The 51,014-nt window shown below is 34.6% G+C and carries 43 protein-coding genes (1 of these 43 cut by a window edge); 14 read left to right on the top strand and 29 right to left on the bottom strand.

The genetic code is table 11. The annotated features are described in order from the left end of the window. A partial coding sequence (locus SD960_RS16460) for a T9SS sorting signal type C domain-containing protein (protein ID WP_318804827.1) occupies positions 1–244 on the top strand: 244 nt, incomplete at its 5' end. A 79-nt stretch (positions 245–323) separates the two neighbouring features. Here SD960_RS16460 and SD960_RS16455 read toward each other — a convergent pair. From SD960_RS16455 to SD960_RS16410, 10 genes are all read right to left on the bottom strand, one after another. Further along, complete coding sequence (locus tag SD960_RS16455) at positions 324–1,493, bottom strand: beta-ketoacyl synthase N-terminal-like domain-containing protein (RefSeq protein WP_318804825.1); 1,170 nt, start codon at positions 1,491–1,493, stop codon at positions 324–326. A gap of 114 nt (positions 1,494–1,607) precedes the next feature. After that, entirely contained in the window at positions 1,608–2,879 is a 1,272-nt protein-coding gene (gene bioA, locus SD960_RS16450) for an adenosylmethionine--8-amino-7-oxononanoate transaminase (protein ID WP_318804823.1), read from the bottom strand. A gap of 101 nt (positions 2,880–2,980) precedes the next feature. Continuing rightward, the gene (gene bioD / locus SD960_RS16445; protein WP_318804822.1) at positions 2,981–3,598 is read right to left on the bottom strand and encodes a dethiobiotin synthase; all 618 of its coding nucleotides are present in this window, start codon (positions 3,596–3,598) and stop codon (positions 2,981–2,983) included. Positions 3,599–3,696: 98 nt separating this feature from the next. After that, the gene (locus SD960_RS16440; protein WP_318804820.1) at positions 3,697–4,851 is read right to left on the bottom strand and encodes a pyridoxal phosphate-dependent aminotransferase family protein; all 1,155 of its coding nucleotides are present in this window, start codon (positions 4,849–4,851) and stop codon (positions 3,697–3,699) included. A 69-nt stretch (positions 4,852–4,920) separates the two neighbouring features. Continuing rightward, the gene (locus tag SD960_RS16435) at positions 4,921–5,556 is read right to left on the bottom strand and encodes an NAD(P)-dependent oxidoreductase (protein WP_318804818.1); all 636 of its coding nucleotides are present in this window, start codon (positions 5,554–5,556) and stop codon (positions 4,921–4,923) included. 179 nt (positions 5,557–5,735) lie between these two features. Further along, positions 5,736–6,266 carry a hypothetical protein gene (locus SD960_RS16430; RefSeq protein ID WP_318804816.1) on the bottom strand — a complete coding sequence of 177 codons (531 nt, stop codon included), beginning with the start codon at positions 6,264–6,266 and terminating at the stop codon, positions 5,736–5,738. Positions 6,267–6,328: 62 nt separating this feature from the next. Further along, complete coding sequence (locus tag SD960_RS16425; protein ID WP_042563498.1) at positions 6,329–6,610, bottom strand: F0F1 ATP synthase subunit epsilon; 282 nt, start codon at positions 6,608–6,610, stop codon at positions 6,329–6,331. A gap of 82 nt (positions 6,611–6,692) precedes the next feature. Then, positions 6,693–8,204 (bottom strand): F0F1 ATP synthase subunit beta, encoded by a 1,512-nt coding sequence (gene atpD, locus SD960_RS16420; RefSeq protein WP_318804813.1) that lies wholly within the window; start codon positions 8,202–8,204, stop codon positions 6,693–6,695. A 234-nt stretch (positions 8,205–8,438) separates the two neighbouring features. After that, complete coding sequence (locus SD960_RS16415) at positions 8,439–10,010, bottom strand: G-D-S-L family lipolytic protein (protein ID WP_318804811.1); 1,572 nt, start codon at positions 10,008–10,010, stop codon at positions 8,439–8,441. Positions 10,011–10,097: 87 nt separating this feature from the next. Continuing rightward, positions 10,098–12,908, bottom strand: a complete 2,811-nt coding sequence (locus tag SD960_RS16410) for a carboxypeptidase-like regulatory domain-containing protein (protein WP_318804809.1) — start codon at positions 12,906–12,908, stop codon at positions 10,098–10,100. Positions 12,909–13,754: 846 nt separating this feature from the next. Between SD960_RS16410 and SD960_RS16405 the strand changes: the two genes are divergently transcribed. Continuing rightward, positions 13,755–19,640 (top strand): gliding motility-associated C-terminal domain-containing protein, encoded by a 5,886-nt coding sequence (locus SD960_RS16405; RefSeq protein WP_318804807.1) that lies wholly within the window; start codon positions 13,755–13,757, stop codon positions 19,638–19,640. A 72-nt stretch (positions 19,641–19,712) separates the two neighbouring features. On the opposite strand, the gene glmS is transcribed toward SD960_RS16405, so the two are convergent. Genes glmS through SD960_RS16390 form a run of 3 tightly spaced genes read right to left on the bottom strand, consistent with a single transcriptional unit; the run spans position 19,713 to position 24,026 of the window. Then, complete coding sequence (gene glmS, locus SD960_RS16400) at positions 19,713–21,560, bottom strand: glutamine--fructose-6-phosphate transaminase (isomerizing) (RefSeq protein ID WP_318804805.1); 1,848 nt, start codon at positions 21,558–21,560, stop codon at positions 19,713–19,715. Between the two features lie 9 nt (positions 21,561–21,569). After that, positions 21,570–23,198 (bottom strand): DUF4270 domain-containing protein, encoded by a 1,629-nt coding sequence (locus SD960_RS16395; RefSeq protein WP_318804803.1) that lies wholly within the window; start codon positions 23,196–23,198, stop codon positions 21,570–21,572. A 21-nt stretch (positions 23,199–23,219) separates the two neighbouring features. Continuing rightward, complete coding sequence (locus SD960_RS16390; protein WP_318804802.1) at positions 23,220–24,026, bottom strand: glycogen/starch synthase; 807 nt, start codon at positions 24,024–24,026, stop codon at positions 23,220–23,222. Between the two features lie 78 nt (positions 24,027–24,104). On the opposite strand from SD960_RS16390, the gene panC reads away from it, so the two are divergent. The 5 genes from panC to SD960_RS16365 all read left to right on the top strand — a co-directional run bounded on the left by panC (position 24,105) and on the right by SD960_RS16365 (position 30,184). After that, entirely contained in the window at positions 24,105–24,983 is an 879-nt protein-coding gene (panC, locus tag SD960_RS16385) for a pantoate--beta-alanine ligase (protein WP_318804800.1), read from the top strand. 14 nt (positions 24,984–24,997) lie between these two features. After that, positions 24,998–25,348: an aspartate 1-decarboxylase gene (panD, locus tag SD960_RS16380; protein ID WP_026727479.1), complete on the top strand. Its 351-nt coding sequence runs from the start codon at positions 24,998–25,000 to the stop codon at positions 25,346–25,348. A 203-nt stretch (positions 25,349–25,551) separates the two neighbouring features. Then, positions 25,552–26,706: an alpha/beta hydrolase gene (locus tag SD960_RS16375; protein WP_318804797.1), complete on the top strand. Its 1,155-nt coding sequence runs from the start codon at positions 25,552–25,554 to the stop codon at positions 26,704–26,706. Then, the gene (gene radA / locus SD960_RS16370) at positions 26,706–28,067 is read left to right on the top strand and encodes a DNA repair protein RadA (RefSeq protein ID WP_264535507.1); all 1,362 of its coding nucleotides are present in this window, start codon (positions 26,706–26,708) and stop codon (positions 28,065–28,067) included. Before SD960_RS16375 ends, radA begins: the two co-directional genes overlap by 1 nt. Before the next feature lie 152 nt (positions 28,068–28,219). After that, positions 28,220–30,184 carry a biosynthetic peptidoglycan transglycosylase gene (locus SD960_RS16365; RefSeq protein WP_318804796.1) on the top strand — a complete coding sequence of 655 codons (1,965 nt, stop codon included), beginning with the start codon at positions 28,220–28,222 and terminating at the stop codon, positions 30,182–30,184. Positions 30,185–30,408: 224 nt separating this feature from the next. Here the strand turns inward: SD960_RS16365 and SD960_RS16360 are convergent, their stop codons facing one another. The 3 genes from SD960_RS16360 to SD960_RS16350 all read right to left on the bottom strand — a co-directional run bounded on the left by SD960_RS16360 (position 30,409) and on the right by SD960_RS16350 (position 33,739). Beyond that, on the bottom strand, positions 30,409–31,446 hold the full coding sequence (locus tag SD960_RS16360; protein WP_318804794.1) for an aldo/keto reductase: 1,038 nt from the start codon (positions 31,444–31,446) through the stop codon (positions 30,409–30,411). Between the two features lie 432 nt (positions 31,447–31,878). Then, a complete protein-coding gene (locus SD960_RS16355; protein ID WP_318804793.1) occupies positions 31,879–32,823 on the bottom strand; it encodes an OmpA family protein in 945 nt (314 codons plus the stop codon). Positions 32,824–32,977: 154 nt separating this feature from the next. Beyond that, positions 32,978–33,739, bottom strand: coding sequence for an exodeoxyribonuclease III (locus SD960_RS16350; RefSeq protein ID WP_318804792.1), 762 nt, complete (start codon positions 33,737–33,739; stop codon positions 32,978–32,980). Positions 33,740–33,857: 118 nt separating this feature from the next. Between SD960_RS16350 and SD960_RS16345 the strand changes: the two genes are divergently transcribed. Continuing rightward, the gene (locus SD960_RS16345; protein ID WP_318804790.1) at positions 33,858–35,660 is read left to right on the top strand and encodes a lysophospholipid acyltransferase family protein; all 1,803 of its coding nucleotides are present in this window, start codon (positions 33,858–33,860) and stop codon (positions 35,658–35,660) included. Positions 35,661–35,953: 293 nt separating this feature from the next. On the opposite strand, the gene SD960_RS16340 is transcribed toward SD960_RS16345, so the two are convergent. From SD960_RS16340 to SD960_RS16320, 5 genes are all read right to left on the bottom strand, one after another. Beyond that, the gene (locus tag SD960_RS16340) at positions 35,954–36,214 is read right to left on the bottom strand and encodes a TM2 domain-containing protein (RefSeq protein ID WP_318804788.1); all 261 of its coding nucleotides are present in this window, start codon (positions 36,212–36,214) and stop codon (positions 35,954–35,956) included. A gap of 96 nt (positions 36,215–36,310) precedes the next feature. Beyond that, entirely contained in the window at positions 36,311–36,775 is a 465-nt protein-coding gene (locus SD960_RS16335) for a DUF2752 domain-containing protein (RefSeq protein ID WP_318804787.1), read from the bottom strand. Continuing rightward, positions 36,750–37,127, bottom strand: a complete 378-nt coding sequence (locus SD960_RS16330; RefSeq protein ID WP_318804786.1) for a hypothetical protein — start codon at positions 37,125–37,127, stop codon at positions 36,750–36,752. Before SD960_RS16330 ends, SD960_RS16335 begins: the two co-directional genes overlap by 26 nt. A gap of 28 nt (positions 37,128–37,155) precedes the next feature. Further along, a complete protein-coding gene (locus SD960_RS16325) occupies positions 37,156–37,581 on the bottom strand; it encodes a DUF805 domain-containing protein (RefSeq protein WP_318804784.1) in 426 nt (141 codons plus the stop codon). Between the two features lie 215 nt (positions 37,582–37,796). After that, positions 37,797–38,744 (bottom strand): 2-hydroxyacid dehydrogenase, encoded by a 948-nt coding sequence (locus SD960_RS16320; RefSeq protein ID WP_318804782.1) that lies wholly within the window; start codon positions 38,742–38,744, stop codon positions 37,797–37,799. 103 nt (positions 38,745–38,847) lie between these two features. On the opposite strand from SD960_RS16320, the gene SD960_RS16315 reads away from it, so the two are divergent. From SD960_RS16315 to SD960_RS16305, 3 genes are read left to right on the top strand one after another with little or no spacing between them, the layout of a single operon-like run. Beyond that, positions 38,848–39,540: an aspartate/glutamate racemase family protein gene (locus SD960_RS16315; protein WP_318804780.1), complete on the top strand. Its 693-nt coding sequence runs from the start codon at positions 38,848–38,850 to the stop codon at positions 39,538–39,540. Between the two features lie 3 nt (positions 39,541–39,543). Beyond that, positions 39,544–40,686 carry a Na+/H+ antiporter NhaA gene (nhaA, locus tag SD960_RS16310; protein WP_318804779.1) on the top strand — a complete coding sequence of 381 codons (1,143 nt, stop codon included), beginning with the start codon at positions 39,544–39,546 and terminating at the stop codon, positions 40,684–40,686. A gap of 5 nt (positions 40,687–40,691) precedes the next feature. After that, entirely contained in the window at positions 40,692–41,213 is a 522-nt protein-coding gene (locus SD960_RS16305) for a hypothetical protein (protein WP_318804777.1), read from the top strand. A 214-nt stretch (positions 41,214–41,427) separates the two neighbouring features. On the opposite strand, the gene proC is transcribed toward SD960_RS16305, so the two are convergent. From proC to serS, 6 genes are all read right to left on the bottom strand, one after another. After that, on the bottom strand, positions 41,428–42,204 hold the full coding sequence (gene proC, locus SD960_RS16300; RefSeq protein WP_318804775.1) for a pyrroline-5-carboxylate reductase: 777 nt from the start codon (positions 42,202–42,204) through the stop codon (positions 41,428–41,430). Between the two features lie 101 nt (positions 42,205–42,305). Continuing rightward, the gene (gene mgtE, locus SD960_RS16295; protein ID WP_318804773.1) at positions 42,306–43,655 is read right to left on the bottom strand and encodes a magnesium transporter; all 1,350 of its coding nucleotides are present in this window, start codon (positions 43,653–43,655) and stop codon (positions 42,306–42,308) included. After that, the gene (gene rsmA, locus SD960_RS16290) at positions 43,639–44,424 is read right to left on the bottom strand and encodes a 16S rRNA (adenine(1518)-N(6)/adenine(1519)-N(6))-dimethyltransferase RsmA (protein WP_115844993.1); all 786 of its coding nucleotides are present in this window, start codon (positions 44,422–44,424) and stop codon (positions 43,639–43,641) included. The genes mgtE and rsmA overlap by 17 nt, the downstream gene beginning before the upstream one ends. Before the next feature lie 205 nt (positions 44,425–44,629). Then, positions 44,630–44,941: a DUF4286 family protein gene (locus SD960_RS16285; protein WP_318804771.1), complete on the bottom strand. Its 312-nt coding sequence runs from the start codon at positions 44,939–44,941 to the stop codon at positions 44,630–44,632. A gap of 77 nt (positions 44,942–45,018) precedes the next feature. Continuing rightward, positions 45,019–46,800, bottom strand: coding sequence for a tetratricopeptide repeat protein (locus SD960_RS16280; RefSeq protein WP_318804770.1), 1,782 nt, complete (start codon positions 46,798–46,800; stop codon positions 45,019–45,021). A 66-nt stretch (positions 46,801–46,866) separates the two neighbouring features. After that, positions 46,867–48,138, bottom strand: coding sequence for a serine--tRNA ligase (gene serS / locus SD960_RS16275; RefSeq protein ID WP_042563533.1), 1,272 nt, complete (start codon positions 48,136–48,138; stop codon positions 46,867–46,869). 249 nt (positions 48,139–48,387) lie between these two features. Here serS and SD960_RS16270 point away from each other — a divergent pair, with 249 nt between their 5' ends. Continuing rightward, positions 48,388–48,999, top strand: coding sequence for a DapH/DapD/GlmU-related protein (locus SD960_RS16270; RefSeq protein WP_318804768.1), 612 nt, complete (start codon positions 48,388–48,390; stop codon positions 48,997–48,999). A gap of 153 nt (positions 49,000–49,152) precedes the next feature. Here the strand turns inward: SD960_RS16270 and SD960_RS16265 are convergent, their stop codons facing one another. Then, on the bottom strand, positions 49,153–49,695 hold the full coding sequence (locus SD960_RS16265; protein ID WP_318804767.1) for a hypothetical protein: 543 nt from the start codon (positions 49,693–49,695) through the stop codon (positions 49,153–49,155). A 70-nt stretch (positions 49,696–49,765) separates the two neighbouring features. Next, positions 49,766–49,933 (bottom strand): hypothetical protein, encoded by a 168-nt coding sequence (locus tag SD960_RS16260; RefSeq protein ID WP_318804766.1) that lies wholly within the window; start codon positions 49,931–49,933, stop codon positions 49,766–49,768. Between the two features lie 254 nt (positions 49,934–50,187). Between SD960_RS16260 and SD960_RS16255 the strand changes: the two genes are divergently transcribed. Together SD960_RS16255 and SD960_RS16250 are read left to right on the top strand one after the other, a co-directional pair. After that, positions 50,188–50,640, top strand: coding sequence for an SLATT domain-containing protein (locus SD960_RS16255; RefSeq protein WP_318804764.1), 453 nt, complete (start codon positions 50,188–50,190; stop codon positions 50,638–50,640). Between the two features lie 145 nt (positions 50,641–50,785). Continuing rightward, positions 50,786–51,014: the 5' portion of a protease complex subunit PrcB family protein gene (locus SD960_RS16250; protein ID WP_318804762.1), read on the top strand. 218 nt of this gene lie beyond the right edge of the window; 229 of the gene's 447 nt are visible here — the first part of the coding sequence; its start codon is at positions 50,786–50,788; its stop codon lies off the right edge, out of view.

Genomic DNA, 51,014 nt, shown 5'->3' with positions numbered 1-51,014 from the left:
TGAAAATGTTGAAAACGGGCTTCTGGTTTCTGTAAAAGATAAAACCATCAAGGTAACTTCTTCGGCAGAAAACATAAAAGAGGTAACGGTTTTTGATATTTCAGGAAAACTTCTTTACAATAAAAAGAAAGCAGGCACAACAGAACTGCAAATACAAAACCTGCAATCGGCCAATCAGGTATTGCTTGTAAAAGTTACTCTTGAGAATGACTTTACAGCAACTAAGAAAGTTATTTTTAATTAAAATTGGACAATCTTAAATAAAAAATCCATTCCGCAAAACGGAATGGATTTTTTTTATGGACTAAAATTCAATTCTAATACTATGCTTTTTCAATCAAAATACTAACAGCATTTCCACCAAAACCAACAGCATTAATTAAAACCTTTTTTATTGTTTTCGTGTGATTCTGTTTTGCCGAAAAAGGTACTTCTATAAAAGTATTATTCTTTATCATTAAAAGAGCTAACTCTAAACTCAATATTCCGGAAGCACCAAATGTGTGTCCTATTTTCCATTTATTGGTTGTCAATAAAGGTAATTTCTCACCGAATACTTTTTCTATCGCACGCAGCTCTGTTAAATCTCCTTTTATTGTTCCAGGCGCATGCATTACAATTGCATCAATATTTTCTAAACTTTCACCTTTTAAGGCCATTTTCATAGACTTCTGAAAACAATCTGCTTCTGCAGAAATGGAAATATTATGCTCTAAAATCTCGGTTGCATAACCAACTCCTGTAATATAAGCAATTGCATTTTCTTTCTCTCCCGCTTCTAAACAGCAAACCGCTGCGCCTTCACCCAAAATCATCGTGTTTTGTGTTTTCTCAAAATCAAAAGCAAGATTTGGCCAAGGTTCTTTTTCCTGATCAATACGCGAATATATTTTTAGAGCACGCATCTGGGCAATCGTAAAATCAGTCAACGGAGCTTCACTTCCTCCTACCAAAAATTTATCAGCCATGCCGGATTTCAGCCACGCAACTCCATTCAATACTGCATGAAGTGCTGTAGAACACGTGATGGAGTGTGAAATTTCCGGGCCTACACTTTGCAAATCATGAGCAATCCAGGACGAAATATTTCCTAAAGTAGTTGTTGGCGATGCCAAAGTCTGCGCTTTTCCGGTGTCTATATATTCTTTGTAATGCTTTTCGAATAAATCAGTCGCACCGCGTGAAGAACCAATATTAATTCCGAAAACATCATCTTTTTCCCAACCTGCTTGTTCAACAGCTTTTCGAGAAGCCACTAAAGCAAACAATACAGAATCATCCAGAAATTTATATTTAATATCAGATTCGCGAACTTCGGCAACAATTTGCTTTGATTCCAGATCAAGAGCAGCAACAGAAGTTTCTTGTTGATCTAGAAACAGTTTCGAAAAACAGTGTTGATTATCAAGATATTTTTTCCAAACAGCATCAGTATTATTTCCTAACGGAGAAATAGAAGAAAAAGCTGTTATGGCGATTTTTTGTGTATTCAAAATGTTTTATTTAGTAAAAAAAATAGACCACGGATGACACGGATTAAACTGATTTACGCTGGTAATTATTAAACCGGTGTAACCCTTTTTAATCTGTGCCATCTGTTAGCAAAATTACACCATTTCAATGGCTTCTTCAATCGTTTTATAGACTTTTTGAAGTTGTTCATCGGTCATAATATAGGGAGGCAAAATATAAACGATATTTCCAACCGGGCGCAGAATCACTCCTTTATCAATAAAGAAATTATACAATTTTGTTCGCATTGAGCCGTAATAACTTTCTTCTGCCTCTGATTTTATTTCCACCGCAAAAATAACTCCCAAAGTTCTGGCGGTAATTACTTTTGCGTGATTTTCAATTTTCTTTTGAAATTTCAGATGACTGGCATTTATCCTCTCAATATTAGATTGCATTTCTGCAGTCTGCAATAAATCAATACTGGCCAAAGCTGCGACACAACCCGTTGGATTTGCCGTAAAAGTATGTCCGTGAAATAATGCTTTATTAATATCATCATCATAAAAAGCATCAAAAACATCTTGCGTAAAAGTGGTAATTGCCATTGGGATTGTTCCTCCCGTCAAAGCTTTCGACAAACAAATCATGTCCGGATTTTCATCGACATAATCCATTGCAAAAGTTTTTCCCGTTTTACCAAAACCTGTCATTACTTCATCGGCAATAGTTAAAACATTATTTGCTGCACAAATCTGAATCAATTTTGCTAACGATTCCGGCTCATACATTACCATTCCAGCCGCTCCCTGCACTAAAGGCTCGAAGATAAATCCGGCACAATTATGGTTTTTAATTACATCTTTTAAAGCGTCAAAACTAGCTTGCTCCTGCCCTTTTATCGGAACCGGAATTCGCACAACATCAATAAACATTCCTTGGAATGCCTGCGTATAAAATGAAATTCCGCTTGCCGCCATTGCCGCAAAAGTGTCACCGTGAAAAGCATTTTCAAAAGCAATTATCGTAGTTCGCTTTTCATTTTTATTGAAAAAATACTGCAAAGCTACCTTAATTGCAACCTCAACAGCAGTTGAACCATTATCTGAAAAAAATATTTTCTGTTGATTTTTAGGCAAAATCTTCATTAGTTCTTCTGCCACTTTTATCGCCGGTTCATGCGTAAAACCACCAAATAAAACATGTTCCAGAGTCGTCAATTGTTTATAAATGGCATCGGCAATAATTTTATTACTATGCCCGAAAGGATTTACCCACCACGAAGCGATGGCATCAATATATTCTTTATTGTTTTCATCCCAAAGCAATGCTCCTTCTCCTCTTGAAATAGCGATTGGTGTTTGTGAAGTTTTATGTTGTGTATAAGGATGCCAAAGATATTGGCTGTCTTTTTCTGTTAATGTCATGGTATTTAGAAAATAGAGTAGAGAGTATAGAAAAAAGACTAGACTTCTATAATTTTGACAAAGATAGGAAAGTCTGTTTTCTTTATTCTATATTCTTTGTTCTATAAATTTAGAAGATTGTCACGGAATAAATCGGCGTATTCGCGAATTACATTTTGGTCGAAATACGGCTCTTCATCGATTCTTCCAATAAATTTTATCTTGGTTTTATTCAGAATTAAACTTTCTGTTGCTTTATTTTCGCTTCCGCTAAAGATAATTCCGGCGACTTCAAAACCTCGATTTCGAATGGCTTCAATGGTGAGTAATGTATGATTGATGCTTCCCAGATAATGTCTCGAAACCAAAATCACTTTATAATCGGGCTGAATTAAATCAATAATTGAATCTTCTTCGTTTAACGGAACAAAAATCCCTCCTGCCCCTTCAATAACCAAATGATTATCTGTTTTTGGTTCCTGAATTTTCTTTAGATCAATTGTAATTCCATCAATTTCTGCAGCCAAATGCGGACTTGCCGGTGTATTTAATTGATACGAATTCTCGAAAATTTTAGATTTGAGATTTGAGATTTTAGATTTGATTTTATGACTATCCGAATTATCTAAATCTCCTGCCTGAACAGGTTTCCAATAATCTGCTTCGAGGGCTTCAACAACAATTGCCGAAGTTATGGTTTTACCAACATCAGTAGAAATACCAGTTATAAATAGTTTCATACGCTTTGATTTCACGAAGATTCACAAAGAAAAAAAAGATTCACAAAATCTTAGTGCAACTTTGTGTTTTTTCTTTGTGGATCTTTGTGTAATAATTATTAAAACACAAAGTTAGCCAATAACCCTAAAACAGCGTTGATTTCTTCTTCTGAATTATAGCTGTGAATGCAAAAACGTAAACGCTCCTGACCTTCTGGAACAGTTGGAGACAATATTGGTTTTACATCAAAACCTTTATCCTGAAGCTGTTGAGCCAATTGTTTTACATTTTGATTACCCGGAACTATTGCCGATTGAATAGCTGATTTGCTTCGAACAAACATTGGCTTTAATCCTAATAAATTTTTCTGTTGATTAAAAAATACAATATTCTGGCGCAATTTTTCAATACTTGCTTTTTCGATTTCCAGATGTTGGTAAGCAGTGAGAATTGTAATTACGGAATGTGGAGATAATCCGGTTGTATAAATAAAACTTCGGGCAAAATTGACTAGATATTCTTTAAGATCAGAACTTCCCAAAACTGCTGCCCCATGACAGCCTAATCCTTTTCCGAAAGTCATTATTCTGGCAAAGATGCGATTGTGTAGATTCAAATATTGCATTAAACCTTCGCCCTTATCTCCAAAAACACCCAATGTATGTGCTTCATCAACAATTAAATAACAATTGTACTTTTCAGAAAGCACAACCAATTCTTCCAGATTCGGACTATCGCCATCCATTGAGAAAACGGTTTCTGTAACGATGTAAATATTGATTGGAATTTGGATTTTAGAAGATTGGAATTTAATAATAAGTTTTTCTAAATCTTCAAAATCATTATGGTTGAATTTATATGATTTAGCATTCGACATCGTAATCCCGTCCCTTATTGAAGCGTGACTTAATTCATCATACAATATAATATCATTTCTTTGCGGTACGGCGCTAAAAAAGCCAACATTGGCATCGTAACCCGAATTGAAAATTAGAGCCGATTCTGCGTCGTGAAATTGTGCTATAAAAATTTCTGTGTTTTGGTATGCATCATGATTTCCTGAAATCAATCTAGAACCTGTTGCGCCGTTTTGCAGAATTTCATTTTCAATCAAATAATGATGCGTTTGTTTGAAAATGCTTTCTGATTTTGAAAAACCAATATAATCATTAGAAGAAAAATCGACAAGATTATTAAAGCTTGGCAACTTTCTTAATGAGTTGTTCTCCTTTCGAATTTCTAATTTCTGTATAAGGTTTTCAGGTAATTTCATAAAAGCAAAGTTATGAAAATGATATTAAACAGCGGGTTTGATATGGCCCGCTGTTTATTTTAAAGCTTACTAATTGGTTATAAAGGATGATTTTCTAATGAATTTATCATCAGTAATTTGATCGACCACAAAGTTTGCAATATCCCCTGCATTGATTTTATCACCGGGACAATCTTCCAAATCAACTATTATGGCTGAATTAAGATCTGTAAATTCAATAAGCGGAACGCGAACTAATGTCCAATCTACATTGCTATTGACTAAAAGGTCATACGTTTTTTGGCGATCTTCCTGAATTATTGGAAAATTGGTTTTCATGTATTCTGTCGCCAAAGTGGTTTTGGCACTTTTTTTATCAAAAGGTGTATCAATATTAAGTCCTGCCAATAAAATGTAGCGTTTTATTCCAAAATCATTCATTGATTTTAAAACATTTATTGTGGCAGAACTTGCTACCATCGGTTCACCCTGACGCTGGCCGATTGTGTTAATAACGGCATCACAATCTTCAAGTAATAACTGAATACTTTTAGAATTAATCGCGTCGCCTTTAATAATTTCGATATTTGGATTTTGAATTGTAAAATCTTCAGGATGTCGCAGCAAAAGTTTTATGCTAAATCCTTCTTTTAATAACTGGTTTACAAGATATTTTCCAGTTCTGCCACCGCCTCCAAGAATGGCAACTTTTTTTATATTTTTCATATATTTTCTTTATAAAATTTGACATAGATAAATCACGCTTTATCAATGCGATAAAACGAAAAAATAAAAGCTTACTGAACTTTTATAATGGTCAATATTTTATAAAGAGATTTTAATACTTCAAAGATAGGAATTTTGCTAAAACAAAAAAAGCCAGATATTGTATCTGGCTTTTTTGTTTATTTTAAATTATCTTTTTCAATCCATTTAAAGTTTCCTTTTTCGGTCGCATCAAGTATATCAATATCTAGTTTATTTGAAATATTCAAACAAAATTGATACGCCACTTCTTTACTTTCAAAACTACACATTTTATAATGTCTATTTTTAACATACCAGAGATTAGTACCGTACTCACCCCATTTATCCTGAAAAAAAGAAACATATTCAAACTCTGTTACTTTAGATTTTACATCGTATGAAAACGACGCCACCACGTATCTTGTTATAATAACACTATCCGTAACATTTATAATAATGTCTCTCGTGGCAGAAAAAGTTAATCCATAAATAAAACAGAATCCTCCAACTGAAACAAATGCTGTAAGCAGCTTGATAAAAAGAATAAAAGAAATGCCTAAATAAATTACATAAATAACAATCCCTAACAAATAGATAAAAATGCCGTAAAAAATAGCCGCTAATACTAATTCGTACCAACTCCTTTTCTTAGCTAGAATCGAAATTTCAAATTTGTCATGATTTTCCATTTCCCAAAAATAAAAAAAGCCAAACAATAATGTTTGGCTTTTTCATTTATTTTGAAACTGTTTTAGTCTGCTAAAACAATTACTTTATTGTCTTTCATCTCGATTGTACCTGAATTAATCTCTAATGTATAGGTTTGTTCGTTTACTTTCGTGAATTTGCTCGCTACCTCTTTAGAAAAATTAAACTTTGGAGCTGCAATTTTTACAGTTCCTTTTTCCAGAATAGAAACAATAGGAGCGTGATTATTCAATATTTGAAAGCTTCCATCAACTCCAGGCAATGTAACTGAAGTTACTTCTCCTGAAAATAATTTTGCTTCTGGTGATACTATTTCTAAAATCATCTTTTTTTAGTTATGAGTTATAAGTTATGAGTTATAAGTGAGTTGAAACTCATAATTTATAACTCATAAATCATAATTTATATTAAGCTTCAGCCAACATTTTTTCTCCAGCTTCGATCGCATCCTGGATAGAACCTTTCAAGTTGAAAGCTGCTTCAGGTAAGTGATCTAATTCACCGTCGATAATCATGTTGAATCCTTTGATAGTATCTTTAATATCAACCAATACTCCAGGAATACCTGTAAATTGCTCCGCTACGTGGAAAGGCTGAGATAAGAAACGTTGAACACGACGTGCTCTTGATACTGATAATTTATCTTCTTCTGATAATTCTTCCATACCTAAGATCGCAATAATATCTTGCAATTGTTTGTATTTTTGAAGAATTTCTTTTACTCTTTGTGCGCAGTCATAATGCTCAGCTCCTAAAATTTGAGGAGTTAAAATTCTTGAAGTAGAATCTAACGGGTCAACCGCTGGATAAATACCTAGCTCAGCAATTTTACGAGACAATACTGTTGTAGCATCTAAGTGGGCGAAAGTTGTAGCTGGCGCCGGGTCAGTTAAATCATCCGCAGGAACGTAAACCGCTTGTACAGATGTAATAGATCCTTTGTTTGTAGATGTAATACGCTCTTGCATAGCTCCCATCTCTGTTGCCAAAGTTGGTTGGTATCCTACTGCAGAAGGCATACGACCTAAAAGTGCTGATACCTCAGAACCTGCTTGTGTAAAACGGAAGATGTTATCAACGAAAAACAATACGTCTTTACCTTGATCAGTTCCTGCTCCATCACGGAAATATTCTGCGATAGATAATCCTGAAAGTGCCACACGTGCACGAGCTCCAGGAGGCTCATTCATTTGTCCGAAAACGAAAGTAGCTTTAGACTCTCTCATTCCTGGCATATCTACTTTAGATAAATCCCATCCTCCATTTTCCATAGAGTGCATGAAATCATCACCGTATTTAATAATTCCTGACTCTAACATCTCACGAAGCAAGTCATTTCCTTCACGTGTTCTTTCTCCTACTCCTGCGAATACTGAAAGTCCACCGTGACCTTTTGCAATATTGTTGATCAACTCCTGAATCAATACTGTTTTACCAACACCTGCACCACCAAACAATCCAATTTTACCTCCTTTTGCGTAAGGCTCGATCAAATCGATTACTTTAATACCTGTGAATAAAACTTCAGATGAAGTTGATAAATCTTCAAATCTAGGTGCTGGTCTATGAATAGATAAACCATTATCTCCATCTTTTGGTAAGTTTCCTAAACCATCGATAGCATCACCAATCACATTAAACAAACGTCCGTAAACATCTGCTCCAACTGGCATTTTGATTGGATTTCCTGTTCCAACTACTTCATATCCTCTTGACAAACCGTCTGTAGAGTCCATAGAAATGGTACGAACAGTGTTTTCTCCAATGTGAGATTGCACTTCTAGAACTAATAAAGTTCCGTCTTTTTTAGTGATTTCTAGTGAATCATAAATTTTTGGAAGTTCAACATCCTTACCGTTGAAAACTACGTCAACTACTGGTCCAATGATTTGAGCAACTTTTCCTATTACTTTTGACATTACTTATGTATTTATTAAATAGCTATTTAGGTTTATCGAAAATACCTCTTTTTTCAGAGCGCAAAGATAATTTTTTAAAATATAAAATCAATTTTTTTTTCATAAAAAATACCATGATTTTGTTTGATTCCTAAAAGTGAGGCCTGAAATATCTAAAATGGCAATTTTTTTCACAATTAAAAAAAGCCACTACATTTTAAAAACGAGTGGCTTTTTAGAAAAAAAATGGTTTTTTTATAATGATTTAGGATATTGACTTGGATATACGCTCAAATCTACATGGCGTAAAGTTGAACCGTATTTTGCATTAATGGCATCTACAAAAATATTAGAAATTAATGCATAACCCCTTGCGCTTGGGTGAATTCCGTCTAATGAAAAAGCACCGCCGGTAACATAGGCTGACGTTAAACTGAAATTTCCAAATTTGATTCCTGTACTTGCCAATTGCGTTAAAACTGCTCTTGTATCAACAAATGCCAAACCTTTTTCGGTTGCAACTGCAGCAATTGTAGCATTGTAAGCATCTGTTGCTTTCTTAATTTCAGCACTTTCTGTTGGAATAAGAACGTGTTTATCCTGTAATGGAAATGTGATTCCGAATTTATCTAATGGAGCAGGGGGAATCATACCAATTCCCGAGTCAGCAGCACTAGGCACTGTACCAATCACAGTTCGTACTGGCAGCACTACAAGATCTGCAGCTGTAGCTTGTCTCGCCTGTCCAAAAACAGCACCATAAAAACCCGCAGTTTGTGCTCCTAACGTTGGCGCAAATGCCTGAGCTAATTGAGTTCCTAAATTTGGCAAGCTTTCATCTTTTATCAATACCGGATTTGAAGCAGTTTCAGATAATAAATTAATTCTGTCTCCGGCTCCCAATGCAGTTAGCACTTGTTTTAACGGACCGTATAATTGTGCATTAAGTGCTTTTATGGTAGCTTTCCCAACTTCTTCATTATTAAGTCCAATTGATTTAGCTGTAAGCGGATTGTAAGGAACTGTTGTAAAATAAGGCAAAGCCGTGATATAAGGTAAATTTGCCACTACTCCTTTTGCTCCATTTGCAGTTAAAGCAGTTGCCATAGAAGAATATACATTTGCAAAAACAGCAGGATCTGTAATATCATTGCTACCGTAAGTTGCCGGATTTGGATTTCCTTTCTGATCTTTTCCAACTCCACCAGAAGTTGCATAACTCAGAACATCATTTCCTCCAATAAACAAAGAGAAAAATGTAGGTGTCTGAATTAACGCATCTGCCAAAACTGAAGTTGAAGTTGAACTTGCAAATCGAACAAAATAAGGATTTGCTGCTCCAATAGCCAAACCTGCAGGATTACCATAACCGCTTGCTACTAAGTGAAAACTTTTAGCGCCAGGAACTCCTAAATTATTAAAAGGACCTGTAAGATGTGTCATAACTTCGGTAGTTGGCACGCCAGATACAGGAAATGGTGCGGTTCCGTTAAAGTATAAACGAGGTCCGAAAGCCGGATTTACCTGACCTCCAAACAATAATCCCCCAATATTATCATTTGCATAGGGTATTGTAAAAGTACCACCGCCTGCCGCAGCAAATTGCTGAGACAATATATTGGCATAACCGTTTTCCTGTCCTTTTTTAAACAATGAATTATCACTGTAACCCGCAGCAAAAGAATCTCCAAGTGCCACATATTTTGTAAAAACTGCCGAGCCGGGAGTTACAGGAACTTCTTCGGGAGTGTTGTTATCATCGTCATTATTACAAGCTGCCATAAAGGTTAAAGAAACCAATAATAGCCATTTTATATTTTTTTTCATGTTATTAACTTTTAAATTATTAGCTCTTTCTTAGTTAGCAAGCCGTAAAAAGAAAGAAAATCTTTTTTGATCAAATAATCATTTCATTTAAGGATTGATTATCCATGAAGCAAACCACATCTGACCAATCATACCAGCTCCAACTACCTGAAGGTAATCTTTACCGAAAAGATTTGTTGCTCCAACTTTAATAACAGATTTCAATTTTGGAATACCATAATTAATCTGAGCATCAAGAACTGTGTTTTCCGGAATCATTCCGTCTCCAAAAGAAGATTGCCACAAATATTCTGTATTCCATCTTACATTCACATTAAAACCTAAGTTCTTAGTTACTTTAGCATTTCCAAAAGAACCTTTAATTCTGTGTTTCGGAGTATTAAATCCAGCCACAAAGCTTGGATCTTCTGTTTGATCAAAATCAAATTGAGCATAATTGTAATTAACTCCTACTTCAAAGTCTTTATATACTTTTTTAGACAATCCAACTCCAAAACCTAATGATGTAATTTGAGCAGTAGTATTGGTATATACCTGATAAACTCTTCGGTCACCAAAGGCCAAAGCAGCATAACTTAACTGAACATTAGGATCTGTAGGATCTGATCCTGCTGTTCCGTAATAAGGAGTAATAACTCTTGAAGTATTCATAAAATCGTTGTAAATATTGTAGTATCCGTTGATATCAATAGATAAATCGTTTTGAACTACTGTACGATACCCTACTTCAAAAGCCTGTACTTCTTCTGGCTTTACTAATCTAGGATTTGCTACTTTAAGATCGGCAGGATTTGCGGATGCAGCAAATGCCTGAACAGAAGCTAATGTATAAGAGTTTTCATAAGCACTGCGGCCTGACAAGTCAACTGTTGCTCCATTACCTGGTAAAGCCTGACCTGCAAGACTTACAGGCTGAGTTTCCTGAAAACGATCTAAATTATCAGCTGCAGAACCAATTAATGCAAAAGGCCCTAAATCTAAACCAATATATTGATCCTGAGTAGTTGGGTTACGGAAACCTGTTTGATAAGATACTCTGAAATTATGTCTTTTTGATTCACCTGCAGAATATACAAATGAAATTCTTGGTGAAACATTCCCATCAAAATTCTGGCTTTTATCATAACGTACAGATCCTGTAAATTTTAATCTGTCGTCCATCCATTTTTTTTGCAATTGTGCATATGCCCCATATTCTTTATAATCGATCGGACCATCGTAATCTGTAAAGATTGTTCCTTCTGAATCCATTATATATTTTCTCCAAGAACCACCAACCTGAATTTCGGCAAATTTGATAAGATCTCTGAAATTATAATTTATATCTGAATGGTATAATTTTGAATGATCAATAAATTTTGCTCCCTGAGTTAAATCAGGATTAGAAGTTACAGTAGTAAGCGCATTATTAAATTGTGCAGAACCCGGCTCAAATCTTGGTGATCTTGGGGCACCTGGATTAAGCGGATCAATATTTGGAGTTAATCCTAAACCCGGAGCAACATTGTAATCAGCAAAAGTTCTTGCATAGTTTGCTGCATCATTTGCATTAAGACCCAATACTGCTGATGACAATTGAAATGCTGTTCCATAATCTGTAAACCAGTTTTTATCAGATTTTGCTAATCTGTTAACGTTCCATCCTGCAAATCTCATATCATAAGAATTTCCAGCATCTTCACTTGTAAAATAAACTCTTCCAAAAAAGTTCTTTCCTTTTATTTCAAATTTACCCTGCTGCATTAAGAAACCTTTTAAAGCATACCTGTTTGCTCCCTGATAAATTGTACTTCCTGTACCAATTTTATATTGCAATATAATTTCAGTGTCATCTGCAAAAGGCTTAATATGAGCGCTAAAATCGGCCTTCATACTTTTAACTTTGTTATCAGTTAAGTCCTGCTCGCGGTATCCGGTTCTGCTCACTTGTCCAACATTTGGGATAAACGTTGTAACTTCATCTCCGTATATATTTAACCCATCATAATTTTGATTCATTGCATGTCCAACAGAACCGCCAGTCATACTTCTCGTATCTGCTGCGATCCATTCAGAAGCCTCCAGGTATGTGAAATTTGCTTTTAAAGCAAAATGTTTGGTAAATGCTTTTGCAGCTCTGATTCCAAAATCATTATAATCATTAGTTCCGGCAGCGTCCTGACTTGTTTGTCCGTATTTATAATAAACGCTTATTCCTTCATTAGCAAAAGGACTTTTACTAGTCATAAACATAATACCGTTAAAAGCATTTGCTCCGTATAGCGCAGAAGATGCACCTGGTAAAAGCTCTACACTTGCCACATCAATATCAGAAACACCAATTAAGTTTCCTAACACAAAGTTTAAGGCTGGTGACGAATTATCCATTCCGTCGACTAATTGCATAAAACGAGTATTTGCCACTGTAGCAAAACCTCGGGTATTTATTGATTTAAAAGAAATACTACTTGTGTTAAAATTTACTTCTTTTAAATTCTCTAAACCGTCATAAAAAGTAGCTGCTGTGGTGTTTTTAATTTCCTGAATCCCCATTCTTTCAATTGTAACAGGCGATTCAATAACTCGCTCAGGAGTTCTGGAAGCCGAAACAACAATTTCATCCAATTTTGTTTCTTCATCTTTTAAAACCACACTGATGTTTTGGTTTGCCGAAGTAACATTAATTGTTTTTGTTTCAAATCCTACTGCCGAAACTTTAATTACAAAAGGCGGTTTGGCAGAAGTATTCAATTTAAAGGAGCCATCAAAATCGGTTGAAGCTCCAGTTGAACTTCCTACAACATTAATATTGGCACCAGGAATAGATTGTTTGTTACTGTCGGTTACGGAACCGGTAACTGTATTCTGCGCAAAGGAAATTCCGCAGAAAAACAACATAATTAGCAAATACATTCTCATTGGTTTAGGTTTTTTGTTAGTTTATGCTACCAAAATACAAATAATTTTGATATTAATAAAAAAACGTTAAAAAATATTAATATTATACATGTTTTTACCCTGTAATTTAACTATTTAATAATTAATTTTATTGTATTAAAATCAAATAATAGATACACATTCAATAATTTACTATGCATACATATAAGTTTTATTTAATTTTTTAAGGATTCGATAAAAATACATCTGCAAGAAAAATAAATTGACAATTAAAACATACCGTTGATTTTTTTTGATTTTTTAACATTTAAGACTGTTGCTTTGGTAAGTAATGATTTAAAACACAACAATAAAAAACAAATTGAAATTTATAAAAAATATTCCGGCGATATTAAAAATATTAACCAGTACGTAATATTTTTTGTTTTGAATTTTAATTTTCATATATTTGATAATCAGATACATCTATCATTATTAGCCCATCTGCAATTTATTAAACGCCAGTTTATACCTATATTTCGAAAATTTATTTCCGCACTTTTTTAATACTTCCAGAACCATTGCATTTTTCGAAATTATAAGATTAAAATTAAATCATAAGATGTTTGACATTCTATGATTTTAATTCGATTTTAAATTTTTTAACCCACAAAAAAATTAATTAGAGTAGTAACATTCTATACTAATTAATACTGGATTTTACATGCTCTGCTAATTGTATAAGTTATATAAGCCACTCCAAGCTTTACGGCAAACTCTCGAGTATTCCCGAGTATCAGAATGAGATGATAGTTACGCTGACATTACATTCGTACTTGCCGTAACTCAATAAAATAATTTGAAGTAAACAGAAAAACACGTTTGTCTATGATAATTACTTTACCTCTATTTATAGCTTTTTTTAAACAAAAAAAATATCTCTTAGTACCCATTACATCGTTAGCATTATCATTTTCTGTGCAAGCACAAAGTCCTGGCGGGGTATCTGATAATCTTAGATTATGGCTAAAAGCAAATTCGAATGTTACTCCATCTACAGATGAGGCTAATGTGACCACATGGGCAAATCAAACAGGTTCTGTAAGCAATGCGCTTTACATACCAACTATGTTTACGCAAACGGTCGTAAATCCCACTTTTCAAGAAAACATTATCAACTTCAATCCTTCACTACGTTTTAATGGCACATCAAATACAAGTTTTTCTGGATTAGAGGGAAGTTTTTCTCCGGCTATTACCAGTACCAATATCTCGGCTTATGTGGTTACAATAATGAATGCAGCAAGTAGCGGCTCGGGAAGGATCTTTATGATTTCTCAAACCCCTACAGCTTCAGATTGGCAAAACATTGAAAGTGCAGACTTAATGAGCAGGAATGGAAATAATGTTTATGGCGTACGAAATACTGTTGGTCTCACTTCGGTAGGCCCTATTCTAGGATCTACTGCATTAATTTCGACTCATTTTACAACAACAAACTCAGGAAAATTTGAATCAAACAGCTTAGTTTCCAGCACAAGCACTACTCCGTTTACTACTACTGCATTCAATTCCGCTACTTATAGACTTGGCCAAAGCACATATAGCGCAAATGACTGGTACAATGGCGACATTGCTGAAGTTATTTTATATGATGCAGATCAGTCTTCGACCATTAATCACAATCAAATACAATCTTATCTGGCAATAAAATATGGAATTCATAAAGTTGGCGATTATGTAAATAGCATTAACACAACATTGTGGGATGCTACCGCAAATTTACCCTATCACAATGACGTTTTCGGCATTGGACAAGATTCCACATCTGATCTTTCACAAGTCCAATCTAACAGCATGAATACCGGAAGCGGGAACGGTACAGGACAAACGGGAAAAGGAAACATTGTAATAACCTCCCAAGCCCCAATTGTAGACAATACCTTTTTAATAATTGGACATGATACAGGTGCCCTCACAGAAATCAACATTCCCATTACGGGAAATATTACAAAAAAAAGAGTGCAGAGAATATGGAAAGCGCAAAGTACGGGAAACCCCGGAAATATAGCATTAACTTATGATACCACGGGATTGACTTATTCTGCACAAAGTGCGAGCGATTACCTTCTTCTGGTTGATCCTACAGGAACAGGCGATTTTACCAGTGCCTCAGTATTATCTTATCCCGCAGTTTCCATTTCTGCAAACAAAGTTTTATTTAACACCGTCAATTTGCCAACAGGCTCTGTATTTTCTTTTCAAACACAATCAGTACAAACCGCTGCCGCTGCATTTACAGTTAACAATGACACTCAATGTATTGATATCAACAATTTTATTTTCACAAACACTAGTACAATAACAGATGGCTCAACAATTGCATCATACAATTGGGATTTTGGAGATGGTCAAACCAGCACAGATCAAAACCCTACACATGTTTATGCTGCTGCGGGAATATTTACTGTAACATTACAAATTACTACTGATAACGGTTCGACAAATTCAACAACCCAGGATGTTATTGTTAATCCCTTACCTAGTGCGATAATTAGCTATCAAAATACGCAATATTGTCAAAGAGGATTTGCTGAAGTTGTTCTAACAGGTGAAAACGGCGGCACATATTCCTCAGATCCAGGTTTATCTATCGATTCAAATTCAGGAGAAATTAATCTCTCAGCTTCAGTCACCGGAAGTCATACTATAACCTATTCTTTTAGCGATGGTACATGTTCAAGCACAACTTCTACGACCATCACAATAGATGAAACGACTTCACCTACAGCCTTACCGGATATATTTGCAGAATGTGCTGTAATGCCAACAGCTCCAACTTTAACAGATGCCTGTGCCGGAACAATAACCGCAACAACATCTACAAATCTTCCTATTACTTCACAAGGATTAACAACAATAATGTGGGATTTTGACTACGGATATGGATTTATACAAAACATGGAGCAAGATGTGACTGTTCTTGATATTACTGCTCCCGATGTGCCAATTCTTAGCGATGTAATTGAAGAATGTTCTCTTACGGTTACACCTCCAACTACAAATGATAACTGCATCGGTCTTGTAACAGGAACTACAACTGATCCACTGACCTACAACACGCAGGGAACTTATATCATTCACTGGATCTTTGAAGACGGTCACGGGAATACCTCAACAGCTGATCAAAATGTCATAGTAGACGACCTGACGCCCCCAGCAACTCCCGTTCTGTCAAATGTAACAGGAGAATGTTCTGTTACACCAACCACACCAACAACCACAGATATCTGCGGGGGAACCATTACCGGAACAACTTTAACCACTTTTCCAATAACCACCCAAGGCACAACAGTTGTGACCTGGACTTTTGATGATGCTAACGGCAATATTTCAACAGCAAATCAGAATGTGATTTTGGATGATGTAACGCCTCCTTTAGTTCCAATTTTGACCGATATAATCGGAGAATGTTCAGCTACTCCAACTCCACCTACAACAACGGACAATTGCGCAGGAATCATCACAGGAACAACACTAGCCACTTTTCCAATCACTTCGCAGGGCACAACAATTGTAACATGGACTTTTGATGACGGAAATGGCAATATTTCAACAGCAAATCAGAATGTAATTATAGATGATGTCACGCCACCTGTAGTTCCAACTTTGACTGATGTAACGGATGAATGTTCAGCAACACCTTTGGCACCAACTACGACAGACAACTGTGCGGGAACAATTACCGGAACAACTCTATCCACTTTCCCAATAACCGTTCAGGGCACAACAGTTGTGACATGGACTTTTGATGACGGTAATGGCAACATTTCAACAGCAAATCAGAATGTGATTTTAGATGATGTCACTCCGCCTATAGCTCCAACTTTGGCTGACGTTACAGCAGAATGTACAGCTACACCAACTCCACCTACAACAACCGACAATTGTACAGGAACCATAACAGGAACAACATTAACTACTTTCCCTATCAACACCCAAGGCGCAACAATTGTAACCTGGACTTTTGATGACGGAAATGGCAATATTTCAACAGCGAATCAGAATGTGATTCTTAACGATCTGACACCTCCCACAGTTCCCATCTTAGTAGATATAATGGGAGAATGTTCCGTTACTCCAACTGCACCAACTACAACGGACATCTGCTCGGATATAATTATTGGAGTTACAACAACTATTTTTCCAATAACCACCCAAGGCACAACAGTTGTGACGTGGACTTTTGATGATGCAAATGGCAATATTTCAACAGCAAATCAGAATGTTATTCTGGATGATGTAACGCCTCCCGTAGTTCCAACTTTGGCAAATGTCACGGGAGAATGCTTCGTTACTCCCACTGCGCCGATCACAACAGACAATTGCGCTGGAACCATTACAGGAACAACACTAACCACTTTTCCAATCACTTCACAAGGCACAACAATTGTAACATGGACATTTGATGATGGAAATGGCAATATTTCAACAGCAAATCAGAATGTGATTTTGGATGATGTAACGCCGCCTTTAGCTCCAATTTTGACCGATATAATAGGAGAATGCTCCGTTACTCCTACTCCGCCGATCACAACGGACAATTGCGCAGGAACCATCACAGGAACAACACTAACCACTTTTCCAATAACCGTTCAAGGCACAACAATTGTAACATGGACATTTGATGATGGAAATGGCAATATTTCAACCGCCAATCATAATGTAATTTTAGATGATGTCACGCCTCCTTTAGTTCCAACCTTGGCTGATGTTACAGCAGAATGTTCAGCATCACCTTTGCCACCAACTACAACAGACAACTGCGCGGGAACAATTACCGGAACAACTTTAACCATTTTCCCAATAACCGTTCAGGGCACAACAGTTGTGACATGGACTTTTGATGACGGCAATGGGAATGCTTCAACAGCTAATCAGAATGTCAATATTAATTATTTCTCTTTAATAGGATCAGAATCTACAATGTGTTCGACTGATGCTTCAAATTATATTTTAACACTAACAGTAGAGGGACAAGCACCTTATACTGCCATAGGAACCGGTGCACCAGGAACATGGAACGGCGAAACCTGGACATCTAATCCTATCTCATCTGGAACAAATTACAATGTAAGTATTGAAGATAGCTCAACTTGCAATCCGATAATAGTTTCGGGCACGGCGCCTATATGCTGCTCCTTTGAAGTTTCTTGTCCTACTTTCCCGGTAACAACAGTCACTTGTTATAACCAAATCCCAACTGCTGAAAATTTAACTGTCGCGGAATTTGAATCTTTAGGAAACGGCGATGGATCTATTGGAGGTACGCCTTGTGGAGCAATAGAAATCACAGCTTCAAATAGTAATGATCCAATTTGCAACGGATCAATAACCAGAACCTATATCATCACAGAGTACTACGATCCAAACAATAACAAAGTTCATGACATAGGAGAAAACACTATTTTGAATACAGTCGTCTGCACTCAAAACTTTATCAAAAATATTTCTGACTTTACGATGCCTGCCAATCAATCATCAATCGTGGCATGTGCTTCATCAGTAGTTACACCAACAATTCCTGTTGTTATGAATAATTGTGGAAATATTTTAGCACCATCACCTCCTATAATTTCTACAGTACCAAGTTGCAATGGCACGGTAACCTATAGTTATAATTTTACTGATTGCGAAGGAAGTTCACACGACTGGATTTACACTTATACAATAAATAATACTGTTGGTCCCACAGGTACAAAACCGCCAGACTTGTCACTGCAGTGTATAACTGATATTCCTGCTGCAGATATAAATTCAGTTACAAATATTGAAAGTAATTGCGGAGGAATAACTACTATAACCGTTTCTGACACTAATAATGCAGGATCGGGTTGTAACCTAAATCCTTATGTACTAACAAGAACTTACACTTTAACCGATTGCGGAGGACTGACTACTAATTTAATCCAAACCATAACCGTTATAGATAAAACCGCTCCTGTTTTTGTAGAACCACTGCCTAGTGATATATCGATCGATTGTTCAGCCACGGTGCCAATTCCCACAACACTTACCGCCACAGACAATTGTTCATCTGCTACTGTTACTTACAATGAAAATAGAGTTAACGGAAATTGCCCAGGTAATTACCAACTCCAACGAACATGGACTGCATCAGACGTTTGTGATAATAAAACCATTCACCAACAAATTATAAATGTAAATGACACGACCGCTCCAGTTTTTACCGAAACCCTTCCACCTGCTTTAGTCAATGCAAACTGCGAAACTATACCTCAAGCCGTTATCCTTACTGCAAAAAGTAATTGCGGCAATGCAACAGTTACCTACACCGAAACAAGAATTGACGGAGATTGCAGCACTAAATATACTTTAGACAGAACTTGGGTTGCGGCAGATGAATGTGGAAATCAGAATTCATTTACACAAACCATCAATGTATCTTGTCTGACCATAGTTTACAATAGCCTTTCTCCAAATGGTGATGGAATGAATGACACATTTAAAATTGGAGGTGTTGATTGTTATCCAAATAACAACTTGAAAATATTTAACAGATATGGAGTACTTGTCTACGAAAAAGAAGGTTATGATAATATTACTGATCCTTTCGAGGGGATTTCGAAAGGCCGTGCAACATTGAAACAAAGTGATAAATTACCTACCGGAACTTATTTTTACGCTCTGGAATACAAAAATGACGGAAACACTATTACAAAATCAGGTTATCTTTTTATAAGTAATAATTAATTTATAACTATAAGCACAAAAAAAAGCGAGACCTAAGTCTCGCTTTATAGCATTATAAATATTTTATAAACTTTATTCCACAGTAACTGATTTTGCCAAATTACGAGGCTGATCGACATTACAACCTCTCATCACTGCAATATAATAAGAAAGTAATTGCAACGGAATAGTAGTAATAAGCGGTGATAACGCATCTGAAGTTTCAGGAATCTCGATTACATAATCGGCTAATTCACGAACTTGTGTATCACCTTTTGTAACTACAGCGATAATTTTACCGCTTCTTGATTTTATTTCCTGAATGTTACTTACAATTTTGTCATAATGACCTTGTTTAGGTGCAATTACAATAACCGGCATATGCTCGTCAATTAAAGCAATTGGACCATGTTTCATTTCAGCCGCAGGGTAACCTTCAGCATGAATATACGAGATCTCTTTTAGCTTTAAAGCGCCTTCTAATGCAACTGGGAAGTTATATCCACGACCTAGATACAAACAGTTTGGAGCATCTTTAAAAGCTGCTGCAATTTCTTTTGCTCTGTCATTTGTCTGTAATGCCTCTGCTACTTTTTCAGGAATTATTTCTAATTCTTGCAAGTAAGTATGATAGTCTGTATTTGACAAAGTTCCTTTAGCTTTACCTAATCTCAAAGCGATCATAGTTAAAACCGTAATTTGAGTTGTAAATGCTTTTGTCGAAGCTACTCCAATTTCAGGTCCTGCGTGCGTGTAAGCTCCAGCATGACTTTCTCTTGAAATAGATGAACCAACAACATTACAAACTCCAAATACAAAAGCACCGTTTTCTTTTGCTAATTTAATAGCCGCCATTGTATCTGCAGTTTCTCCTGATTGAGAAATCGCGATAACAACGTCATCTTTATTGATAATTGGATTACGGTATCTAAATTCAGAAGCATATTCAACTTCAACCGGAATACGGGTAAACTCTTCAAAAATATATTCTGCTACTAAACCTGCGTGCCATGAAGTACCACAAGCAACAATTAGAATACGTTTTGCGTTTAGGAATTTCTCTAAATTATCTTCAACACCAGCCATCTGAACAATTCCTTCATTGGCATGAAGTCTTCCTCTGTAGGTATCTTTAATTACACTTGGCTGTTCGTATATTTCTTTTAACATGAAATGATCATAGCCGCCTTTCTCAATTTGCTCCAAATTCATTTGAAGTTCCTGAATGTAAGGATCAACTAAAGAGTCATCTTTAATTTTTCTAACTTTAAGAGGTTTGTGCAATCTGATGTTTGCCATTTCCCCATCTTCAAGATAAATAGCGTTAGAAGTATATTCAATGAAAGGCGAAGCATCTGAAGCAATGAAGAACTCTCCTTCTCCAACCCCAATTGCTAACGGACTTCCTAATCTTGCTGCCACGATTTCGTTTGGATTTTTTTTATCAAAAACCGCAATCGCATAAGCACCTACAACCTGGTTTAAAGCAATTTGTACTGCTTTACCCAGTTTTATATTTTCTTTTTTCTGAACTTCTTCAATCAAATTTACCAATACTTCTGTATCAGTATCTGATTTAAAAGTATAGCCTCTCTTTTTTAATTCTTCCTTAAGAGGTGCATAATTTTCAATAATTCCATTGTGAATAATTACTAATTCACCAGAATTTGAAAGATGCGGATGTGAGTTTACATCGTTTGGAACCCCGTGTGTAGCCCAACGAGTGTGCCCAATTCCTATACTTCCGTTTGTAGTAAAATTATCTTTTGCTTTCTCTTCAAGATCTGAAACCTTACCTTTTGTTTTACAAAGTTTTATACCTGAGTTATCATATAACATAACCCCGGCACTGTCATATCCTCTGTACTCGAGACGCTTTAATCCTTTTATAACAATAGGATAAGCCTCTCTATGACCGATATATCCAACAATTCCACACATATATATTTATTAATTTGGTTTCGTGTAGTAAATCTCAAGTTGTAATTTTTTACCAGTCGGGATTGTTGAACTTGAATTACCTCCATACAATACTGTTCCTACAGGCGTCATAACTGTCGATCGTGGCGCTTCTGAAATAACGCTGTTTTTTAATTTCAACTTATTCGAAGCTGTAATGCTAATGTCATCAATAGCAACTAAACCTAACCTAACATTTTTAGCAGTTGCATCTTTTATGATATTTCGAATATGATTAGTTAATCTTATTTTATAATACGATCCTCTTTTAGTAGTCGAATTTACATTGACTATACCACCGTAAATAACTTTTGTCATTCGGGGATCGGTTGTTATACTTGTACTACCATCTGTTGCATAATCTACAATTGGTAAATTATTATCCAGGTCATACAAGTAAACTCTTTTTGGCTCTTTAGCCATTTTTTTGATATCAGTACTACCATCAGCAGTTTTAGCCATTTGTAAAGTATCGATATAAAAAACCAAATTGGCTTCGTTAACCAGCCACTTATTGGCTCTAATTTCTTCTAATTTGGCTGCAAGACCATTAAGTTCTAATACAGCAAGTGATCCCTGACCGCCTTTTAAGAAAAGTCTTTCATCTCCTGCCGAATTCGGATTTTGTATTGCAGTTGCATAGTCAGAACTTTTGGCATCCTTAAGTAAACCAGCTGTACTTCCTGTTAAATTAATAACCAATGTTCTGTCTTCTAAAGTTTCCCCATCAGTTGTAATATCAGTTTTAGCCTTGTATTTAATAGTAATTTTACCTTTTGTAAAATCCATCAAAGCCATATTACTTGGATCGCTCCCTGATCTCTCTACTTGAAAATATAATCCTCTGAAATATTCCTGAAAAACATCAGCCGTAGCAAGCTTTGCCGCCGGAGCACTCAATATTTTACTTTGAAAAAAGGCATTATCTAAATTCAAACGCATCTCAGGAGCAACTTTTGTGCTAACTTCTTTCCCATCAGTAGTTGTTACGTCAGTGATTTGTTTTGCGTCAAAAAAGAATTGATCATTCTCTAATACACCTCCTGTATTTAATCGACTGCCCACTTTTTTTGCATCAAAATTTATATATTCCGCATCACTTGTTGGAGTATCCATATCAGTATTATACAATTGTGCAAATTGATTGCCTCCATTAAAATAAGAAGCACGCATCTGTACACCAGACTCGTAAACACTTAATTTTAACTTTCCTTCCGGTGCTCCATAAATAGAGTCTAATGCATAAGTACTGCTTCCATCAGCATTAGTAGCTGTTACATGACTATAATATGGCACACTAAGTACAACACTTTGTATTACCGGCGATTCTCCAATAGATGGCGCATACGCAGTAAGTGCAACCTGCGTTGCATAATTTGCTGTTGTTGTTCCTAAAACCGGATTATCATAAATACCTAAAGCATTTACTGTCAAAGAATTTGACTGAATTGGTGTTACTTCCTGATTGTAAGCCAAAACATCATATTTTTCAGATTCAAGACCAAAATGATCGTCTCCAATCAAATCATCTCCAATGGCATTAAAATCTTTGTCGCAAGAATATAAAAGAACTACAGTACTTATTAATAGAATTTTCTTAAAGAAAGAAGTATTATACATGTTTAAAAATAAAGTTAAAATTTAAAGCCCCATCGTTTTGTAGAAATTTGTATACGCTTCCGCGAATGCATCTTTCGTGGCGAAAGGTAAAAAAGGTTTTCCTGAAGATTCTATAAATTTTGTTAAACTTGGCGATACATTTTCAGATGCAATGATAACAGCATCAGAATGTAATATACTAGCTCTTAGAACATTCTCATAATTTGGCGTTTCCAAATCAGCAATTGCTTCGTGAGGAACACCGTCAAATTTCACCTTATTAATCATTTCTAAATCTAAATTTTCATCAAAAGATTGTCCGTAAACCGATGTTACGATTTTTGTTTCAGAAAATAAAGCTTCGTTTTTATAGTAATGTTTCATGTAAATTGGCAACATAGCAGCCAGCCATCCATGAACGTGAATAATATCCGGAACCCAGTTTAGTTTTTTTACTGTTTCAACAACTCCTTTTGCAAAAAATATCGCTCTTTCGTCATTATCAGGATACAGTGCTCCCTCTTCGTCAGCAAAAGTTGCTTTACGTTTGAAATATTCATCATTATCAATAAAATAAACCTGAATTCTTTCTTTAGGAATTGAAGCTACCTTAATAATCAATGGCATATCTAAGTCGTTCACTACCAAATTCATTCCTGAAAGTCTAATAACTTCATGCAACTGGTGTCTTCTTTCGTTGATATTTCCATATCTTGGCATGAAAATTCTTATCTGGCCGCCCTGATCATTAATCATTTTAGGAACGTCATAAGACATTAAAGAAACTTCATTTTCAGCCAAATAAGGCACGACTTCAGATGATACATATAATATCCTCTTATCTTTCATAATAGTATTTTACTTAATTTTTGGTAATAAAAACGTTGCAAAATTACAAAAATTTATGCAGTTTATAACTAATATATTATGTTTGCACTAAATTTTAATATTACCAACATGCATATTTTCTACGGTAAAGTAGCTTTGATAGCCTATTTAAAAACTATCAAAACGGCAAATTCGACCATCGGGTTTGTTCCTACAATGGGTGCTTTACACCAAGGACATCTGGCTTTAATGCAAAGATCCCTTAAAGAAAACGACGATACTGTAGTAAGTATTTTCGTAAATCCAACTCAATTTAACAATCCCGAAGATCTGGCAAAATATCCTAGAACTTTGGAAGAGGACGTAAAAAAAATGCGTGGTTTGAGCGATAAAATGATTCTCTATGCTCCTTCTGTAGAAGATATTTACGAAGGAAATACGGTTTCGCAGGATTTTGATTTTGACGGATTGGAAAATCAAATGGAAGGAAAATTCAGACCCGGACACTTTAATGGCGTTGGCACAATCGTAAAAAGGCTATTTGAAATCGTAACTCCTACAAATGCCTATTTTGGCGAAAAAGATTTTCAGCAATTGCAGATCGTTAAAAAAATGGTCGAAAAAAATCACTTGCCTGTAAATGTTGTAGGCTGTCCTATTTTTAGAGAAGAAAACCAATTGGCAATGAGCTCCAGAAATGAGCGCTTAACCCCGGAAGAAAGAAAAGAAGCTGCGATTATCTATAAAACTTTAACTGAAGCAAAAGAAATATTCAACACAAAAACTCCTGAAGAAACAATTGAATTTGTTGAAAATTCTTTCAAAGACAATAAAAAGTTTGAATTGGAATATTTCGTAATTGCTGATGAATCTACATTATTACCTATTGATCATAAAAGAGAAGGCAAAAATTACCGCGCATTTATAGCAGTATTTGTTAATTCTATTAGGTTGATTGACACCATTTCATTAAATTAATTTACCTTTGCAACATGCAAATTCAAGTTATAAAATCTAAAATTCATCGAGTAAAAGTAACCGGCGCCGATTTAAATTATATTGGCAGCATTACTATTGATGAAACTTTACTAGAAGCTTCAAACATAATTGAAGGCGAAAAAGTATCTATTGTAAATATCAATAATGGTGAACGTTTTGAAACTTATGCTATTAAAGGAGAAAAAAATTCAGGTGAAATTACACTGAATGGTCCTGCAGCCAGAAAAGTTCAAAAAGACGATATTATCATTATCATTTCATATGCAACCCTGGAATTTGAAGAAGCTAAAACCTTCAAACCGTGGATCATTTTCCCAAATGAAAACGATAATTCGCTAACGTAAGCTTTCCTTTTACACTTATTCAATTTTAGTTTGACCAAATTTTAATTGGTCAGACAGTATTTTATTGGCTTAAATTCGATATTGATTTTAAAGATAAAACAACATTGCTATTTTTAAAATTCCTACAATAATAAAAAAGCAAATAAAATGTTATATTGCTACACTATTTCAATACTTTTTAATCCACTGAAATACCCCAAATCATGAGAAAAGTTTACTTACTATTTGCTTTAATTTCCATCTCGGCTTTTGCTCAGAAGAAATTCGACAACATTCAATCTGAAAAACTTGGAGAAGAACGAAGAATTACAATCGGACTTCCGGAATCTTACGAAGCCAATCCTGAAAAAAAATATCCTGTTTTATATTTATTAGACGGTGATTATTTATTTGATCCTTTTTCTGGTGCCGTAAGTTATGGTACTTATTGGGGCGATTTGCCCGAAATGATTATCATTGGTATTCATCAAAATAAAAATGACGAAAGAGAAGACGACACCACTATCGACCAAAATGAAGGGCTTCCTTTTGAAAAAGGTGCAGAGTTTTTTGAATTTGTTGGTGCAGAATTAGTTCCTTATATCGAAAAAAAATACCGCACTTCGCCTTTTAGAATTATTGCCGGTCATGATATTACTGCAAGTTTTGTTAACTTCTATTTATATAAAGAACAACCGCTATTTAACGCCTACATTTGTTTTAGCCCAGAATTAGCTTCTAAAATGGAAGTTCGAATTCCGGAGAAATTTGCAAAAGTAACAGAACCTGTATTTTACTATTTATCTGCTGCAGATGGTGACAATAAAAAAATCAAAGAACCAATAGAAAAATTAGACAGCAATATTAAACTTGCCAATAATCCTCTGGTGAACTACAAATACGACTTGTTTAAAGGTACTACGCATTACACTCAGGTTTTACATGCAATTCCGAGTGCTTTGTACCAAATTTTTGAAGTATACAAACCTATTAATTCGGCAGAATACAATGATAAAATTGCTGTTCTTGAAACAGGATATGCTGATTATTTGGAAAATAAATACAACACAATGTCTAAAGTTTTAGGCGTTCAGATTCCGGTGAGAATGAGTGATTTTAAAATCATAGAAAACCTTATCCTTAAAAAAAATGCGTATGACGAATTAGGTAAAATGGCCGAAATTGGAAACGTAAATTATCCAAAAGCGATGTTGGGCGAATATGAATTAGGATTGATGTATGAAAAAATGGGAGATCCAAAAAGAGCTTCGAAAAAATATCAAAATGCATCACAAATGGAACCAATTGGTGATTTGAATAAAGATGTGATGTACGAGAAAATCGACGAAATGAATACGCTTGCTAAAAAAACCAAATAATGTCTAAAGTTAAAACTTCTTTTTTTTGCCAGAATTGCGGAACCCAATATGCCAAATGGCAAGGACAATGCAATGCCTGCAAGGAATGGAATACTATTGCCGAAGAAATTATTCAGAAGCAGGAAAAGGTAGCCTGGAAAAGTGAACCCACTTCTACCAGCAAAGCACCGAGACCATTAAAAATTAATGAAATCGATTCGGCTCAGGAAATTCGAATGAATACAACTGATGGCGAATTGAATCGTGTTCTTGGCGGAGGCTTGGTTCCAGGATCATTAACGCTATTAGGCGGTGAACCCGGAATTGGAAAAAGTACACTTTTGCTTCAAATTTCTTTAAAACTGCCTTATAAAACTTTATATGTTTCCGGAGAAGAAAGTCAGAAACAAATAAAAATGCGTGCCGAGAGAATAACGCCAAATAGCGATAACTGCTATATTTTGACGGAAACTAAAACGCAAAATATATTCAAACAAATTGAAGCGATTCAGCCAGAGATTGTAATTATAGATTCAATCCAGACTTTACATACCGATTATATTGAATCGACAGCCGGAAGTATTTCTCAAATTAGAGAAACAACTGCCGAACTAATCAAGTTTGCTAAAGAAACCAATATTCCGGTTATTTTAATCGGACATATTACGAAAGACGGAAACATAGCCGGACCAAAAATCCTGGAACACATGGTCGATACCGTTTTGCAGTTTGAAGGCGACAGAAATCATGTTTACCGAATTTTACGTTCGCTAAAAAATCGTTTTGGTTCGACTGCTGAACTGGGAATTTATGAAATGCTCGGAAGCGGTTTGCGAGAAGTAAGCAATCCGTCAGAAATATTGATTTCGCACAAAGACGAAGAAATGTCGGGAACTGCGATTGCCACAACCATGGAAGGCATGCGTCCGTTAATGATCGAAATACAATCGCTTGTAAGTACAGCGGTTTACGGAACGCCACAGCGCAGTACGACTGGATACAACGCCAAAAGACTAAACATGATTTTGGCGGTTTTAGAAAAAAGAGCCGGATTTCGTTTAGGTGCAAAAGACGTTTTCCTAAACGTTACCGGAGGGATTTCTGTGGATGATCCTGCAATTGACTTAGCTGTTGTTGCTGCTATTTTATCATCCAACGAAGATATTCCGATAACAAAAGGGTTTTGTTTTGCGGGCGAAGTTGGTTTATCCGGAGAAATCAGACCTGTAAATCGTGTAGATCAACGTATTCAGGAAGCCGAAAAACTAGGATTCAATACTATCTTTGTTTCAAAATACAATAAAATTGCCTTAAAAAACACAGGAATCAAAATAGAACTCGTAGCAAAAATCGAAGATGTTGCCAGTTTTCTATTTGGATAATTTTTTAGTTGCCACGAATTAAACGAATTAGCACGAATTTTTTATTGAAATTTAACAGGTTATTTGACGACTTAGTTAATTCGGGAAATTAGTGAAATTAGCGGCAAAAAAAGTTTGTTCGAACATTCCTTAAATTTTTATAAACCCACTTTATGAAATTTCAAAAACAAAAAATATATAAAGCACTTTTGATACTTCTTTTGGTATTAGGAGTGCTTTTTTTAGGTTTATACTTTTTTCGCGATTCGCTTTTAAAACAAGCCATTGCAAAAGTTACCCTGAAAATGAATACAGAATATGACAGTAAATTTTCTGTAAAATCAGCTTCTTTTGAAGGTTTATCCGGAATCAAATTAACTGATGTTATTTTAGTTCCTAATAATGCAGACACGCTTTGCCACATTCAAAAAATAGAAACTAGTATTAGTTTATCCAATTTATTAATTGGCGATGTTCAGGTTGGAACCCTAAAAATCAACAATGGCTATATTCAATTAGTAAAAAAGGGAAAGATTCGCAATTTTGACGCTTTTCTAAAAAGAGACAAATCAGATTCTGATACAAACGAAAAACGCAAATACGCCACTTTTGCTTACCGAATCATTTCAAAGCTATTAAATTTAGTTCCAACAGATATGAAGTTGGAAAATCTGAATTTTAAAATTGATGATAATGGTAAGAAAGCCTCTATTGCGATAAATAAACTCGTTTTAGACAATAAACAGCTTGAAACGAATCTTCATGTTCAAAGCAAAAATTTTGATCAAAAATGGAATATTAAAGGATTTGCTGATCCTAGAAATAAAAAAGCAGATATTCGGTTTTTTAATCTTGATACCGGAGCGATTCGCGTTCCGTATCTTGACGAACGTTATAACTTTAAGGCAAGCTTTGATTCTATTCGATTAAATGTTGCCAATATTGATAAAGACGGAAGCGAATTGCATATTGACGGCTATACTTCCATAACGAATTTAAAAATCAATCATCCAAAAATAGCAAGTAAAGATGTTGTAATTAAAAATGCACGTTTTGATTATCGTTTCTTGCTGGGCGATGATTTTATTTCGATTGACAGCACTTCAACAATGCAATTGAATAAAATAAAAGTAAAGCCTTACGTTTCTTATAATACCGAAAAAGATACGGTTTACACTTTGAAAGTTGATATCCCGAAAATGCAGGCACAGGATTTTATCGTTTCCTTGCCAGACGGATTGTTTACGCATTTTCAGGGAATGGAAGCAACGGGAATTTTCGATTATAAATTGGATTTCAAATTCAATAAAAACAAACCAAACACTTTAGTTTTTGACAGTAAACTAAACAAACAAGATCTGAGAATCACGAAATATGGTGAAGCCGATCTTAATAAATTAAACAGAGAATTTGTATATCGTGCTATCATTCAAAATGTATTACAGCGTCCTGTTTTGGTTGGAAGTGCAAATCCCAATTATACACCTTTGGACCAAATTTCGCCTTATTTACGAAAATCAGTATTGACGACAGAAGATCCTTCTTTCTTTTCTCATCGCGGATTTATTAATGAAGCTTTTAAACAATCTATTTTAAAAAACATCAGAACTAAAAAATTCTCTCGCGGCGCCAGTACGATCAGCATGCAATTGATTAAAAACGTATTTCTAACCCGTGAAAAAACGCTTTCGCGTAAGCTGGAAGAAATTCTATTGGTTTATATTTTAGAAAATAACAGAGTTGTAAGCAAGGAAAGAATGCTGGAAGTTTATTTCAACATTATCGAATGGGGACCAAATGTATACGGAATTGGTGAAGCAAGTCAGTTTTATTTCCAAAAAAGTCCATCTACTTTAAATGTTGACGAATGCCTGTTTTTGGCGACAATTATTCCGAAGCCTCGAAAATTCATGTATCAATTTAATGATCAAGGTAATCTAAAAGATTATGCCGTAAAAAATCAAAAATTCTTAAGAAACTTAATGTTTCGTAGAGGTTTGTTAATTCCGGAAGACACAATTGGTCTGCTTCCTGTTTATATTTCCGGGAATGCGCGTTCGTTAATTCGCATTAAAGCTCCAGATTCAACTGCAATTAAAAATGATTCTTTGGCCATCGAGGAGGAATTTGATCTTTAAACGATTTGCCACGAAGGCGCGAAGGCACAAAGTTTCAGGTTAACCTTTCCTCTATAAACTAAAGTTTACCCATAGTTCATTTCGACCGAAGGGAGAAATCACACTTGTGAATATACAAAGAGAATCACCAATCTTTGTCGAGTTTCTAGTGTGATTTCTCCCTTCGGTCGAAATGACACAAAATGATAATAATCTTTGTGTCTTAGCGCCTTCCTGGCAATAAATTAAGGAGCAGGATCAGGAATAATAGCCTGAACTTTATCAATTTCGGCTAAAATTTCTTTTGAAAGTACAACATCAATCGTGTCAATATTTTCTTTTAATTGTTCCAATGTTGTAGCCCCGATAATGGCACTGGTTAAAAATGGCTGCTTCAATACAAAAGCCATTGATAATTGCGTTAATGTTAATCCGTGTTTATCGGCGATTTCCTGATATAATTTTGTTGCTTGCGTACATTGATCGCTTCCGTAACGAGTATATTGAGGAAAAAGTTTAACTCTTGCTTTTGGATGTTCTTCTCCGGTTAAAAATTTGCCCGTCAATGTTCCAAATCCTAAAGGTGAATATCCTAATAAACCTACATTCTCATGTATTGCAACCTCGGCTGAACCAACTTCAAAAAGACGATTCAATAAATTATACGGGTTTTGAACGGTTTTGATTCTCGGCAAATTTTGATATTTGCTTTCTTCCAGAAAACGCATCATTCCCCATGCATTTTCATTCGAAACTCCGATATGTTTTATTTTTCCTTCTTTGATTAATCCGTCAAAAGTTTCCAGAACTTCTCTAAAATTATCTTCCCACGCATCATCCTGAACTTTAAAAGCACGCTGACCAAAAGTATTGGTTTTACGTTCCGGCCAATGCATTTGATACAAATCGATATAATCTGTTTGAAGACGTTTTAAACTATTATCTAAAGCATATTTAATACTTGCAGGAGAAAAATCAAGTTTTTCGCGCATATACCCAAAATTCGCGTTTGGTCCTGCAATTTTTGAAGCCAAAACTACTTTCTCACGGTTTCCGGATTTTTTAAACCATGTTCCGATAATTTTTTCTGTACTTCCGTAAGTTGCTTCACTTGCCGGAACTGAATACATTTCGGCAGTATCAAAAAAGTTAATTCCGCGTTCAAGAGCATAATCCATTTGGGCATGACCTTCTGCTTCCGTATTTTGTTGTCCGAAAGTCATCGTTCCGAGACATATTTTGCTGACTTTGATGTCAGTATTGGGTAAAGTTGTGTATTTCATTTTTTTTGAGATTCTGAGGTTCTAAGTGACTAAGATACTAAGGTTTTATTCTTTGTAATTAAAGCTTCAAAGATACGATGGGATTATTCAAATGAAAATTCGACAAAAGTTAAAAAGGATATAAAAAGTGAATTTCAAAATTTAAAAAATGAATGTTAATTGTCGGTGTAGTCCCTACGGGACATTATTTTCGTTGGCGTTTCTGTTTTTTCTACCAATATTTAACTCCTAACGGAGTAGCTATTGATTGACATAATTATTGTATTGTCACGTTATCCTGTAAAATCGTGTAGGTGTTAATTTCGAACATTAGGATATAAACCAAGATACCTACAAGGTTTTGAAAACCTTGCAGGAAAGAAAAAAGGCTCAAAGTTAAAACTTTGAGCCTTTTAAAATCTTAGCATCTTAGAACCTCAGTCCCTCAGAAACTTAGTTTATACTATTAAGCATCTCAGCGATTTCATCTAATCTTGGCGTTAAGATGATTTCGATTCTACGGTTTTTAGCTTTTCCTTCCGGAGTGGCGTTGCTTGCCAAAGGAGAAAATTCGCTACGACCTGCTGCCGTTAGTTTTTGTTTGTTAATTTTTGTGTTTTCACTCAAAATATTTACAATTGCTGTCGCTCTTTTTGTAGACAAATCCCAGTTGTTTGCAATTGGTCCTGAACCAGCATACGGATCATCATCTGTATGTCCTTCAATAAGAACCGAAAGATCAGGATTATCTCCAAGAACTTTTCCTAATTCTACAACGGCTTTTCTACCTTCTGTACCAACAGCCCAGCTTCCTGAATTGAAAAGTAATTTGTTTTCCATAGAAACATAAACTTTTCCGTTTTTCTGTTCTACTGTCAAACCTTTTCCTTCAAAACCGTTTAAGGCTTTAGATAAAGTTTCTTTCAGCTTTTTCATTGCCGCTTCTTTGGCCGCAATCATAGCTTCAAGTTCGTTTAATCGGCTTGCTGTTTTATCAAGACGTGCTTGTTCTTCGGCTAATTTTTTTGATTTTGCTTCTAATTGTGCCAGCAATTCACGGTTTTTAGCCATATTGCTTTCTAATGCATCATTGCTGTTTTTTTCCAATGCATTGTAGGAATCCTGCAGTACTTTGTATTTCTTTTGTTCAGCGGCTAAATCTGCTTTTTGTTTTGCAAGATCGTCTTTTGTGCTCGCTAAATCTTTTGTTAATTTATCACGATCTAATTCTAATTGATTTTTAGCTTTTTGCAAATCTGCATTTTGATCAGCAATAGAGCGATTTTCTTTTTTCAGATCTGAATACTTAGATTCAAGATCATTGTAAATTTTCTTAGAAACACACGAAGTCATGGATAAAGCTAGTACTAGCAATCCGATGGAGGCTTTTTTAATCATCTTATTCTTTTGGTTTTTTATTTGGGGCTTATTAATAATTCAAAAATTCTGTTTAAATTCCAATTTTTAACTTTCAAGATAAAATTCCAAATTCCAACTGAAGTTATTTCTTCTTTTTAAACTGCTATTCTTTTAACAATAACAATACCAAACTTTATTCAATCTCAACTAAAACCGGACAATGATCTGAATGTACGGCATCTGGTAAAATTACAGCACGCTTTAATTTGTGTTCTAATGAATCGCTTACCAAATTATAATCGATACGCCAGCCTTTATTGTTTCCGCGGGCTCCGGCACGATAACTCCACCATGAATAATGATGCGGATCTTTGTTGAAATGACGAAAGCTATCAATAAAACCAGATTTTATAAACCCGTCAAGCCAGGCACGTTCTGCCGGTAAAAATCCTGAAACCGTTTTATTACGGACCGGATCATGAATATCGATCGCTTCGTGGCAAATGTTATAATCGCCACAAATAATCAAATTCGGAATCGATAGTTTTAGTTCGTTAATATAAGTTTGAAAGTCATCCATAAACATAAATTTATGATCTAATCTTTCAATATTAGTGCCCGATGGAAGGTATAAACTCATTACAGAACAATCGTCAAAATCAGCACGAAGGTTACGACCTTCAAAATCCATATGCTGAATTCCGGTTCCAAAAACGACATTATTGGGTTTTATTTTAGATAAGATAGCCACACCGCTATATCCTTTTTTGGTAGCCGGATAATAATATTGATACGGGTAACCAGCTTCGGTAATTGCTTCAACGGGAATTTGCTCTTGTGTCGCTTTTATTTCCTGAAGACAAATAACATCTGGATTTGCCTGTTGCAGCCATTCTATAAATCCTTTAGTAATTGCTGCTCTGATTCCGTTTACATTATAAGAAATAATTTTCATTCAAGTTTTTTTTAGGAATCCAAATGTAATAAAAAAGTGGAAAGTTTGCATTTGTATCAACGAAAAGTAGAGTTTTTTGTTATCTTTGTTCGCTGCTCTAATAAATTAAAAATAGTACATGGGTTTAGTTACCGCGAAAGAAGTTGCAAAGGCAATAAATGTTGAGAAGTACGGGGTTCTTGGTACTTTTTCAGGCTGGATTCTTATGAAGGTTCTTAAGATCTCTACCCTTAATAAAATTTACGATCATAACAAACATTTAGAGGATGTCGCGTTTTTAAACGGAATTTTGGATGAGATGGAAATCAAATTTGAAATTCCTGAAGAAGATTTAAAACGTTTACCTAAAGATGGCGCTTATATTACTATCTCTAATCATCCGCTTGGAGGAATTGACGGTATTTTATTATTGAAATTAATGCTTGAAAGAGAACCTAATTTCAAGATTATTGCCAATTTTTTATTACACAGAATTGTTCCGCTTAAAAAATACATCATGCCTGTTAATCCTTTTGAAAATCATAAGGATGCAAAATCAAGCGTGGTGGGAATTAAAGAAACTTTACGCCATTTGAGCGATGGAAAGCCGTTGGGAATTTTCCCTGCCGGGGAAGTTTCAACCTATAAAGATGGTAAATTAGTAGTAGACAAACCTTGGGAAGAGGGCGCTTTAAAATTGATTAGAAAAGCAAAAGTTCCGGTTGTACCCATTTATTTTCACGCTAAAAACAGCCGATTATTCTACTGGCTTTCTAAAATTGACGATACTTTACGTACTGCAAAATTACCATCGGAATTATTGACACAAAAAGATCGTGTTATTAAAGTTCGTATTGGTAAACCGATTTCTGTAAACGAACAAAACGAAATTGAATCGTTTGAAGAATATTCAGAATTTTTAAGAAAGAAAACTTATATGCTTGCCAATCCTTTTGAAAAGGACAGCAAATTAATTGATACAGCAAGTTTAAAAATACCAAAAGCACCTAAAAAAATTGTTACTCCGGCAAGTGAGCCGAAAATGATTGACGAGGTAAATGCTTTAAGAGGAAGCGATTGTCGTTTATTGCAAAGTAAAAATTACGAAGTGTTTTTTGCAACAGCGAAATCTATTCCGAATATTTTACATGAAATTGGCCGTTTGCGCGAAATCACTTTCCGTGAAGTTGGTGAAGGAACAAATGAATCTATTGACTTAGACAAATTTGACCAATATTATCACCATATGTTTTTGTGGGATGATGAGACCAAACGAATTGCAGGTGCTTATAGAATGGGGTTAGGTTCTGAAATTTATCCAAAATATGGTCTTGAAGGTTTTTATTTGAATGACCTTTTTAGATTTGAACCGGAATTGCACGATATGATGCATAAATCCATCGAAATGGGACGTGCTTTTATCGTTAAAGAGTATCAGCAAAAACCAATGCCTTTGTTTTTATTGTGGAAAGGTATTATTCATACAACATTACGTTATCCTGAACATAAATATTTATTGGGTGGAGTAAGTATTAGTAATCAATTCTCTGATTTCTCGAAATCACTGATGATCGAGTTTATGAAATCGAATTATTACGATCCATATATCGCACAATACATTCATCCTAAAAAAGCTTACAAGGTAAAACTAAAAGACGCTGACAAAGACTTTATTTTTGATGAAGCCGAATCAGATCTTAATAAGTTTGACAAAATTATTGACGAATTAGAACCTGGAAATTTACGTTTACCGGTTTTAATTAAAAAATACATCAAACAAAATGCCCGCGTAGTTGCTTTTAACGTTGATCCGTTGTTTAACAACGCTATCGATGGTTTAATGTACATTCGTATTGCAGATATTCCGGAAAGTACAATGAAACCGGTTATTGAAGAGTTTCAAATAGAACTGGAGCGTAAATTATCTGAAAAAGAAGATTAATTACCCAATTAATATAAAATTAAAATCCCATTTGCATAAGCAAATGGGATTTTTTAATTACAATTTTTTTTCCAAACTAGTTAGCTCCTTCCAATCAATCTACCAAATCTTCATATCTAGGATTAGAAATAATTTAATAATTCCAGATCCTTTAAAAAAGGAGAATCACTTCGTTTGTAAAGATGTTACAATATTACCTCAAAACAGACTTACAAATAACCCTCTATAAGTCATAAATAAGCCAAAAAAAGACATTTAAACAACTTACTACTTAACAAATGAACTTTTAATGCTTAAAACCATCCTTTTTTGTCCACCTGATACGTTTGGTAAAAATCTTCATCTGTTTTCGTGAGATAAATAATTCCTTCTATAAGACCTATAAGACCTCCAATTCCAACTAATCCTAAAATAAGCTGGATAACTCCTTCAGTGATATATCCTAAATAAAATTTATGAATACCTAATGATCCCAATAATATTGCAAAAATTCCGCTGACAATCTTTTTATTCTCTTGGTTAACAGTTCCAAATTCTGATCGTGTATTTTCCATATTCTTAATTTTAAATTTGATTATTTAATTGTAACACAACTAATTTAGTCAATAAAAAAACAAAATCCCGTTGCATTAAGCAGAACGGGATTTTGTTTAGAACCAAATCGACTGATGCATTATATCATCAATTGAATTATTTTTTACAAAAAGAATCAATCGTATAAAATGATAAAAAGCTAAAAAGTAAGCCAGTCTATAGGCTAATTTTTTATTGTATAAGAGTGTTGTAAAATATTCTTTTTTGGTAATAATTTCTGTTACTAATACAATAATAGTTACCCAGCAAAAAGCAATTACAAAAGGTCCTAAAATATGGTAACTAATCGATTTGTATAAATCTCCCTGATAAAAATAAACCAGCGACTTTGTAATACCACAACCAGGACAGGGAAATCCCGTAACCATTTTAAAAGGACAAAAAGACTGATCTGACTCTAAATGGTCGTTATGATTATTGAGCATTAAAAAAAACGGAACTATCAGTGTAATTACTGCACCGATAATTCCGTAAATTTTACGTTTTATTCTGCTATTATTTGTATAATCTGTTGATGTCACCTTGTACAATCATTGCTGCTGCAATAGGAAAAAAGAATCCTAAAACAATTAATAAAGTAGACTGATCTTTTTGAAGTTCACCTGTTTGCTCATACACTTTTGGCAAAGCTTCTTTTCCTGCTAAATAATAAAAATAAATATTTATCGGCATACAACATCCTGCAAAAATTGCAATTGGCTGTGAGATAACTTCTTTTTTTGCTACAGCATTAAAAACCTCTGCAACTTTAATGTTCCAATAAATTAAGTATAATCCGCATGATAAAAATCCAAAAAGTAAAACCATAATAGGATCAACTTTGAATACTGGGATTGGCTCATTAAAATTATTTGATGTTTCTTGTAATTCCATTTCTATTATTTATATTTAGTTATTAGTATTATTGCAATTCAACTTTTCCAATTTCATTAATTTCTTCGATATTGTTTTTCGGATCTTGTCCATAATCATTTGGACCAGAATCACCTTCTGTAAACAATAAAACAAGCAACCAGATACCTCCAATAAACGGAATCAGGCAGATAAAATAAAACCAGCCGCTTTTTCCAACGTCGTGCAATCTTCTTACTACTGCAGCCAAAGTTGGTATAAACGTCGCTAAGGTATAAAGACCAAAAAAAGCATATCCAATTATTCCCCCTGTAATCGCATCGCCAAAAATTGCTCCTATGATAGCTCCAATAACGATTAATAAAATAGAAATTAATCCATTTGCAAGTGCAAAATACCAATATTCGCTTCTTCTGGCGCGACCTTTGAAGTTTGCATAGTTTTCAAAAACTACTTTTTTGTACCATTCAATCATAATTAATAATAAATTAGTTAGTTAATGCCTCATTTTTTGGATTTTCGGCTTCTCCTTTTTAAAAATTTAGTTAAAATTCGAAACAATATTAACAAAAAATTATCTTAAAAACTAATTATGAAAATTTTCTCCTGAAAGAAAAAGATTGTTATTAATTTTTCAATCGAAATAGTAAAAAACAGCGGGTTTTGGCTACAAATGTTAAAAATTTCAATTTACTTAGAATAAACTTTTTTAATCTTATCTACAATAACCTGCGCAAGCCTTTCATGACTTTCGAAAGTCCATCCTGCAATGTGCGGAGTTAACAAAACATTTTTGGCTTCTAATAAATATTGAAAAGCTTCCGGCGTATTTTTATCCTGAAAAAGGGTTTCAAAAGATAATTTCTCATACTCCAGAACATCCAAACCTGCTCCTAAAACTTTTTTATTTTTCATTGCTTCAACTAAATCTGCTGTAACAATGTTTTTACCACGCGAAGTATTTATAATCCAAAAGGGTTTTGCAAATGCATTTATAAAATTAGCATTGACCATTTTGTCTGTTTCAGGAGTCCACGGAAGATGTAAACTCAAAACATCTGCACTTTGCTGTAATTCATGTAATGAAACTTGTTTTGCATTTTCGTCTCCTACATTATCCAAAATATCATAACATAAAACATTTACCTCAAAACCGCGAAGTTTTTTAGCAAAAGCCTTACCCATGTTTCCATAACCGATAATTCCAACTGTTTTGCCATCAAGTTCGTGACCACGATTACTTTCGCGATTCCAGTGTCCCGCTTTTATTTCGGCGTCGGCCTGATTTAAATTATTAAATAATGACAAAATTACACCCAGTGAATGTTCTGCAACAGCGTTGCGATTACCTTCCGGAGCTGCAATTAAGTGTATTTGTTTTGCTGTGGCATAATCACAATCTATACTTTCTAAACCCGCACCAACCCTGGCAATAAACTGTAAATTGGTTGCTTTGTCCAGAAATGTTTTATCGATTTTAAAACGACTGCGAATTACAATTCCATTATAGTCCTGGATTTTGGCTTCGATTTCTTCTTTTGAAGATTTAAAATCGGCGTGATTTTCAAAACCAGCTTCTTCTAATTGTGCCCAAAGTATAGGATGGTTGCTGTCGATATGTAGAATTTTAATACTCATAAATTAAAAGCTTTATTAGGAAAACAAAGTAACAAAAAATAGGCTTTATTATTTTAACAAAATAAATTCGGGAAGAAATGCGTAAATTCGCATAAAACGGATTATGAAAACAATTGGCTTAATTGGCGGAATGTCCTGGGAAAGTTCTTCGTTATATTATCAAATAATAAATCGAACGACTCAGGAGAAATTAGGTGGCGTACATTCTGCAAAATGTTTATTATATTCTGTAGATTTTAATGAAATTGCTTTACTGCAAAAAGAAGGAAACTGGAAAAAACTAGGCGAATTAATGATTGAAGCCGCTCAAAGTCTTGAAAAAGGCGGCGTTGATTTTATTGTATTATGTACAAACACGATGCATAAATTATATGATGAAATACAAGCAAACGTTTCAATTCCGTTAATCCACATTGGTGATGCTACCGCTGAAAAAATTAAAGAAAAAGAATTTAAAAAGGCTGGCTTGTTAGGAACATCATTTACTATGGAACAGGATTTTTTTAAAGGTCGTTTATTAAACAAACATCAAATAGAAACCATAATTCCAGATGAAACCCAAAGAGCAGCAATACATAGAATCATATACGATGAACTCGTAAAAGGAATTATAAATAACGAATCAAGAAATATTGTTTTAGAAATAATATCTGATTTAATTGATAAAGGTGCAGAAGGAATTATATTGGGGTGTACAGAAATTGAACTCTTAATTACCAATGAATTTACTACTGCTGAATTGTTTAACACTGCAGAAATTCACGCTAAAAAAGCGGTAGAATCTGCATTAAAATAAAATATGAAATTAACGAGAACTTTTAAAGCTTTTTTTGAAAACGAAAAATCAGGTGGTCTTTTATTGCTTTTTGTCACTATACTTTCGCTTGGACTTGCCAACTCTTCTTTACAGACAGAATATATTGCTTTGTGGGAAACAGATTTAGGCGGACATTCGATCACACATTGGATCAACGATGGTTTAATGACAATTTTCTTTTTATTGATTGGTTTAGAATTAGAGCGCGAAATTTATCATGGCGAATTATCAAGTATAAAAAATGCTTCGTTACCAATTATGGCCGCTTTTGGCGGAATGCTGGTTCCGGCGGCAATTTTTCTTGCCTTAAATTACGGAACAGTTACTCAAAACGGAGCCGGAATTCCGATGGCGACAGACATTGCTTTTGCCATTGGAATATTATCGCTATTAGGGAATAAAGTCCCGCCATCATTAAAGATCTTTTTAACCGCACTTGCCGTTATTGACGATTTAGGCGCTATCATTGTTATTGCTGTCTTCTACACTACTTCAATCGCTTTTGTAAATCTTGCAATTGCCTTAGGAATTTGGGCATTCTTGTTTGTGTTGAACAGAATGAAAATTCACAACATAATTCCGTATTTAATTGGCGGAGTTGCAATGTGGTATTTTATGCTAAATTCAGGAGTTCATGCAACGATCACCGGCGTAATATTAGCCTTTGTGATTCCGTTTGGAGATGGTGGTGCAAAATCAGTTTCATATAAATTACAACACTTTTTACATAAACCGGTTGCCTTTGTCATTTTGCCCTTGTTTGCTGTCGCGAATACCTGCATCGCTATTGGATCTGACTGGCACGAAGGATTAAATCATCCTAATACTATCGGTATTATTTTAGGGCTTGTCATTGGCAAACCATTAGGTATTTTACTTTTCTCTTTTATCGGAGTAAGCGCAGGATATTGTGTCCTGCCAAAAAAATTAAAATGGACGCATATTTTAGGCGCAGGAATGTTGGGCGGAATAGGCTTTACGATGTCTATTTTTATTACAATACTGGCTTTTAAAGATCCGGAAGTTATTGTTTTCTCAAAAATTGCGATTCTGATTGCGTCTATGCTTTCTGGAATTTTCGGATTTGTTTATCTCAAATATATCTTGTCTAAGAAAAAAGCTTAATTACAATGAAGCCAGTATTTACAGTTGTTTATATTATTCTTTCTGTTTTTTTAATTTCAGCTTGTACTAATAAAAAAGTTGAAAATGTCGTTGAAAAAGATATTCCTAAAACCGAAATTTCTGTTGAAATAAATAAAAATGAAGAATCAATTGAAGGGATTTATAAAACCTCCGAATGTGAAATTTCTATAGAAATAACAAAGCTTAAAGACGGATATCAATACTTTTTAAAAACAAATGCACGTAAAGTAAAAGGCAAAGCAACTTTTTCGACAAATGAATCAGGCGAAAAATATTTGGTCCTGGAAGGAATAAAATGGGATGAATATGAAGGCGATATTAGCAATGAGGAAGAAAATGATTCTGTTTCTAATTCAAAACCTGAACCCGAATTAGAAATTCCGGTTGGAATTGGCGCGAGTTATGTAAAAGATACGATCACGATTCAGAATTATGGCAATTCGATGAATTCTTATACTAAGATTTCTGAATGTGGTTTGAAGTATATTCAACTTATAAAGAAGTAAAATTTCAATCTTTTAAATTCCAAATTCCAATTTTTCTCAATATTGTCATCCTGACGGAGGAAAGATCACAAAAGAAGCTCCGGCATAGCAATTCTCCAATCTTTGCAGAGTTGCATGTGAGATCCTTCCTCCGTCAGGATGACAAACCGTACTAAAAAAAATTCCAAACCCAACAAAGTTGGAATTTGGAATTTTAAAATATTGGAATTTAATATTATCCTTTTATCTGTTTCAAAGAAGTCTTTATTCCCTTTATTAAAGAGGAACTGAAACCATTATGCTCCATTTCATTCAATCCTACGATTGTGCATCCCTGAGGTGTTGTTACACGGTCGATTAATTGTTCCGGATGTACTTTCTCCTCTAATAACATTTTCGCAGCTCCTTTAACGGTTTGCGCTGCAATTGCCAAAGCCGTTTGAGAATCAAAACCAATTTCGATTCCGGCTTGCATTGAAGCTCTAATGTATCTTAAAGCATACGCTGTTCCGCAAGCGCCAAGAACTGTTGCCGCATCCATTAACTTTTCGTCGATAACCGGAGCCGTTCCTAAATCCTGAAACAAATCGACAATTGGCATGGCCTTTTCTCTGTCCTTTTCAGGGAAAGAAATACAAGTCGCCGATTCTCCGAATTGTGCCGCGATATTCGGCATGATTCTAATAACCGGAAAAGCATTATTTGTTTTGGTCTGAAGTGCTTCAAGAGACAAACCACTAACTGCCGAAGCAATGGTTTTACCAGCGATTACCGGTAAAATTTCTGCCAAAACAGTATCAACCTGATACGGCTTAATGGTTAAAATTACTACCTCAGCTTCTTGAATATTATGTTTGTTATCGTTAGAAACCGTGATTCCAAATTCAGTTAAATACTGAATACTGGCAATGTTTCTTCTCGTTACTGTAACCTGATTGTTTTTAGAAAATTTTGCAATTCCCAAGGCAATAGAAACCCCAAGGTTTCCTCCTCCTATTATGTGTACTTTCATTGCTTATTTTTTGGCTGGTTAATAGCATATTTTTCAGCCACAAATTACGCAGATTTTAGAGATCTTAAATCACTGTAATCTATTAATTTGTTGCAAAAAACTTAGAATCCAAGAATCAGTTTGGCTACTCCAAAGTAGAGCATAATTCCAAAAACGTCATTGGTTGTTGTGATAAACGGACCGGTTGCAATAGCAGGATCAATTTTATTTTTATGAAGAAAAAGTGGTACTAAAGTTCCTAAAGTTGCAGCAAACAAAATAACAACAATCATCGAAATTGAAATCGCAAATCCCACCAAATATTGTTGGTACATAATCGAATGATAGCCCAATAAAAGCAATGAAATAATACTTCCTGAAATCATCGAAACGGTAATTTCCTTCGTAAAATAACCACGGCTAAATTCTTTCAAAGTTCCGTTTGCCAAACCTTGTACCACAATTGCCGATGCCTGAACCCCAATATTTCCTGCTGTTGCCGAAAGTAAAGGCACAAAAATAATTAAGGTAGAATGCAGTTTAAATATCTCTTCGTTTCCTTTTAAAACAAAAGAAGCTACAATTTCGATTACCATACCAATTAAAAGCCACGGTAAACGCGCTTTTGTCAGTTCCAGAACGCTGTCATTAGATTCAACGTCTTGTGTAATACCCGCCGCCAACTGGTAATCCTTATCAGCTTCGTCTTTGATTACGTCTACGATATCATCAATGGTAATTCTTCCCACCAAACGACCAAGTTCATCTACAACCGGAATGGCTTCCAAATCGTACTTTTGCATGATACGCGCTACTTCAACATCTTCGGTATCGACGTTTACGAAGTTTAATTTTCGAATATAAATATCGCCAATTTGGGTTTTGGTGGATGTTGTTAATAAATCTTTAAGTGATAATCTTCCTTTAAGGCGATTTTCATCATCAACCACATATATAGAATGTACTCTGGAAACATTTTCGGCCTGAATACGCATTTCTTTCACGCAAGTTAATACATTCCAATTTTCATTGACTTTTACTAACTCTTTTCCCATTAAACCACCCGCAGAATTTTCGTCGTAACGCAACAAATCGACAATGTCTTTTGCGTGTTCGACATCAATCATTTCCGAAATTACTTCAGCTTTGATTTCCTGCGAAAGTTCACCGATAATATCGGCCGCATCATTGGTTTCAAGCTCATCAAGCTCTTCTGCAATTTCTTTTGGCGAAAGTCGGCTTAAGATATTTTCACGCAAATCATCTTCCAGTTCAAGAAGAATTTCTGCAGTTTTATCACTATCTAAAACCCTGAAAATATAAGTTGCTTCGTCGAAATCCAGTTCATCCAGGATCTCGGCAATATCGGCATGGTGCAGATCGTTAAGTAAAACTTCAAGTTCTTTGTCGTTTTTGCTAACAATGTGCTCTTCTAATTGGTGTATTAATTCTTTGCTAACTTTGAACTCCATCGGCTTCTATTTTTTGAGTCAGTTCAATAAATTCTTCTACACTAAGTTGCTCGGGACGTTTATCAAAGATAGTGTCTAATCGCAAATCATCAGTTAAATTTAATGTTTTCAAACTGTTACGTAATGTTTTTCGTCTTTGCTGAAAAGCAGTTTTCACTACCGTAAAGAACAACTTTTCACCACACGGAAGACTGTAATCTTCCTTTCGGGTCATTTTCATCACACCCGATTTCACCTTGGGCGGAGGAATAAAAACATTTTCGTCAACAGTAAACAAATACTCAGTAATATAGAAAGCCTGCGCTAAAACGGATAAGATTCCGTAAGCCTTTGAGCCTTTTTTCTCGCAGATTCGCTCTGCTACTTCTTTTTGAAACATTCCTGAAAACTCCGGAATCTGATCTCTGAACTCTAAAGTCCTGAAAACGATTTGAGTCGAAATATTGTATGGAAAGTTCCCAATTATAGCAAATTGTTTGTCTTTGTAAACCTCATTGATATTGTACTTCAGAAAATCCTGAGAGATAATCTGATCTTTTAATTTTGGATAATTTTCACCCAAATACACTACCGATTCGGTATCAATTTCGATTACGTGCGTATTTATTGGCTTTTCAAGCAAATACTTAGTCAACACACCCATTCCTGGTCCTATTTCTAAAACCTCATCATATCCTTTTAAGCTCAAGGTATCTGCAATCGCTTTTGCAATACTTTCGTCTTTCAGGAAGTGTTGTCCTAAATGTTTTTTGGCTTTTACTTTTTCCATTTTATATTTTTGTTTGCCGCAAAGGCACTATGGTTTTTTGCCACGAAGGCACTAAGGCGCAAAGTTTATTTTTTCTCTTTTTTGCCACAAAGACTCAAAGCCACAAAGTTCTATTTTTTTGCCACGAATTACACAAATTATCGCAAATTTTAAAAATCTAAAAATCAGTTTAAATCCGCTTGATCCGTTTAATCTGTGGGCAATCTTAATGTTCCGAAATAACCTCAAGTTCAGTTCTGAAAGAAAGCATTTTATCGGCAAACAATCCCAAAGCTTCTCTGTGAAATTCGGGTTCGTCTTCAATATAATACTGGTCTAAAGTTTCTTTGCTGTCGGTAACATATTGAACCGAATACGTGATTCCGCCCATTTCTTCTTCAACCAAAACTTTTACAATTCGCGCTGAAGAGAATTTGTTTGTCGCCAGAATTTCCGGTATGTGTTTTTCCTGCATCCATTTTAACCATTGGTCGTGAACGCTTTCGTGTATATTTGTGGTAACGTTGTAAATAATCATTTTTCTTGATTTTAGATTTTAGATTTTAGATTTTAGATTCTTGTAGAAATCTGAAATCTTAAGGTCTGAAATCTGAATTATAAATTTTTGTCTCCTCTCAACTCGCGGTATTTTTTTCTGGCATCAACAAAGTAAATACTGTCCTGATGATTAAAAATTACCTTCTCATACAAAGGTTTTGCCTTTTCTATATCTTTTAGTTCGTCGTTGTAAATTTCTGCCGAAAAAAACAGCGCTTCGTCTATATAAATTCCGTCGCTATGATTGTCAATGATCTGCTGGTATTGGCTTAAAGCCGAATTATAATCTTTTTGACTTTCATAGATTTTACCTAAACGCAACATTGTAACAGCTTCAATTTCCTGTCCTTTAAACGACTTTAGAATGTTCTGAAACTGTGCAATTGCTTCCGGTTTTTTATTCTGATAAATTAAAAAATCTCCTTTGGCAAATTGCTTTAATGCCGTTTGTGTCGAATCGGCAACGGTATTATCATTTATCAATAAAAAATATTCAAGAGCGTCGTTGGCAATCAATTGCGTGTTTGCCGATTTTAATTCTTTAAATTGTTTTAAAGCCCATTCAAAATCGGTTTTAAAATAACTTGTTTTTGCGGCTTTTAGACTCGCTTCGTGCGACATTACATCATTCTTTAAATCCAACTGAATTTGCGAATAATAAATTAGTGCCTGATTGAACTTTTCCTCCAAAAGCAAAATATCAGCCAATTCCATTTTAGCATCAGCTCTTTGATAATCATTTAAATTGAGTTCTAAAGCTCTTTTTAAAATCGTCTTGCCTTCTTCAGGTTTTTTCAGATTAAAAGCCAGGAAATGCGCCTGAATTATTTGCAAAGATAAGCTAAAAGGAGTTATATCATAAGTGGCGAGCAATTGTTGCAATTCGGTATTGATTAACGGATAATCTTTTTCGGGTGCATTATCAATTTTAATCTGCATCAAATAAGCATTCGTCTGAATCAATAAATCGACATCTTTGGTGTTTTGCATAATAAAATTCAGAATTTCAGTTGCAGTTTCGTCGTCATCTTCATTCATTGCAAACTGACTCAGATTGACGATACTCATCAACGATTCCGGTTCACGTTTGTAAATGGCTTTTTCCTGAATAAAGGCTTTACCAAATTCTTTTTGCTGAACATAAAACCAACTCAAATAATGATTCCAGAAAACATCCTGATCTTTTTGGGTTTTCAGAATTAATGCTTTTCGCATAGCATCTTTAAAAGCTGTATTATCTGTTTCACCCTGCATAAAGCGGGACAATTGCGTTTGAATCAAATTGGAGTTCTGCGGATTTTTATAGGATTCTGTCAATAAAAGATCAATCATTGTATCGGTTTTTCCTAGCTGACCGTACAACATTCCTATCTGAAAATTAAAATTGTAATTGGGCTGAATCTGCATTGCTGTTTCATAGGCTTTCAAAGCATATTCCAGTAATACTTTTTTCTCGAACGAACTTCCAATTCCGTAAACATCATTCGGACTTGTTTTGATTTTTTCGATTGCCTGTTCGTAATAACTTTTGGCTTTTGAATCGTTTTTTTGAAGTTGATAATTATAACCCAATTCCACTAAAAAAACACCTTGTTTGTAACGATTGTATCTTTCCTGTATTGCTTTTTGAGCTACATCAAATTGCTGTAATTGCTGGTAAGACTCAACCGTTCTTAAAAAATATTGGGTGTTGGATGGCGAACTGTTTAAAAGCTGTTCGTAAGCTATTTTTGCTTTTTCAAAATCGCCTTTATCGTAATAATATTGAGCTAATTGCTCATTTTGGGATATTGCAAAAGTCGACCACAACAAAACGATATAGACAAAGATGTTTTTCATATTTCAGTTTTTGTGGGTTTTAGAAAACCTGACGGGTTTTAAAACCCGTCAGGTTTAACTATAAAGTTAATCTATAATATCAAATCCGCAGTAAGGGCGTAAAACTTCTGGAATTACAATTCCTTCCGGTGTTTGGTAATTTTCTAAAATTCCGGCCAAAACTCTTGGCAAAGCCAATGAACTTCCGTTAAGTGTGTGTGCCAATTGGTTTTTTCCGTCTTTGTCTTTGAAACGTAATTTCAATCGATTGGCCTGAAAAGTTTCGAAGTTAGAAACTGAACTAATTTCTAACCAGCGATCCTGTGCTGTAGAAAACACCTCAAAATCATAAGTCAAAGCCGATGTGAAACCCATATCGCCCCCACATAAACGTAAAACGCGGTATGGTAATTTCAATTCTTTTAAAATATCTTTTACGTGCTCCACCATTCCGTCTAATGCTGCATAAGAATTATCCGGATGTTCAACGCGTACAATTTCTACTTTATCAAATTGGTGCAAACGGTTTAATCCACGCACATGCGCTCCGTAAGAACCTGCTTCACGACGGAAACATGGCGTATAAGCGGTGTATAAAACCGGTAATTCAGTTTCGCTTAATAAAACATCTCTAAATAAATTCGTAACCGGAACTTCGGCAGTTGGAATCAAGTATAAATCATCAATTGTTGAATGATACATTTGCCCTTCTTTATCCGGCAATTGTCCTGTTCCATAACCTGAAGCTTCGTTTACTAAATGCGGAACCTGAACTTCGTTGTAACCTGCAGCCGTATTTTTATCTAGAAAATAATTGATTAAAGCGCGCTGTAAACGAGCTCCTTTTCCTTTATAAACCGGAAATCCTGCGCCTGTAATTTTTACACCCAATTCAAAATCGATGATGTCGTATTTTTTTACCAATTCCCAGTGTGGCTGTGCACCTTCGTGCAAAACCGGAATATCACCTTCCTGGAAAACATTCAAATTGTCATCCGGAGTTTTTCCTTCAGGGACAATATCAGCCGGAAGATTTGGTAAAGTGTATAATTTATTGGTTAATTCGACAGCCAAAGCTTCTGCTTTTTCGCCCAATTCTTTGCTTTTTTCTTTTAATGAAACGGTTTTTTCTTTTAATATTGCGGCTTTAGATTTCTCACCCGCTTTCATTAATTCGCCTATATCTTTGGACAATTTATTAGATTCGGCTAAAGTATTATCTAATTCTACTTGTGTTGCGCGACGAGTTTCGTCTAATTGCACCACTTCTTCAACAACGCTTTTAGCATCGATATTTCGTTTTGCTAAAGCCTTGATTACTTTTTCCTGATTCTCTCTAATAAATGCGATTTGTAACATAGCTTTGTGTTTATAACTAGTATTTTTATATAAAGGAAGCAAATTTAAGGAAATGTTTGCTAAGAATACGACAAAGTTTACTGTAAAAGTTATTATCTGGTTATTCCGCAGAGGTGTGCAAAGATTACACAGAGATACACAAAGTTTTTTTAAATATTACTTCGCGAATCTCTGTGAAATTTCTGTGAAGCTTTGCGGAATTATCCATGAAACAAAAAGAATTAAGTAAATTGCAATTAAAAAATTACAATGATCCATATCGACGATTTTATCGAAAATTTCTCTGCAACTTTCAAAGATTCTTCCTCATTAGCACCTTGGGAAATAACCAATGATCTTAAAAACAGAATCGAAAAAATGATTTTAGATTTAAGTGCTGATTTTGTAATTGAAAATAATATTGCCATTCACAAAACTGCAGTAATAGAAAACAATGTTACTATAAAATCGCCTGCTATTATTGGCGAAAATTGTCATGTTGGGGCGAATGCTTATTTTAGAGAAGGTGTTTACTTAGATAAATCAGTAAAAATTGGTCCGGGTTGCGAAATCAAAAACAGTATTATTTGTTCAGAAACTACTGTGGCACATTTCAATTATATCGGAAATAGTATTATTGGCCGAAACATTAATTTTGAAGCCGGTTCGATTGCTGCCAATCATTATAATGAGAGAGCTGTAAAGAAAATTTCGGTGCTTTATAATTCGGAAATCATTGAAACCAACTCTGATAAATTCGGATCGCTAATTGGCGATAATTCCAGAATTGGCGCTAACGCCGTATTGTCTCCGGGAACAATTTTAACTAAAAACTCGATTGTAAAAAGACTTGAACTGATTGAACAGGTTGTAATGAAATAATTTTTTAAATTGAAAAGCAAATGTTAGTTTACACTGAGGTTCACAAAGTTTTCCGCAGAGCTGCATAGAAAATCTACTTAGCGACTTTAAATAAAACTTTATGAATCTCCGTGGATTCTTTGTGAAACTTTGCGAAACAATTTGGTAGAAAACTTAAGCTCTCTTAATCTCATGTCCGACATATTCCTCCAAAGCGGCAAACATATCATCAACAGAAAGCACTTCAAAATCTGGGTGATTTTTTAGGAAATTAGCATTAAGCGTAAGCAAGTTTTCTTCCAATTCATAAAAAGTATCGTTGTTCAATGAATCCCGAATTGGGTTTACGCCTTCTAATTTTCCTTTTAAGAATTTAGCCAGCTTTACGCTGCTCATCAATTTGACTTTTTTGCTTTGCTGCTGAAACAATTCCAAATGTTTTTCGGCGCCAATTAAAGCCAAACCTTCTTCAATCAATTCGTTTAGTTCTTTGTTCCAAGCCGATTTATAGACAAATTGGGCAAAATTTCCTTCGGCATATTGCGACCAATAATAATCGAGATAATAACTCATTAAAGCATCTTCATGAATAAATTCGTCATCGACACCTTCTTCACGCATTAAATTGATTACCGAAATATTGGAATGAATCACATCCTGAAGATTTTCACTGTTCATTGCCGTTTCAGAAACTATTATTCTACCGAATTCCTCCATTACGTTTTGTTTTGATGTTTTGAATGCAAATCTCGATTAAATAAAAACAGAAAAGAAATACAATCTGGTTTTATATAACATCACCAGCCGAATTCTTCTTTTCATTCATTTTAGCCACTAAAGCTTTCAATCGCAAGGCGCGTTCCTTCTTTTCTTCCTGAAGTTTAGCTTTTTTCCGATTGAGCAATTTGGTATGCAAAGCCTTGTTTTTGGTGTTTTTTTCGGGTCCTTTAGCCATGGTTTACTTCTTTACTTGGTTTTGCAAATTTCGGAGAAATAATGACATTGTAAAGTATATTTTGCATTTATTCTCTTTTGAAAATTCCGTATAAATACTTGGTAAAAAATCTTAATTTATTAATATACTTGTTTGTAAATAAATTAGTTAAATATAAGGCATTTTAAAGACATATAAATTCAAAAGTATTTTAAACTATTAATGAACTAATTACAAAATATTTTTTGGCAACTATAAATAATAAATTGAAAAACATGAAAACCACAAAACTAAAAGACGATCTGTTATATTATGACATTGAAAAAAGAATAGATAGCATTAAAGGCAAAAAAAACATTAATATTTTTCTTTTCCGTTTAACAAAAATTATTGTTTTTATTGCAGGTGCTACCGTTACAGTAATTACTGGCTGGAGAATAACAAATTCAGATTTAATTAATTTTAATCCAGATAATTATGTTTTAATAATTAGTGCTGCAATTACAGTATTGGCAGCAATTGAAGGATTATTCAACTTTAAAGACAAAGGAAAAAGTAATAATCTTTTATTATTTGAATTAAGAAGACTAAGGGATAGAATTTGTTTTGATTTTGATAAAAATCCTGATATATATGAAAAAAACAAAGAGGCACATTTCTTAAATTTTCAGGAAATCTTAGAATCTCAAAAAGTCATAATTGAAAATTCAGATAATGATGAAGAATGATTATACTACTTTACAATTTCCTTTAAAATACTGAAATAGGTAAAAAACCTAAACCAAACGCAACCTTTCAAAAAAACAAACATCTGTTTACAAGGAGATTAGCATAAGTATTGAAACCAATTCTCATCACTTAAAACCAAAAACCATGAAACAGATTATTACCATTTTAAGCATTTTATTTTTGTTTGCAAGTTGCGACAACGCTGATTCAGAAACCGCAGATTTAGATTTTTCAACAGTTCTTCAGGGTGATCATTTTAACGGAAATTATGGCAATACCAAAGAAAATCTAGTGATAAAAGATCAGCAAACATGGAGTGATTTAATTTCAAAAATGAATCCTTTTAGTGATACTAATTATTATTTTCCTGATG

The organism is Flavobacterium sp. MMLR14_040, assembly GCF_033657265.1.
Taxonomy (GTDB): Bacteria; Bacteroidota; Bacteroidia; order Flavobacteriales; family Flavobacteriaceae; genus Flavobacterium.
This window is presented reverse-complemented; position numbering and strand designations above follow the sequence as displayed.

Bases quoted from the DNA above. Each gene is read 5' to 3' on its own strand.
- bioA (WP_318804823.1), bottom strand. From the start codon at position 2,879: ATGACATTAACAGAAAAAGACAGCCAATATCTTTGGCATCCTTATACA.
- bioD (WP_318804822.1), bottom strand. From the start codon at position 3,598: ATGAAACTATTTATAACTGGTATTTCTACTGATGTTGGTAAAACCATA.
- SD960_RS16440 (WP_318804820.1), bottom strand. From the start codon at position 4,851: ATGAAATTACCTGAAAACCTTATACAGAAATTAGAAATTCGAAAGGAG.
- SD960_RS16435 (WP_318804818.1), bottom strand. From the start codon at position 5,556: ATGAAAAATATAAAAAAAGTTGCCATTCTTGGAGGCGGTGGCAGAACT.
- SD960_RS16430 (WP_318804816.1), bottom strand. From the start codon at position 6,266: ATGGAAAATCATGACAAATTTGAAATTTCGATTCTAGCTAAGAAAAGG.
- SD960_RS16425 (WP_042563498.1), bottom strand. From the start codon at position 6,610: ATGATTTTAGAAATAGTATCACCAGAAGCAAAATTATTTTCAGGAGAA.
- atpD (WP_318804813.1), bottom strand. From the start codon at position 8,204: ATGTCAAAAGTAATAGGAAAAGTTGCTCAAATCATTGGACCAGTAGTT.
- SD960_RS16415 (WP_318804811.1), bottom strand. From the start codon at position 10,010: ATGAAAAAAAATATAAAATGGCTATTATTGGTTTCTTTAACCTTTATG.
- SD960_RS16410 (WP_318804809.1), bottom strand. From the start codon at position 12,908: ATGAGAATGTATTTGCTAATTATGTTGTTTTTCTGCGGAATTTCCTTT.
- SD960_RS16405 (WP_318804807.1), top strand. From the start codon at position 13,755: ATGATAATTACTTTACCTCTATTTATAGCTTTTTTTAAACAAAAAAAA.
- glmS (WP_318804805.1), bottom strand. From the start codon at position 21,560: ATGTGTGGAATTGTTGGATATATCGGTCATAGAGAGGCTTATCCTATT.
- SD960_RS16395 (WP_318804803.1), bottom strand. From the start codon at position 23,198: ATGTATAATACTTCTTTCTTTAAGAAAATTCTATTAATAAGTACTGTA.
- SD960_RS16390 (WP_318804802.1), bottom strand. From the start codon at position 24,026: ATGAAAGATAAGAGGATATTATATGTATCATCTGAAGTCGTGCCTTAT.
- panC (WP_318804800.1), top strand. From the start codon at position 24,105: ATGTTTGCACTAAATTTTAATATTACCAACATGCATATTTTCTACGGT.
- panD (WP_026727479.1), top strand. From the start codon at position 24,998: ATGCAAATTCAAGTTATAAAATCTAAAATTCATCGAGTAAAAGTAACC.
- SD960_RS16375 (WP_318804797.1), top strand. From the start codon at position 25,552: ATGAGAAAAGTTTACTTACTATTTGCTTTAATTTCCATCTCGGCTTTT.
- radA (WP_264535507.1), top strand. From the start codon at position 26,706: ATGTCTAAAGTTAAAACTTCTTTTTTTTGCCAGAATTGCGGAACCCAA.
- SD960_RS16365 (WP_318804796.1), top strand. From the start codon at position 28,220: ATGAAATTTCAAAAACAAAAAATATATAAAGCACTTTTGATACTTCTT.
- SD960_RS16360 (WP_318804794.1), bottom strand. From the start codon at position 31,446: ATGAAATACACAACTTTACCCAATACTGACATCAAAGTCAGCAAAATA.
- SD960_RS16355 (WP_318804793.1), bottom strand. From the start codon at position 32,823: ATGATTAAAAAAGCCTCCATCGGATTGCTAGTACTAGCTTTATCCATG.
- SD960_RS16350 (WP_318804792.1), bottom strand. From the start codon at position 33,739: ATGAAAATTATTTCTTATAATGTAAACGGAATCAGAGCAGCAATTACT.
- SD960_RS16345 (WP_318804790.1), top strand. From the start codon at position 33,858: ATGGGTTTAGTTACCGCGAAAGAAGTTGCAAAGGCAATAAATGTTGAG.
- SD960_RS16340 (WP_318804788.1), bottom strand. From the start codon at position 36,214: ATGGAAAATACACGATCAGAATTTGGAACTGTTAACCAAGAGAATAAA.
- SD960_RS16330 (WP_318804786.1), bottom strand. From the start codon at position 37,127: ATGGAATTACAAGAAACATCAAATAATTTTAATGAGCCAATCCCAGTA.
- SD960_RS16325 (WP_318804784.1), bottom strand. From the start codon at position 37,581: ATGATTGAATGGTACAAAAAAGTAGTTTTTGAAAACTATGCAAACTTC.
- SD960_RS16320 (WP_318804782.1), bottom strand. From the start codon at position 38,744: ATGAGTATTAAAATTCTACATATCGACAGCAACCATCCTATACTTTGG.
- SD960_RS16315 (WP_318804780.1), top strand. From the start codon at position 38,848: ATGAAAACAATTGGCTTAATTGGCGGAATGTCCTGGGAAAGTTCTTCG.
- nhaA (WP_318804779.1), top strand. From the start codon at position 39,544: ATGAAATTAACGAGAACTTTTAAAGCTTTTTTTGAAAACGAAAAATCA.
- SD960_RS16305 (WP_318804777.1), top strand. From the start codon at position 40,692: ATGAAGCCAGTATTTACAGTTGTTTATATTATTCTTTCTGTTTTTTTA.
- proC (WP_318804775.1), bottom strand. From the start codon at position 42,204: ATGAAAGTACACATAATAGGAGGAGGAAACCTTGGGGTTTCTATTGCC.
- mgtE (WP_318804773.1), bottom strand. From the start codon at position 43,655: ATGGAGTTCAAAGTTAGCAAAGAATTAATACACCAATTAGAAGAGCAC.
- rsmA (WP_115844993.1), bottom strand. From the start codon at position 44,424: ATGGAAAAAGTAAAAGCCAAAAAACATTTAGGACAACACTTCCTGAAA.
- SD960_RS16285 (WP_318804771.1), bottom strand. From the start codon at position 44,941: ATGATTATTTACAACGTTACCACAAATATACACGAAAGCGTTCACGAC.
- SD960_RS16280 (WP_318804770.1), bottom strand. From the start codon at position 46,800: ATGAAAAACATCTTTGTCTATATCGTTTTGTTGTGGTCGACTTTTGCA.
- serS (WP_042563533.1), bottom strand. From the start codon at position 48,138: ATGTTACAAATCGCATTTATTAGAGAGAATCAGGAAAAAGTAATCAAG.
- SD960_RS16270 (WP_318804768.1), top strand. From the start codon at position 48,388: ATGATCCATATCGACGATTTTATCGAAAATTTCTCTGCAACTTTCAAA.
- SD960_RS16265 (WP_318804767.1), bottom strand. From the start codon at position 49,695: ATGGAGGAATTCGGTAGAATAATAGTTTCTGAAACGGCAATGAACAGT.
- SD960_RS16260 (WP_318804766.1), bottom strand. From the start codon at position 49,933: ATGGCTAAAGGACCCGAAAAAAACACCAAAAACAAGGCTTTGCATACC.
- SD960_RS16255 (WP_318804764.1), top strand. From the start codon at position 50,188: ATGAAAACCACAAAACTAAAAGACGATCTGTTATATTATGACATTGAA.